Origin of the sequence: Mesorhizobium sp. M1A.T.Ca.IN.004.03.1.1, from assembly GCF_003997555.1 — a bacterium.
Taxonomy (GTDB): domain Bacteria; phylum Pseudomonadota; class Alphaproteobacteria; order Rhizobiales; family Rhizobiaceae; genus Mesorhizobium.
Map to the genome: position 1 here is coordinate 1 of NZ_RZTV01000017.1, position 55,214 is coordinate 55,214.

58 protein-coding genes, 1 tRNA gene and 3 pseudogenes are annotated in these 55,214 nt (G+C 61.3%); 44 read left to right on the plus strand and 18 right to left on the minus strand.

Going from position 1 to position 55,214, the window contains the following annotated elements; all coding sequences use genetic code 11:
* The 5 genes and pseudogenes from EOD29_RS28595 to EOD29_RS28615 all read left to right on the plus strand — a co-directional run.
* Window positions 1–75, plus strand: a pseudogene (locus EOD29_RS28595) (IS5/IS1182 family transposase); the annotation flags it as partial.
* 294 nt (window positions 76–369) lie between these two features.
* A complete protein-coding gene (locus tag EOD29_RS28600; protein WP_127248612.1) occupies window positions 370–1,470 on the plus strand; it encodes a hypothetical protein in 1,101 nt (366 codons plus the stop codon).
* Between the two features lie 235 nt (window positions 1,471–1,705).
* Window positions 1,706–2,431, plus strand: coding sequence for a hypothetical protein (locus tag EOD29_RS28605; protein ID WP_127248613.1), 726 nt, complete (start codon window positions 1,706–1,708; stop codon window positions 2,429–2,431).
* Window positions 2,432–2,487: 56 nt separating this feature from the next.
* Complete coding sequence (locus tag EOD29_RS37425) at window positions 2,488–2,796, plus strand: hypothetical protein (protein WP_348630462.1); 309 nt, start codon at window positions 2,488–2,490, stop codon at window positions 2,794–2,796.
* A gap of 458 nt (window positions 2,797–3,254) precedes the next feature.
* Entirely contained in the window at window positions 3,255–3,674 is a 420-nt protein-coding gene (locus tag EOD29_RS28615) for a DUF983 domain-containing protein (RefSeq protein WP_127248614.1), read from the plus strand.
* Window positions 3,675–3,678: 4 nt separating this feature from the next.
* Here the strand turns inward: EOD29_RS28615 and EOD29_RS28620 are convergent, their stop codons facing one another.
* Window positions 3,679–4,119, minus strand: coding sequence for a MucR family transcriptional regulator (locus EOD29_RS28620; protein WP_127215465.1), 441 nt, complete (start codon window positions 4,117–4,119; stop codon window positions 3,679–3,681).
* A gap of 48 nt (window positions 4,120–4,167) precedes the next feature.
* Here EOD29_RS28620 and EOD29_RS28625 point away from each other — a divergent pair.
* Window positions 4,168–4,773: pseudogene (locus EOD29_RS28625) on the plus strand (flavoprotein); the annotation flags it as partial.
* Window positions 4,774–5,581: 808 nt separating this feature from the next.
* Here EOD29_RS28625 and EOD29_RS28635 read toward each other — a convergent pair.
* A complete protein-coding gene (locus EOD29_RS28635; protein WP_095825913.1) occupies window positions 5,582–5,800 on the minus strand; it encodes a hypothetical protein in 219 nt (72 codons plus the stop codon).
* Window positions 5,801–6,196: 396 nt separating this feature from the next.
* Complete coding sequence (locus EOD29_RS28645) at window positions 6,197–6,391, minus strand: hypothetical protein (protein WP_127248616.1); 195 nt, start codon at window positions 6,389–6,391, stop codon at window positions 6,197–6,199.
* Between the two features lie 946 nt (window positions 6,392–7,337).
* On the opposite strand from EOD29_RS28645, the gene EOD29_RS28655 reads away from it, so the two are divergent.
* The 7 genes from EOD29_RS28655 to EOD29_RS28680 all read left to right on the plus strand — a co-directional run bounded on the left by EOD29_RS28655 (window position 7,338) and on the right by EOD29_RS28680 (window position 10,073).
* Window positions 7,338–7,760, plus strand: a complete 423-nt coding sequence (locus EOD29_RS28655; RefSeq protein ID WP_245475468.1) for a hypothetical protein — start codon at window positions 7,338–7,340, stop codon at window positions 7,758–7,760.
* 30 nt (window positions 7,761–7,790) lie between these two features.
* Window positions 7,791–8,033 (plus strand): hypothetical protein, encoded by a 243-nt coding sequence (locus tag EOD29_RS28660; RefSeq protein ID WP_095825915.1) that lies wholly within the window; start codon window positions 7,791–7,793, stop codon window positions 8,031–8,033.
* The gene (locus EOD29_RS28665) at window positions 8,030–8,356 is read left to right on the plus strand and encodes a hypothetical protein (protein ID WP_179293666.1); all 327 of its coding nucleotides are present in this window, start codon (window positions 8,030–8,032) and stop codon (window positions 8,354–8,356) included. Before EOD29_RS28660 ends, EOD29_RS28665 begins: the two co-directional genes overlap by 4 nt.
* Window positions 8,353–8,628: a DUF1488 domain-containing protein gene (locus tag EOD29_RS28670; protein WP_095825916.1), complete on the plus strand. Its 276-nt coding sequence runs from the start codon at window positions 8,353–8,355 to the stop codon at window positions 8,626–8,628. The genes EOD29_RS28665 and EOD29_RS28670 overlap by 4 nt, the downstream gene beginning before the upstream one ends.
* Before the next feature lie 115 nt (window positions 8,629–8,743).
* Window positions 8,744–9,043, plus strand: coding sequence for a DUF982 domain-containing protein (locus EOD29_RS28675; RefSeq protein ID WP_245322470.1), 300 nt, complete (start codon window positions 8,744–8,746; stop codon window positions 9,041–9,043).
* Window positions 8,970–9,125 (plus strand): hypothetical protein, encoded by a 156-nt coding sequence (locus EOD29_RS36130; protein WP_164747239.1) that lies wholly within the window; start codon window positions 8,970–8,972, stop codon window positions 9,123–9,125. Before EOD29_RS28675 ends, EOD29_RS36130 begins: the two co-directional genes overlap by 74 nt.
* Window positions 9,126–9,320: 195 nt before the next feature.
* Window positions 9,321–10,073 (plus strand): NYN domain-containing protein, encoded by a 753-nt coding sequence (locus EOD29_RS28680; protein WP_066999207.1) that lies wholly within the window; start codon window positions 9,321–9,323, stop codon window positions 10,071–10,073.
* Between the two features lie 41 nt (window positions 10,074–10,114).
* On the opposite strand, the gene EOD29_RS28685 is transcribed toward EOD29_RS28680, so the two are convergent.
* On the minus strand, window positions 10,115–10,372 hold the full coding sequence (locus EOD29_RS28685) for a hypothetical protein (RefSeq protein ID WP_066995590.1): 258 nt from the start codon (window positions 10,370–10,372) through the stop codon (window positions 10,115–10,117).
* Between the two features lie 127 nt (window positions 10,373–10,499).
* Entirely contained in the window at window positions 10,500–10,952 is a 453-nt protein-coding gene (locus EOD29_RS37430) for a DUF982 domain-containing protein (protein ID WP_245322461.1), read from the minus strand.
* A 545-nt stretch (window positions 10,953–11,497) separates the two neighbouring features.
* On the opposite strand from EOD29_RS37430, the gene EOD29_RS28695 reads away from it, so the two are divergent.
* Together EOD29_RS28695 and EOD29_RS37435 are read left to right on the plus strand one after the other, a co-directional pair.
* Window positions 11,498–11,707, plus strand: a complete 210-nt coding sequence (locus EOD29_RS28695) for a cold-shock protein (RefSeq protein WP_095825918.1) — start codon at window positions 11,498–11,500, stop codon at window positions 11,705–11,707.
* Window positions 11,708–12,788: 1,081 nt separating this feature from the next.
* Complete coding sequence (locus tag EOD29_RS37435; RefSeq protein WP_245475464.1) at window positions 12,789–13,001, plus strand: hypothetical protein; 213 nt, start codon at window positions 12,789–12,791, stop codon at window positions 12,999–13,001.
* A gap of 34 nt (window positions 13,002–13,035) precedes the next feature.
* Here the strand turns inward: EOD29_RS37435 and EOD29_RS28710 are convergent, their stop codons facing one another.
* From EOD29_RS28710 to EOD29_RS28720, 3 genes are all read right to left on the minus strand, one after another.
* Window positions 13,036–13,935 (minus strand): hypothetical protein, encoded by a 900-nt coding sequence (locus EOD29_RS28710; protein ID WP_245475465.1) that lies wholly within the window; start codon window positions 13,933–13,935, stop codon window positions 13,036–13,038.
* 189 nt (window positions 13,936–14,124) lie between these two features.
* On the minus strand, window positions 14,125–14,436 hold the full coding sequence (locus EOD29_RS28715; protein ID WP_127248617.1) for a hypothetical protein: 312 nt from the start codon (window positions 14,434–14,436) through the stop codon (window positions 14,125–14,127).
* 535 nt (window positions 14,437–14,971) lie between these two features.
* On the minus strand, window positions 14,972–15,247 hold the full coding sequence (locus EOD29_RS28720; RefSeq protein ID WP_127248618.1) for a PilZ domain-containing protein: 276 nt from the start codon (window positions 15,245–15,247) through the stop codon (window positions 14,972–14,974).
* A 180-nt stretch (window positions 15,248–15,427) separates the two neighbouring features.
* On the opposite strand from EOD29_RS28720, the gene tauA reads away from it, so the two are divergent.
* The 5 genes from tauA (at window position 15,428) to msuE (ending at window position 19,990) form a co-directional block, all read left to right on the plus strand.
* On the plus strand, window positions 15,428–16,435 hold the full coding sequence (gene tauA / locus EOD29_RS28725) for a taurine ABC transporter substrate-binding protein (protein ID WP_127248619.1): 1,008 nt from the start codon (window positions 15,428–15,430) through the stop codon (window positions 16,433–16,435).
* Between the two features lie 60 nt (window positions 16,436–16,495).
* Window positions 16,496–17,290, plus strand: coding sequence for an ABC transporter ATP-binding protein (locus EOD29_RS28730; RefSeq protein ID WP_095825922.1), 795 nt, complete (start codon window positions 16,496–16,498; stop codon window positions 17,288–17,290).
* On the plus strand, window positions 17,287–18,135 hold the full coding sequence (locus EOD29_RS28735) for an ABC transporter permease subunit (protein ID WP_095825923.1): 849 nt from the start codon (window positions 17,287–17,289) through the stop codon (window positions 18,133–18,135). The genes EOD29_RS28730 and EOD29_RS28735 overlap by 4 nt, the downstream gene beginning before the upstream one ends.
* A 44-nt stretch (window positions 18,136–18,179) precedes the next feature.
* Window positions 18,180–19,340, plus strand: a complete 1,161-nt coding sequence (ssuD, locus tag EOD29_RS28740; RefSeq protein WP_095825924.1) for an FMNH2-dependent alkanesulfonate monooxygenase — start codon at window positions 18,180–18,182, stop codon at window positions 19,338–19,340.
* A gap of 89 nt (window positions 19,341–19,429) precedes the next feature.
* Complete coding sequence (gene msuE, locus EOD29_RS28745) at window positions 19,430–19,990, plus strand: FMN reductase (RefSeq protein WP_095801593.1); 561 nt, start codon at window positions 19,430–19,432, stop codon at window positions 19,988–19,990.
* Between the two features lie 108 nt (window positions 19,991–20,098).
* Here the strand turns inward: msuE and EOD29_RS28750 are convergent, their stop codons facing one another.
* Window positions 20,099–20,326 (minus strand): polymerase, encoded by a 228-nt coding sequence (locus EOD29_RS28750; protein WP_095801592.1) that lies wholly within the window; start codon window positions 20,324–20,326, stop codon window positions 20,099–20,101.
* A gap of 1,373 nt (window positions 20,327–21,699) precedes the next feature.
* Window positions 21,700–22,047 carry a hypothetical protein gene (locus EOD29_RS28755; protein ID WP_095801591.1) on the minus strand — a complete coding sequence of 116 codons (348 nt, stop codon included), beginning with the start codon at window positions 22,045–22,047 and terminating at the stop codon, window positions 21,700–21,702.
* Window positions 22,048–22,323: 276 nt separating this feature from the next.
* Here EOD29_RS28755 and EOD29_RS28760 point away from each other — a divergent pair, with 276 nt between their 5' ends.
* From EOD29_RS28760 to EOD29_RS28780, 5 genes are all read left to right on the plus strand, one after another.
* Complete coding sequence (locus EOD29_RS28760) at window positions 22,324–22,545, plus strand: hypothetical protein (RefSeq protein ID WP_095801819.1); 222 nt, start codon at window positions 22,324–22,326, stop codon at window positions 22,543–22,545.
* A 747-nt stretch (window positions 22,546–23,292) separates the two neighbouring features.
* Window positions 23,293–23,772: an Hsp20 family protein gene (locus EOD29_RS28765; RefSeq protein WP_095801590.1), complete on the plus strand. Its 480-nt coding sequence runs from the start codon at window positions 23,293–23,295 to the stop codon at window positions 23,770–23,772.
* 91 nt (window positions 23,773–23,863) lie between these two features.
* Complete coding sequence (locus tag EOD29_RS28770; RefSeq protein WP_095801589.1) at window positions 23,864–24,370, plus strand: Hsp20/alpha crystallin family protein; 507 nt, start codon at window positions 23,864–23,866, stop codon at window positions 24,368–24,370.
* Between the two features lie 72 nt (window positions 24,371–24,442).
* A complete protein-coding gene (locus EOD29_RS28775) occupies window positions 24,443–25,183 on the plus strand; it encodes an ETC complex I subunit (protein WP_206520510.1) in 741 nt (246 codons plus the stop codon).
* A 106-nt stretch (window positions 25,184–25,289) separates the two neighbouring features.
* Window positions 25,290–26,657: a DegQ family serine endoprotease gene (locus EOD29_RS28780; RefSeq protein ID WP_127248640.1), complete on the plus strand. Its 1,368-nt coding sequence runs from the start codon at window positions 25,290–25,292 to the stop codon at window positions 26,655–26,657.
* Window positions 26,658–27,490: 833 nt separating this feature from the next.
* Here EOD29_RS28780 and EOD29_RS28785 read toward each other — a convergent pair.
* Window positions 27,491–28,273, minus strand: a complete 783-nt coding sequence (locus EOD29_RS28785) for a DUF2243 domain-containing protein (protein ID WP_127248620.1) — start codon at window positions 28,271–28,273, stop codon at window positions 27,491–27,493.
* A gap of 334 nt (window positions 28,274–28,607) precedes the next feature.
* On the opposite strand from EOD29_RS28785, the gene ctaD reads away from it, so the two are divergent.
* Window positions 28,608–30,266, plus strand: coding sequence for a cytochrome c oxidase subunit I (gene ctaD / locus EOD29_RS28790; RefSeq protein WP_127213881.1), 1,659 nt, complete (start codon window positions 28,608–28,610; stop codon window positions 30,264–30,266).
* A gap of 266 nt (window positions 30,267–30,532) precedes the next feature.
* Window positions 30,533–31,495, plus strand: a complete 963-nt coding sequence (locus tag EOD29_RS28795) for a manganese catalase family protein (RefSeq protein ID WP_127248621.1) — start codon at window positions 30,533–30,535, stop codon at window positions 31,493–31,495.
* Here the strand turns inward: EOD29_RS28795 and EOD29_RS28800 are convergent.
* The 3 genes and pseudogenes from EOD29_RS28800 to EOD29_RS28810 all read right to left on the minus strand — a co-directional run.
* Window positions 31,491–31,781: pseudogene (locus EOD29_RS28800) on the minus strand (MFS transporter); the annotation flags it as partial. The gene EOD29_RS28795 and the pseudogene EOD29_RS28800 sit on opposite strands and share 5 nt — an antisense overlap.
* 94 nt (window positions 31,782–31,875) lie before the next feature.
* Entirely contained in the window at window positions 31,876–32,091 is a 216-nt protein-coding gene (locus EOD29_RS37440) for a DUF1259 domain-containing protein (protein WP_347403985.1), read from the minus strand.
* 114 nt (window positions 32,092–32,205) lie between these two features.
* Window positions 32,206–32,787 (minus strand): amino acid synthesis family protein, encoded by a 582-nt coding sequence (locus EOD29_RS28810; RefSeq protein WP_095802751.1) that lies wholly within the window; start codon window positions 32,785–32,787, stop codon window positions 32,206–32,208.
* Between the two features lie 162 nt (window positions 32,788–32,949).
* Here EOD29_RS28810 and EOD29_RS28815 point away from each other — a divergent pair, with 162 nt between their 5' ends.
* From EOD29_RS28815 to EOD29_RS28850, 8 genes are all read left to right on the plus strand, one after another.
* Window positions 32,950–34,746 carry a helix-turn-helix domain-containing protein gene (locus EOD29_RS28815; RefSeq protein ID WP_095802738.1) on the plus strand — a complete coding sequence of 599 codons (1,797 nt, stop codon included), beginning with the start codon at window positions 32,950–32,952 and terminating at the stop codon, window positions 34,744–34,746.
* 167 nt (window positions 34,747–34,913) lie between these two features.
* Window positions 34,914–35,891 (plus strand): flavin reductase family protein, encoded by a 978-nt coding sequence (locus EOD29_RS28820; protein ID WP_127248623.1) that lies wholly within the window; start codon window positions 34,914–34,916, stop codon window positions 35,889–35,891.
* Between the two features lie 22 nt (window positions 35,892–35,913).
* On the plus strand, window positions 35,914–37,425 hold the full coding sequence (locus tag EOD29_RS28825) for an aldehyde dehydrogenase (protein ID WP_127248624.1): 1,512 nt from the start codon (window positions 35,914–35,916) through the stop codon (window positions 37,423–37,425).
* 34 nt (window positions 37,426–37,459) lie between these two features.
* Complete coding sequence (locus tag EOD29_RS28830; protein ID WP_127248625.1) at window positions 37,460–38,536, plus strand: LLM class flavin-dependent oxidoreductase; 1,077 nt, start codon at window positions 37,460–37,462, stop codon at window positions 38,534–38,536.
* A 2-nt stretch (window positions 38,537–38,538) separates the two neighbouring features.
* Window positions 38,539–39,366, plus strand: coding sequence for an alpha/beta fold hydrolase (locus EOD29_RS28835; RefSeq protein WP_127248641.1), 828 nt, complete (start codon window positions 38,539–38,541; stop codon window positions 39,364–39,366).
* 257 nt (window positions 39,367–39,623) lie between these two features.
* Complete coding sequence (locus EOD29_RS28840) at window positions 39,624–40,457, plus strand: transporter substrate-binding domain-containing protein (RefSeq protein ID WP_127248626.1); 834 nt, start codon at window positions 39,624–39,626, stop codon at window positions 40,455–40,457.
* A 54-nt stretch (window positions 40,458–40,511) separates the two neighbouring features.
* Complete coding sequence (locus EOD29_RS28845) at window positions 40,512–41,486, plus strand: amino acid ABC transporter permease (protein WP_127248627.1); 975 nt, start codon at window positions 40,512–40,514, stop codon at window positions 41,484–41,486.
* Window positions 41,483–42,226 carry an amino acid ABC transporter ATP-binding protein gene (locus EOD29_RS28850; RefSeq protein ID WP_127248628.1) on the plus strand — a complete coding sequence of 248 codons (744 nt, stop codon included), beginning with the start codon at window positions 41,483–41,485 and terminating at the stop codon, window positions 42,224–42,226. Before EOD29_RS28845 ends, EOD29_RS28850 begins: the two co-directional genes overlap by 4 nt.
* A gap of 164 nt (window positions 42,227–42,390) precedes the next feature.
* Here EOD29_RS28850 and EOD29_RS28855 read toward each other — a convergent pair whose 3' ends face one another.
* Together EOD29_RS28855 and ligD are read right to left on the minus strand one after the other, a co-directional pair.
* Entirely contained in the window at window positions 42,391–44,097 is a 1,707-nt protein-coding gene (locus tag EOD29_RS28855; RefSeq protein ID WP_127248629.1) for a DNA polymerase/3'-5' exonuclease PolX, read from the minus strand.
* Between the two features lie 93 nt (window positions 44,098–44,190).
* Complete coding sequence (gene ligD / locus EOD29_RS28860; protein ID WP_348630463.1) at window positions 44,191–46,263, minus strand: DNA ligase D; 2,073 nt, start codon at window positions 46,261–46,263, stop codon at window positions 44,191–44,193.
* 1,060 nt (window positions 46,264–47,323) lie between these two features.
* Here ligD and EOD29_RS36135 point away from each other — a divergent pair.
* The 6 genes from EOD29_RS36135 (at window position 47,324) to EOD29_RS28890 (ending at window position 51,626) form a co-directional block, all read left to right on the plus strand.
* Window positions 47,324–47,500, plus strand: a complete 177-nt coding sequence (locus tag EOD29_RS36135; RefSeq protein WP_164747402.1) for a hypothetical protein — start codon at window positions 47,324–47,326, stop codon at window positions 47,498–47,500.
* A 110-nt stretch (window positions 47,501–47,610) separates the two neighbouring features.
* Complete coding sequence (locus EOD29_RS28870; RefSeq protein WP_245475467.1) at window positions 47,611–47,817, plus strand: hypothetical protein; 207 nt, start codon at window positions 47,611–47,613, stop codon at window positions 47,815–47,817.
* 599 nt (window positions 47,818–48,416) lie between these two features.
* Window positions 48,417–48,710: a hypothetical protein gene (locus EOD29_RS28875; protein ID WP_206520511.1), complete on the plus strand. Its 294-nt coding sequence runs from the start codon at window positions 48,417–48,419 to the stop codon at window positions 48,708–48,710.
* Entirely contained in the window at window positions 48,697–49,725 is a 1,029-nt protein-coding gene (locus tag EOD29_RS28880; protein WP_127248631.1) for a site-specific integrase, read from the plus strand. Before EOD29_RS28875 ends, EOD29_RS28880 begins: the two co-directional genes overlap by 14 nt.
* A 142-nt stretch (window positions 49,726–49,867) precedes the next feature.
* Window positions 49,868–50,593, plus strand: a complete 726-nt coding sequence (locus EOD29_RS28885) for a hypothetical protein (protein WP_127248632.1) — start codon at window positions 49,868–49,870, stop codon at window positions 50,591–50,593.
* 403 nt (window positions 50,594–50,996) lie between these two features.
* Window positions 50,997–51,626 (plus strand): hypothetical protein, encoded by a 630-nt coding sequence (locus tag EOD29_RS28890; protein ID WP_127248633.1) that lies wholly within the window; start codon window positions 50,997–50,999, stop codon window positions 51,624–51,626.
* A gap of 226 nt (window positions 51,627–51,852) precedes the next feature.
* Here the strand turns inward: EOD29_RS28890 and EOD29_RS28895 are convergent.
* Window positions 51,853–51,926, minus strand: a tRNA-Gly gene (locus EOD29_RS28895).
* Window positions 51,927–52,060: 134 nt separating this feature from the next.
* Here EOD29_RS28895 and EOD29_RS28900 point away from each other — a divergent pair.
* From EOD29_RS28900 to EOD29_RS28910, 3 genes are all read left to right on the plus strand, one after another.
* A complete protein-coding gene (locus EOD29_RS28900; protein ID WP_127248634.1) occupies window positions 52,061–53,053 on the plus strand; it encodes a hypothetical protein in 993 nt (330 codons plus the stop codon).
* Window positions 53,032–53,787: a glycosyltransferase gene (locus EOD29_RS28905; protein WP_127248635.1), complete on the plus strand. Its 756-nt coding sequence runs from the start codon at window positions 53,032–53,034 to the stop codon at window positions 53,785–53,787. The genes EOD29_RS28900 and EOD29_RS28905 overlap by 22 nt, the downstream gene beginning before the upstream one ends.
* A gap of 149 nt (window positions 53,788–53,936) precedes the next feature.
* Window positions 53,937–54,200, plus strand: a complete 264-nt coding sequence (locus tag EOD29_RS28910) for a DUF6460 domain-containing protein (protein ID WP_066996803.1) — start codon at window positions 53,937–53,939, stop codon at window positions 54,198–54,200.
* An 11-nt stretch (window positions 54,201–54,211) separates the two neighbouring features.
* Here the strand turns inward: EOD29_RS28910 and EOD29_RS28915 are convergent, their stop codons facing one another.
* On the minus strand, window positions 54,212–55,114 hold the full coding sequence (locus tag EOD29_RS28915; protein WP_127239723.1) for a histone deacetylase: 903 nt from the start codon (window positions 55,112–55,114) through the stop codon (window positions 54,212–54,214).
* Window positions 55,115–55,214: the final 100 nt, after the last annotated feature.

Here is a 55,214-nt window from a genome sequence, read left to right on the forward strand (position 1 = left end):
GGAGGACTGACCACCAAGATCCACATGCTCGCCGATGCCCTTGGCCGGCCACTGCGCTTCATCCTCACCGGCGGGCATCCATCTCGCCGCAGCTATGTTATGGATGCGCTGAATGTCGATTCAGCCTAGAAGAGGACTGGCTGGACGAGAGCGAAAGGATCACAGACGAAGAGTCTAAATTGATCCAGAAGGCGAGTGCGCGAGCCGAGTCTGGAGGACTGGGTAAGCCTGAGGCCGGCAACTCCAAGTCAACATCCAGCCCCCACTAAGTCGGGCGCGACATCGAGCTGGCTCTGTCGTAGCTTAGGGCGAGCCAGCCTTTCACTATTGCAGGTATTCCTCAGCGGGCATTCGCCCGAAGGAGAACGCATGTCTGAAACCATCCCAAGCCACAGTGACGCGCAGGCCCTTGTCGGCGCCTACGACGAGGAGGGCCTGCCCTCCTCGGGCACCGAGGCTTCGGCTGACCTAGATGCAGGGACGGGTGACGGCGATGGCCTTTCCGGCTGCCCAGACACGAGGCCGTTGCGTGACCGCTCGCTTGCAGAACAGCTTGAGCTCACCTCGCATAGGCTGAATGTGAGCCGGTCGATCGGCTTCTTGCCGACTGCCGAGGCGACGTGGCTCTTCGCTACGTCGGAGAACCGGCTCGATAGGGGTGATCTGGCGCTCATGGAGCAGCTTTCTGACCTGCTGAGCGACATCGAAGCAGAGGACACAATTGCGACACTCGCCAGGAAACCCTGCGTGTATATTGCGACAACTCCAGAGTGCGATGTTGCGACAGCCGAGGTCAGCGCCAAAGAGCCCGCAGTCCCGTTGAGCCAAGGCGTTGCCGGTCGTGATGGTTCGCCTTGTGCAGTTGCGCCACCAAGTCCCTCTTTAATAACCACCCACCCTTCTGCATCCAGTCAGGTTGATAAGGCGAACGGACAGTCACGCGCATACAATCGTCAGGCTCTACGCTGGAACCGCTTGCCCCCCAACAAGCGGTTCCTTGCTACGATCGAGGCTGCAGCCCGCCAGAAGGGCCTTGCAGTCACTCTGGCGTTCTCAGAAGCGAGGGAGCGAGCCTTGATGGCTAGTACGGATCCCACCAGGCTTCTTACCCACTACCTAAACAGGGGGCTGAAGGCGGCGGGCGTGGCGGTCCCGTATTCACTGCGCCTCGAGGTCTCCCCAGAGGGGCGTCTGCATGCCCATGGTGTGTTGATCGCTTCGGCGCCAGCGGGTGCAGACGTTGGGCAGCTGAAAGCGGTCTTGGTCTCGGCAGCAGGAAAGATCCATGGCAGGGCTGGCTCCAAGCAGTGCGTCTTCAAAGATATCAGCGACGCCGATGGATGGCATAGCTACCTGCTTAAAAGCCATCGGAGGACCGCCAAGGCTCTCGGCACCGAGAAGACCTCTGTCATCTCCCGCGGCATGCTTCGGATTGCCAGGGCCGAGTATGAGGTGAGCAGCTCGGGCTGAATCCATGTGGCTACCTGACGCTGTCCACCGTGGCACCAGAAACGCCGGTGCATCTCCGGTGGCGTGGGCCGCTACGCGACCAGGTCTAAGGCTGTTCGGAATCGATTGTCTGCAAAAAGACAGAAAATAATCGAAACCCTTCGAACTACCGTCCGAATTTTCGCTATAACAGCGAAAGTAAATCGATACATGCAATATGTATCACGTAAGTGCATGAAGAGATAAGAGGAAATTTGTGCAAACTGGCAAGAAAATAAGCGATATGAGCCATGATGAATTTGAGGCGTTCGTCGCGAGAATGCAAAAGGCTCAGGACGACTATATAGAAGCGCACCCGAATGTTGACTACGACAGGTTCGTTACACTCCATCTGCCGATGGATGCACGTTTCGAATTCAATGTCGGGGATTTGGCGGTGTCGGCCAGGGAGTTGCTGACCATGTTGGCCGAGAAGGATCCCGATATGGCCGAAACGGCCGTCGCCATTCGGAACGAATTCTACGCCGGCGACGATACAAATGACCATGTTGGGCTCGGATTTGATCCACCTGACCCGAATCGCCCGTCGCGGGAAGAGCTCGCGGAGAAGCGACGTGCCCGAGCCAAGCTTAAGCCGGAACGTGATGCTGAGATTCGCAAATTCTTTGAGCTCCATGAGCGATCGGATGAAAGCCATGACGAATGGGCGGCAATCGCTGCACCGGCTCGAGCAGCTGTTGCGGCGGAACGACTTGCGGTGCGCCATCGTTCGAAAGCACTGGACCGGGATTGGGACGCGTTCGTCATCCAGCGAGAGACCTGGCCGCCGGAGCAGAGGGAAAGGCTCGAGCAGGAGGCCCGAACCAGGTTGAAGCAGCAAGAAGACGAGCTGGACAGGGAAAGCCAACGGGTCGCTGACAAATACTCTGACCTGCTCGACCAGGCCTATGCCAGCATTGAGCCCAAAGCGGAAAAGCCCTGAGAGGTCCGTCAAATTGCTAGGAGGGGTGGTCCGCGCCCCTCGCGTCCCCTGACCATTTGCCGTTCTCCCGCAATTGCCACGACCGGTCGAAAAGGTATTGGCCGATCGTCGCTGCGGCCGAGAAGTTGCCGGCCGAGTCCTTTATCCTCGATGTTGAGATGATCGCGACCGATCCCGACGGCCGGCCGAACTTCCACCAAATGCACTCCGGCATGGTGTGGAATGCCGAACAACTCGCCTTCGGCGCTTTCGACATCCTGCATCTGGGCGGTCAGGATCTTCGTGGCACCCCAAGGACGAGAGCGCGATCTGCTCTGCACGATCCGCGACATAGCCGGGCGTCCGGTCATGAAGATCAAGGTTGAATCAGGCGCGCCGGTCATCAGCGAACAGAATGAAGGACCCCGCACTGAGCGGTGATCAGCACTGGGGCCTTGGCCATGTCTACGCGGTACTCACACAGATGCCCGTCACCCAGGCAACGGGGGGCGGGCACCTGTCCGAAAGACCTTCACCGCAAAAGCTAGCCGGCTAGGCAGTGACCACCCGACCGGTTGGCCGCTTTTGTCCTTAGCCTGATTGGAACAGATTCTTCCGCGGTAGGTTCGGCGCCATGGAACGAAGCGATACTAGGCGCTTGCTGAGCGAGATCCGCCGACAAGAGCGGCGCAACTCGAACTGATCTGCGAAACCGCGCAGATCATCGCCGAAAGCGCTCGGCTGATTGAGCAATCTCGAAGCTCTTGTCACCGGTCGGACAAGATCAGCACTAGGGCGCGGCCACTCGCCGGAACAAACGTGCACCGGGCGCTGTTGGGGGCAGATGGTCACCTACAACGAAACAACGAATCCCACGCTTACTGGTGCGCGCGGTCTATGCCCCCGCTGTCAGCAAGGGCATCTGTTTTCCGGGTTCCTGACGCTTGCGCCGGAATGCGAAGCCTGTGGCCTCGACTACTCGTTTGCGGATCCGGCCGACGGGCCCGCGTTCTTTTCGATGTCGATTGTTGCGTTCCCCGCCCTGGCTTTCGCTTTGTGGCTCCAACTCGGCTTCAACCCCCCTTATTGGGTTCATGTGGTGACCACTCTGCCGCTCACAGTTGGCGCGTGCGTCTTGCTGCTTCGGCCGCTCAAGGGTTGGCTCGTCTGCTCTCAGTATTTTCACAAGGCGCAAGAAGGTTCGATCGATCGCGAATTTCACGCACAACAGGCCGAGCGGCGGGGTGGAACAGAGGAGCTGTAGCGCTCTATTTCCGCTTGGCCGCCCGTTTCACGGGTTTAGCCGTGGGCTTGCGACCAAGCCCGGTCGCCTTTGCCAGCGTTGAGCGCTGAGCCGCATAGCTCGGCGCCACCATCGGATAATCACGCGCCAAACCCCATTTCTCGCGGTACTCGTCGGGCGTCAGGCCGTGCAATGCAAGATGCCGCTTCAGCGATTTGAACTTCTTCCCGTCCTCGAGGCAGATGATGTAGTCGGGGAACACCGATCGCTTCGGATTGACCGCGGGCGCCTGGGCCGGCGCCTCAGGTGTTGCCGTCTGCCCGATCGCGGCCAGGGACAAATTCACGCTCGCGATAAGATCCGGGAGCGAGGCAACCGGCACGGGGTTATTGCTCACATAGGCGGACACGATGTCGGCGGTGAGCTCGATCATTTGGCTTCGGCTGTTCTCAATCTCTTCCGGCATAAAGTATCTCCGCCAGTGGCAACAAGTTTCGCAAGTCTCTTAGCCGGTTTGCCAGCTCGCCGCGAGCTCGGATCGGATGCCAGAGATCTCGTTGTGAGCAGCCGCGTTCAGCTGATCACAGGCTTTGCAACAACGGCTATTCGCGAAGTCGACGGTGGTCTGGTGGTGGAAGGGCTGTCGGCGGATGGTATGCGAACAGTTGGTCCTGTCGACAGGATCGTCGCCGCGACCGGTCAACGTCCGGACCTGTCGATTACCCGAGAACTTCGGCTTGACCTTGATCCGTGGCTCGAAGGCGTCAAGGCACTAGGGCCGCTCATTGATCCCAACGAGCACTCCTGTGGAGATGTTCCGCCGCACGGCCACCGCGAGCTCAGCCATCCCGAGCCCGGCTTCTACACCGTCGGCATCAAGAGCTATGGCAGGGCTCCGACCTTCCTGCTGTTGACCGGCTATGAACAGGTGCGCTCGGTGGCGGCGGCAATTGCCGGGGACCTGGTGTCCGCTGACGCGGTGCATCTGGCCCTTCCGGAGACCGGGGTCTGCACAACCACGAGATCGATCACTTCGATCTCGGCCGCCTCGAAAGGCTGTTGTGGCGGCCCAGCCCCGATAGAAGCCGATGCCTGTTGCGTTGCCCACGCCGAAGCGAAAGCCGGTGGCAACGCGGTCGCCCTCGGAGCTCTCGTCGGTCCTGCGCAGGTAGGGGCTCGAGCGATCGAAATGCTGGTTGCTCGTTACCATCATCCGATCTGGACCAAATATGCATCTGTGACTTTCGTGGCGATCGGCGTCTCGGCGCTGTGGGCTGGCCTGCCATACATCCCGGTTGCGCTCGCATTCTACGGCGCCGGCATCGGGTTGGAGTCGATGGCGCGAGGAACTCTCCCGTTAGCGCTGTTCCGGCCATCAGGTTACGCGAAGCTCATAGGCCGTCTTGCCATGCCAAGTCTCATAGCGCAGGCGGCGGCTCCTTCGGTCGCCGCTTTGTTGTTGGAACATCCGGGTGCCCAAGGCATGTTGGCTGCGCTAGCAAGTCTCGCTCTGGCGAACCTTTTGCTAGCGCTGCTCCTAGGCTGGCTCATCATGCGGCGACGTTCTGCTGTCCAGATTGGATAACACCGAGTGGGATCTTAAACGGGTCTTTCCGCTTCCGGCCCCAATCTGTTGCTGCAATGCGCCCCCATCCGGCCATTGGAGCTAGCTTGCCCGGCGGCCGTAAGCAGACTTCGCTGCTCAAAAGGCGAGAACGATGCACAGAGACGAAGTTAAGGGCGCAGCGAAGGACTCCGCGGCTAGGTATTCAGCCACGCCTTGGCGTGGGAATTAAAGCAAGGTCGCTTCGGTCGGCGTTAGTCGTGGAAGCCGCTGCTGGGGACAGAAAGCCACAGGCGGCGTTACTGGACGGCCACGGTCTCGCCGATGATGCATTGGCACAGTGACTCGTCGCTGCTAGAGACCGCTATTTTTCCACTCCAAGGCGAAGCCGGACCGAAGCCTCTAGGTCTTTGGCAAAACCAAGTGCGAACTGAAGAACCGTCGTTTCATTCGAAGCGACAGATCCTTGGCCCTCAATGGCGATCGGCAGTTCTATTTTGCCGCCGGTGGAGGTCACGCGAACATTAAATAGAAGCTGGCCACCGGGCCGCTCCTCAACGGTTATCAATTCGAGAGTTGCCATTGTCACTATCCCACCGGTTACCCAATCCCCCAAACCCCAACCTTGCCTCGCCGGGATTGCAGTTTGAGGCGCTAATCACCAGGGCGGCTGTTGCGGTAGACATCTTGGGCCAACGAGGGGCTCGTTCAAATCAGGCGATTGCGTTCCGCGAGTTCGCGTGCCCGCCTCAGAGTGCCGTCAGTGTCAGCGATCCTGCGCCTTGCTGCTTCGGCGGTTCTAATCGTCAGCCGAGCTGAGATGATCTTGGGTGACGTGGCGACCGCGACGATCACGAGCGGCGGTGCATCCGGTGTTTTCATGGTTCTCATGGGTCTTATCCTTTCAAGTGAAATGACTGCAGGGGCAGTCGACATTCGGCGATTATCAGCATGGCCGGGCCAGGAGCCCTGAACCGCATTATGGGCTTGCCCGGCCGGCTTCTTCCCGCCGCTTGACGTCCTGAATATTCAGTTCACCAACAATCTTTTCCGCCCGGCGCGTCTTGATGCCGACCATCATCTTCTTCTCGAACTCGGCAGGTTGGCCGGTGAAGATATCGAAAACGGTCCAGCTGTTCGGCTCGTCCATCCTGAGCGCGTAGCGGTTTGCCATGCTCGCATCCTTCTCGTTTTCGCCTCTCGCCAGATGCCGACCAGTTCAGGCTTTAAGATAATAAAAACCGAGGCCAGCACAGCGACAATCCAGAGCGCGACACACGCCTCAAGGCGAGTGGACCGAATGAAGAGAGCGCCACACCCATGCGTTTCGCCGCAGTCTCCATGCCATTCGCACTAGCCCGCCCCGTCGGGACAGGTAACGACCCCTTGATGCCAAGCTTGCCAAACCTGCGAGGCGGTTCACGCATGGACAAGACCCTGGCGGTGCTCAAAATGCCAGGCTCCTCGGTTGGCGCGGCTGTCGGGCGATCATCCTCCAAGGGCACTTCTTTCTTGTCGCGGAACGGGTGCGCATACCCCTCTATAAACAGATTGCCTCGCGATAGATAGGATCACCGAAATTATTTGTCGGGCCCGCTAAATTATCGGCCGGAATAATTGCGAGACTCGGAAAATATCGCGCCGGATGACGTGAATTCCGGCCGATTTTCTTGACCCTGTATTTCGCTTTGTTATTTGGCCACGAGAAATAAAACGCAGCGACCACCTTGTTAACGGCGCAATGGGGGCGCATATATAAAATTCGTTGATTTGGTCGAAGTGGCATTCAATCCTCGCCACGTGCCTCCGAATTGTCGATAGTGAATGCATTGCGTCGCTCCCGGCGCGGCATGTCGCTTCGTTCGAACATTGTTTCGCGGTTGGGCTGAATTTGAAGCGGAAGGCGCATGTGCGCGTTTCCGCAGAAAGCCGCAAGTGACCACTCGCACCACGCCGACCTTCATACGCCTCGCTGAGGAGTCTCTCGAAGGCGCTTCGCGCACGGCATGGCGCCGCGTGGCCGCGTTCACCAGCCATCTCCGCGCGGGGGTCCAAGGAAAATTGGTGCAGATTGAGCCGGCCTTACTCGAGGCGGCGCTCGACAAGGACCGGAGACAACCATGACCACCCTCATGCAACGCAACGCACGACCCATCCAGCACGGAGCCCCGGCGCGCCTTTTTGACATCGGACAGGCGGTCCGGTTGAAGGGCGGTCTCGGCGTCGGTCCAAAGACCGGCGAAATCTACCATGTCACTCGTACCCTGCCTCCGAGGGGAAACTCGCCGCAATATCGCATCCGCAGCGACGCCGAACCGCACGAGCGGGTGGTCACGGAGGACAGGCTGGAACCGGTCGCCGAGGTATCGCACGGCGGCATAAGGCTCATCGAAAGGACATTCGACATGGCCAAGGGACAGAAACGCTCGAACAGAGAGATCAGGAAGCCGAAGCAGGAAAAGCTTCCGCTGAAGCCTGAGAGCGCGTTCGGCCAAATCAAAGGCGCGAGCGGCATCCACACCCAAAGCAATAGCAAGGGCTGACGGCAGGATGTTTGCGCGCGACGGGCTCGGATGAAGGTCGTGATGGAATTCTATCGCACGCGCGTTGCCGACGACGCGCACGCCGTCGTCGGCCGTGAGACCGTAGAGGCGGCCGACCTCGACGCGGCGATTGAGATCGCGCTGCTTCTGGCAAGGACGCTGAACATGCCGCAGTGGCCAGATGCGGTCGCAATTGCCGACGCCGACGGGACGACGATCTACTCCGGCGTCATTCCCGCGCAGGCGGGGACAGACAAAGGGCCGCCACCATGAAGGCGAGTAACCAGCGCACCGATGCCGCTCGCGAACCCTCGGCTCGTCCAGGCGAGGAAAATGCAGCCGGCGCGCAGGCATGCGCCTTTAGGGACCGCCAATATGGCCGCCGGGTCGAACCCGATCGTTCCTGGACGGTTTATCACGTCTTCACTGGCATCCCGGCATATGTGGACGGCGCCTTCATGATCGGGCTCAGCCGTTCGGAAGCGACCAAAAGCATGCTGTCCCTCAACCTTCGCAACAGCGAGCGCCGCAAGGCGAGGACCGCCGCGCGGTCATTCACCGCCGGCGCTCCCGAAACACCGGCAGGCCAGTCATGACGCTCGCCTTCCCGAACCCGAGCCGAAGCTTCGATGAAGCACGCAATGCCGTCTGCTTCATCGGCTATGACGGCATGTTTCAAGTCCGTTTCTTCATCGAGGCCGAGGCGCTGGCCAAATCCGGCGTTGCCCTGGGCGGAAACGGAAGCGCCGAGAAGGCCTGTCTTTCGGCATTTGACGCGTTGCGGCCCTCCATCCAGGACCTCGCCGGGAAAGTTTATGCCCGCAACCGCCGCGATTCCTATACTTTGACCGCCGCGGATTTCCGGTAGCAGCGTCCGGTGCGATCAAAGCGGGTAAACAATACGCCCCTGCCACGCTCGTCTTTGCATGCAATCGGGCGTAGGGTGCACGATGGCAGCCAAGATTCCGGTTCCGTGGTTGTCTATGGCCGGTCCGATCGGCTTCACTCTCATTGAGCCTGTCGCACAGGCATCCGATTTCCTGTTTGACCATTGGCCTGGAAACGACAGCCTAGCTTGGAGGGACGCGATGAAGTGCTGCGCCGGAGATGCTGCTGCCGAGGACGCGATTGTCGCATTTCTCACCGCGCTTGAGGCTGCGGGCCATTTTTGCCTAGGGAGACTACCATACCTGCATACGGAGAGTTCGAATGGCGATGAAGCCAAACTATCAATACGAGCGGAGTCAACGAGACAAGGCAAAGGCGGCCAAGAAAGAAGCTAAGCTTGCGGGTAAAGCTGCGAAGGAGAAACCTTCATCCAAAGAGCAGAAAGAAGCGCGAGAGCCCGCTGCTGACGAAAGCTGAGGCATGGCGACGACAAAGCGCGAGACGGATACCTTCGAAATCGACGTGGAGTGTCCCCGTTGCCATTATCAGGCAAAGACCCTCGTCGGCTGGATTCGTACTCACACCCAGATGGAATGCTCCAACTGCGGCGACATCATTGACATTGAGAGCAAAAACTTCAGGTCGCATGAACAGCGCTAGGGAAGCTCTATGATACCGTCCGAGCTGCGGTCGCCGCGCCTTGCCGTCCTGATCGATGCCGACAATGCGTCGGCCAAGATCGCCGATGGGCTGTTCGAGGAGATCGCCAAGATTGGCGAGGCCAGCGTGCGTCGCATCTACGGCGATTTTTCAAGCTCGCGCTCGAAAGCGTGGGCCGACGTTCTTTCGAAGCACGCAATCATACCCCAGCAGCAGTTCGCCTACACCACAGGCAAGAACGCCTCGGACATCACGCTCGTCATCGACGCGATGGACCTCCTCCATAGCGGTCGGTTTGACGGTTTCTGCCTGGTTTCCTCCGACAGTGATTTTACCCGGCTGGCCGCCCGCATCCGCGAGCAGGGCATCGACGTCTTCGGCTTCGGCGAACAGAAAACGCCCGAGAGTTTCCGACAGGCATGCAGGCGATTTGTCTATACCGAGAATCTGCTTCCGTCTGCGCCGGGCAACGAACCTGAGGCGGTATCGAGCGTGAAGCCATTGCAACCGCCCTCAGCGGCCGTGCCGATCATTCGGAAGATCATCGCGCAGATGGAAAGCGAGGATGGCTGGGTTCCGCTCGGTGCGGTCGGCACGCAGCTTGCCAATCTGGCCTCCGACTTCGATCCCCGCACCTTTGGTTTTCGCAAGCTGAGCGATCTCGTCCGCAAGACGAACGCGTTCGAAATCGACCGCCCGGAGGGCGGAACGTTGCGCATCAGAATCAAACCGCAGGCAGCGCGGAGGGGAGGGCGGAAGACGTGACCGGTACGGCGCAGCTATCCGAGTCCTTGCAGGTTGGCTATTTATCGACCGTCTGGCTTTTCCATGCTCGCCCGGTCCTGTTCGGTGCGCAGCTGGTCGAGCAGATCGATCAAGGCTTCGCCTTCGGGCGAGCCAGGCCCGCGGGCCATGAACGTCTCGATGTCAACCTCGGAGGGTTGACCGCCCGAGGCCCGGTTTGGCTCATGCCTCACGAAAATCTCATCGCGCTCGCCGACCTTAACGACCAGCCAGCGGTCGCCGTTGGAACTTGTGTAGAATGCCCGTGACGGGTTTGACATGGCGGACCTCCTTTGACCTGTCTGCAAACGGCATCACGCTGGTCGTCTGTTCATGTCGGTTGGCCAGGTAACTACCCTCGGCGTGCGGATAGATATATCCCGCGTGTCCCTCGGCAAGCCCGCTCCGTTATTGCCCCACCAGGATACCAGCCTCGCGCGCAGCCAAAGCGAACGCCCGCCGAACGCTCGATATGGGCTTTTTGTCCGCGCTGGCATCGTGGCAAGCCTGGAGCGCGGCGCGATGTGACGGTCCACGCTTGCCCGGCCACTTCCGAAGCAGAAATGACGAGCATTCGTAAACGTCAGTGATGATCGTCTCGGCGCCTTGAGCACTGGCCCGAACAGTCACCGGCTGAGTGAATTTGGGATTTTGCATCGCTGTCCTTAGGGCATCGACGCCTGGATAGCGAGGCAATTCCACGTTCCGCCCCAATTCGCGCGGGACCTCCCAGTTCGCCGTCAAGCCGTTTTCTTGACGCGAGGTGTTTCTCCTGGTCGAGGATCTGCTGAGCAGCTTATGCGTCTTATCGTGCTCGAGCTCCTGCGCCCATTCCCCAAAGAGCCGGCCGGGCAATGTCATGGGTGCTCAACCGCCTGGCAGGCCGCCAGCAAGCCGGACTTGAGAGCATGAGGCCGGCGACTTCCAAGCGAGGCCCTTCGATGAAGTGCATTTCCAAGTCTTCTTGCCGGTCGACTTGAACACCTGTTCGATTTTCCTGAGGTGACCCTTCCTTTCCTTAAGGTGGTCCTCCGCGGGGGAATTGGCATGGAGAACGAGCGGACGCAACGATTGGTTCTGTTCAACGCCTGGCGTCTATCCGCCACTCGCGGTGATCGTCCCGCCATCCAGGTCGGATGGTGGATTACGCAATCAGCTGCCGAGTGTCATTCCAGAACCGCCTCGCCAGTTGGAAGCTCGTCCGTCAGTGAAGAATTATTTCCGGCCGCGCCTTGCTTAGAAGACAGAGTGGGCCTATGTTGCAAATATCGATCTTGTCTGTCGAACTTTGTTTCTGACGCGATACGCGTCTTCGGCGATCTTCTCCTCTCAAAATCGATCTGAACTGTTTGCCGTGTGTCTTGCACGGCAGGCAATTTTCTATGGATGATTGAAAGGAAATCGCCATGAATACGGGAACCGTTAAGTTCTTCAACGCGACCAAAGGCTTCGGCTTCATCGAGCAGGGTGGCGGCCAGCCGGACGTCTTCGTCCACATCTCCGCTGTCGAGCGGGCGGGTATGCGCTCACTTGTCGAGGGCCAGAAACTCAGCTTCGATCTCGTGAAGGACAACCGCAACGGCAAACTCGCGGCCGAGAACCTGCAAGCCGCATAAATTGTTGCGCGGGCCGTTGACCACGGATGTACTGGCATTGGCCACAGAGCGCAGATGAGAGAGGTCGGGCAAGCCCGACCTTTTTTCTTTTCCTGGTTGGAGACCGCATCGTGCGACACCCTGAAATACCGCAAGGAATATTCAAACCCAAACCGACCGCGATCGAAACGAAGCAGGACGCCACAACCAGGGCAGCCCGCCAAATTGTCAACGGTGAAGCCGCCGCCCGAGAACAGAAGACCGAGCGGTTAAGGCTGGCGAGGCGTGCCAGTGAGGCAACAAATATATCCACGCCGACGGCGAAGAAGCGAACGAACGGGCGTAAGCACGGCTAAGCTGTATCAGCGAAACGATCCGGGCACCCTGGGACGAGCCGTTTGCCGGGGCAAAGTCTTAGAAATTTTCGCTACAAAGGCGGCGCAAAGTGCGCACCTGCCCTCTCGCTGAACGGGGTAAGAGGCCCGGCCTGATACGCCCAAGTCCCGCTGACTTCCCCGCCCAGGCCGGGTCGCCCCAGCTCCACTTGAAGGCGAGCTACGTGGCCTCGTCAGTCACCCAACCCATGGACTTTCGGGCGCCGGTCTCCAACGGCCCGGCCAGTCATCTTGGTAGCTGCGGCCTCCGGTCTGTCCTCGCTCGCGACCTTGTGAGAGGTCGCGGCTTCACCGGACATAGTTCAAACCCTACGGCTATCATTGCTTCCCGACCTTAGAGGGGATCTTCTCGCGCCTTTTTCGCGCGAACAACTGCACTGTCTGAGCGCGGCCATAAACGCCTCGGCTGCCAGGTCGCATTTGCGCTTGGACGGACCGTTGCTCTGGATCACAATTTCGGCCTGCCTGGTTGTCAGGCCGTGCTTTGCCGCAAACTCGTCTATGTCGGCTCCCGTCCAGCACGACCGCTTCAAACCTTGCATTTTATTTCCTGGTCCCGAAATCGTGAGGAGCCAACGCGGGACCGTCGATAAGGTTTCAGATCAACGTCGAGAGCCCTCAACTCGGCTGGTCGCCAGAGGCGCCTTCTCGTCGACGGCTTATGGAGCGTCACCACGCTCTCGTACTCTTTCCGTTCTGGCCGCTGAATGGCAGGCAACTTACATAGCCAGGGCTATGGCCTCGGCTGGAACCTGCCGCCACCACAGCCTTACTCGACGATTGCAACCGACTGGGCCGACGGGATGTCCTTCATCCCCAGGCTCGAGCAGTTCTGTTTGATGGTCGTGCTGCCGGACCACTGGATCTTGTCGGCAACGACCTGGGTGCAGCCGCCGCTCCCCGAGAAGTTGCCCAGGTAGTTGACCTGCTGCTTGGGGAAATAGATGGCACCGGTCAGAAGCGAGCTCGCGGTGCCGTTGAAGGTGTTGATGTGCTGGTGCCAGTCCTGTCGCCATAGAACAGCACGCCCGAATAGGTGCCCGAGGTCGGCGCGCTCAGCGTCACCGTGGCGTTGCCGTTCATGCTGACGGTGTTGCTGCCGGACATGAACATTGTCACACCGGTTCCGGATACGACCGCGCCGGCGTTCACTTTCAGGCTACCCTGGACGACATAGGTGCCGGGCTGCAGCGTGACATTGCCCTTGAGGTCCATGCCGCTGCAGTAAGTTCCGGGCTGGAGTGTTTGCGACGACTTGCTGCCGTTGACGGTCTTGCACGGGTTGCCAGCCGCCGGTGCCGGCAGGCTGGAGAAGGGGTCCGACGCCGGCAGGGCCTGGGTGATCGGAGACTTGCAGACGGTGGTCACCGGGTTGCTGAGCGAAACGCCGCCGACCGCGATCAGGCAGTCGGCCTGAAGCGCCGCCGAACCCTGCACCTTGACGGCATCGGACTGAGCCGAATTCGACATGACCGAGCACCCAGTCAGCTTGACGCTGGTGTTGCCCGAGAAGAGCGCCGCCTGGTAGGCCGACGGATTGAGCGCCAGCACACAGGCCTTGGAGGCGTCGGTGATGAGCGCTACCGCTCTGGCGCGCTCCGGCACTTTGCTCTCGGAGAAGATCGAAGTGAAGATGCGATCAAGGTTCTGGTTGAGGATGACCTCCACCGCCTTCTTGGCCGTGTTCGGCCCCGAGGTCGGCGGCGCGTGGACGGTGATAGTACCATTGCCGAGGCCGTTGTCGGTCGCCGACTGGGTAGCGGCAGCAGTGATCGTCGCCGTGTCGGATCCAGCGATCTTTTCCAGCGCGCCTGCATAGGCGGCGGCGTCCTCATCTGTGCCGGTTTCGAGCATGGGGTTCAGGAGGCTCGTGCATCGCCGCTTAAGAACAAGCGTTGAACGAATGCTTATTGGCCCAGGAGGGGTCCGAAGCCTGTGGGAACAAGCAAAAGGCCCGTCGCTTGGCAACGGGCCTTCTGACCTGCCGGGCGGGAGAGTGTTATACCGCCTAGCGGCTAGTTCACTTCCGTTTCGGCGTATGCCTTAGCGATGCGCGATCAGCTGACAGAGCTGTCGTAAGTCGCGGTCATAAGTATCCTGACTGCTGAGCACGTCCACGCAGCGTTTTTTCATCCGGACCAGTTGTGCGCCGGACATGTCGCCGACGACACTGACCATTCTCGCGTTGCTCGGATCAGGGGGATTGGTGGGATTGGACAGGCTGCTCAGACGCCTTGCGGTCCCGGCACCTGCTGTGACACCGCTTATTCCGACATCGGCTGCAGAGCCAAACACGTTCGCGTCACCGGTCGTCGCCGCGAGCCCTTGTGTTACGCCCTTTGTACCACCCAGCATTGCATCAGCTCCGGCCCTCAGGGTTTTAGGACCGTCCACCGTGGCACCCAGTCCGGTCGTGATCCCATCTGAACCTCCGACAGTTGCGGCAGCTCCGGGCCTCAAGGTATTAGGACCGCCCACCGTGGCACCCAGACCGGTCGTGATCCCATCTGAACCTCCGACAGTTGCGCCAGCTCCGGCCCTCAAGGTATTAGGACCGCCCACCGTGGCACCCAGACCGGTCGCGATCCCATCTGAGCCTCCGGCAGTTGCGGCAGCTCCGGCCCTCAAGGTATTAGGACCGCCTACCTTTGCACCAATCCTGGCCTTCAAAATCTTGGTCTTGCCTACCGTCGCGCCAGCGCCGGAGTCGATCACAGTCGGGTCGCCTACCGTGGCCCCGAGACCTGCGCTGCCACCGCTCGATCCGACCGAAGCTCCCAGCCCGGCGTTAATGCCGCCAGTTAGGATTTTAGTAGAATTCCGCTGAGGAAGCCGTCAGCAATTTGGCTCACCGGGCTTGAGCTAGCTGTGAGTTCTGACGATGCTTGCTTCAGCCATAGTGAAGACGGGGTTTTGGCAATGTCCCGGTGAATTGGACACCAACCCGGTCGTTCCTGCGCCACCGCAAAACGGACTGGTAGGCGACGCCGTCGGTCGGCACATATAAGACGAAACGTTCAGGCACACGCGCTTCGACGGCCACCTTAAGTTCAGCGCCGCCATTGTTCTGGTTTCGGATCGTGCAACTGATTTCGGAGTTCGTGATTCCGTTGATGATCGCCGCGCCTTTTAGGACGCGCTGTCGCCGTTCTCGGCGATTTTCCATTTCTCCGCACGATCACGCGTCGGACCGGCTGACGACCCAGATGAGAGCCAATTTTCCGCTCTCCCCTTGTCATTCGGAAAATCGTTCCTGTCTAATTCTATAAACTAAGTAGATTGTGAGCCGACGCTCAGATGGAGCGGGCAATCGAGGGGTGAACCCTCCGCTCAAAGGATCGATCTCATGCGAAAACTGATTTCCGCCGCCCTGGTTGCGCTCGCAGCGGCGGCCAGTCCTGGAATGGCTCATGCCGACGAGAAGAAGGTCGTCATCGCTTACCAAACCGGGGCTAATCCCTATAATCTTGGCATCGCCAACGGCGACCTTGCCAAGAAAACCGGATGGAACATCGAATTCCGCCGCTTCAATTCAGGCGCCGACATTTTCGCAGCTATCGCTTCCGGCGACGTCCAGATCGGCGATGTCGGATCGAGCCCGTTCTCGGCTGCCGTCAGTAAGGGCCTCGATGTGAAGGCGTTCTACATCTCGTCCGTCTCTCGCGACGGCGAGGCGCTGGTGGTGCGCCCAGAAATCAAGTCGCCGGCGGACCTGCGCGGCAAGAAGCTTGCTGCGGCGCCGGTCTCGACCGACCATTACCAGCTTCTCGCGGTGCTCAAGCAGGAAGGCATCTCCGAGAAGGAAACCCAGGTTATCGCTATTCCGCAGCCCGAGATCGTCGCGGCCTGGAAGCGCGGCGACATCGACGGCGGCTTCGTCTGGGATCCAGCGCTGTCCGAACTCAAGAAGAACGGCAAGGTCCTGCTCACGGCCGGCCAAGTTGCTGATCGCGGCGCGCCCACCTTCAGCGCGCTGGTCGTCACCGGCGCATTCGCCAAGGCCAATCCGGAGTTCCTCGGCCAGTATGTCAGGCTGATCGACGGCTACAACCAGGCCTATCTGAGCAACCCGGCCGCCTGGGGGCCAGACTCCGAGAGCGCCAAGCTGATCGCGAAATTGCAGGGCGGCACAGCGGCCGAGAATTCGGAGCAGTTGAAGACGACGGTCGTCCCGCCGCTCGACGAACAGGTCTCAGACAAATGGCTGGGCGGCGGCGAGAAGAGCGCGGTGGCGAAAATCCTCAAGGACACCGCGGGCTTCCTGAAGGACCAGCACAAGATCACCTCGATCAAGGACAGCTACGCGGCCTTCGCCGATCCGCAATATGCGGCAGTGGCCAAGGCCTCGAACTAGCAATCCCTGAAGGAAACGCCGATCTGGCTGGCACGCCAGCCAGATCGCCTGGAGGCCACCATGCTTCGAATCCGCGATGCCAGCGTCACCTTTCCGGGTTCCGACGGCCAGCACGTACACGCGCTCGATCACGTGTCGCTCGATATCGCTCCCGCTTCCATTGTTGTCGCGGTCGGCGCTTCCGGGTGCGGCAAGTCGACATTGCTGAACGCGATCGCCGGCTTCCTGCCGCTTACCGAAGGCACGATCACGTTGGACGGACGCGAAATCGCGGCGCCGGGCGGCGATCGCGGCGTCGTGTTCCAGAAAGACACCCTGCTGCCCTGGGCCAATGTGCTGGACAACGTCGCGCTCGGCCTGAAGTACCGGAGCGTCTCGCGCGGCGAACGCCATGAGCGGTCGAGGCACCTTCTTGAACTGGTCGGGCTCGCCGATTTCGCCGAAAAGCCGCCCTACGAACTGTCGGGCGGCATGCGCCAGCGCGTCGGCATCGCCCGGGCGCTGGCCACCGATCCGAAAATCCTTTTGATGGACGAGCCATTCGGCGCCCTCGACAGCCTGACCCGCGAGACGATGCAGCAGCTTCTGGCTTCCGTCTGGGCCAAGACCGGCAAGCAGATCCTGTTCATCACCCATTCGATCGAGGAAGCCCTCACACTCGGCACGACCATCGTCGTGATGTCACCCCGGCCGGGCCGCATCATCGCGCGCTTCGATGCCGATTTCGTGCGCGATTTCGCCGAAAGCGGCGATATCGGGCCGATCCTGTCCCGCCCGCGCTTCATCGAGCTGCGGCAGGAAATCCGCTCGCTCATCCACCAGCCGGAAGGCGCCCGCAGAGGAACCTTGCAATGACGCTCGCCGCCAATTCCCGAACCCCGTTCCCTCCCGCCACGGCTCAGCTGAGGCCGTCTCCCCGGCCGCGCAGCTCAGCATCGGCAAGCACGTTCGGCATCAGCCTGGTGACGGTGGCGGGGCTGATCGCATTGTGGGCACTCGCAGCGCAACTCGGCTGGGCATCGTCGCTCTTCCTGCCATCGCCGGCCGACGTATTGACCCAGTTCAACGCCGTCGCGGCCGATGGCTATGCCAATGGCACGCTGCTCGACCACACGCTGGCAAGCCTTGGCCGCATTGCCGCGGCCCTCGGCATCGGCATTTTCGTCGGCATTCCGCTTGGCCTACTCATGGGGCTCAATCGTTGGGTAAAGGGCATCTTCAGCGTGCCGATTGATCTCTACTGGGGCTTGCCGCCGCTGGCCTACCTGCCGCTGCTGATCATATGGCTCGGTATCGGCGAAACCTCCAAGATCGTTCTGCTCTCGCTGTCGACCTTCGCGCCGATCTGCTTCGCGGCACAGGCGGGTGTGCGGTCGGTGCCCGTCGAACGCATCAACGCCGCGCTGTCGCTCGGCGCCAGCCGGCTGCAACTCTTCACCAGCATCATCCTGCCGTCCGCTCTGCCGGAAATCCTGACCGGCCTGAAGATCGCCATCGGCGCCGGACTGTCGACGCTGGTCGCGGCCGAGCTGATCGCAGCCCAGTCCGGGCTCGGCTACATGATCATGTCGGCGGCCAATTTCCTGGCGACTGACGTCGTGTTCGTTGGCCTCATCGTCATCGCCGTGCTCGCCTTCGCCTTCACCAGCGGCATGCGCTGGCTGGAACATCGCCTCATCCCCTGGAAGGGCAAGCTCTGAGGCTTGCTCCCATAGATTCCGCAATCATTGAAGGAGACAATCCGATGTCCGGCAACAGCACCCGCCCGCTCGATATCTACTGGTACCTGCCGACCCATGGCGACGGCCCCTATCTCGGCACCGACGAGCGGCACCGGCCGGCAACCTTCGGCTATCTTAAGGAAATTGCGCAAGCCGCCGATCGGCTTGGCTTCCAGGGCGTGCTCCTGCCCACGGGTACACGGTGTGAGGACGCCTGGATCGTGGCCGCCGGGCTGATCCCGCTGACCGAACGGCTGAAGTTCCTGGTGGCGCTGCGGCCGGGCAGCGGGACGCCGGCCCTGTTCGCGCGCCATGCGGCCACGCTGGACCGCATCTCCGGCGGCCGGGTGCTGCTCAACGTCGTCACCGGGGCGGATCCTGCCGACCTTGCCGGCGACGGCAACAAGCTCGGTCATGACGAGCGCTATGCCCAGACTGATGAATTCCTCACGATCTGGCGCCGTATCCTGTCCGGAGAGCCGGCGGACTTCGAGGGCAAGTATCTATCTGCTCACGGCATCGACATATCTTTCCCGCCGGTCCAGCAACCCTATCCGCCACTTTGGTTCGGCGGGTCTTCGGAGGCGGGCATCGAGGTCGCCGCCAAACACACGGACGTCTATCTGAGTTGGGGTGAACCCGTCGAGCAGGTGAAGGAGAAGTTCGATAGAGTCAGGGCACGAGCGGCGGCTCAAGGTCGCAAAATCCGCTTCGGATTGCGCATAAACCTGATCGTGCGTGAAACGGAGGAGGAGGCCTGGGCGGCGGCGGATCGACTGATCAGCCGCGTCACCGACGACGTGATCGCTGAAGCCCAGCATCAATTCACCAAGGTTTCGGAGTCGGTCGGGCAAAAGCGCATCTCCGCTCTGCACCAGGGACGCCGCGACAAGCTGGTTATAGCTCCCAATCTATGGGCCGGATTGGGTCTCGTCCGAGGGGGTGCCGGCACCGCGCTTGTCGGGAGTGCGGAAAGCGTTGCTGCCCGCATTCGCGAATATCAAGAGATAGGGGTGGAGACGGTTATTGCCTCGGCCTATCCGCATCTGGAGGAAGCTTTCAATGTTGCCGAGCTGCTGTTTCCACGGCTCGGACTGCAGGGTGAATTGCCCCTTAAGGAGCGCGGCTGGGATCTGGAGTTTGGGCGCGGCCGGGGCGCGGGCGTCCGAGTAGCGGCGTCTTAGGCAGGTCGAGGAGAGAAGTGGTGCGCGCAGCATCGCTGGTGCCGTGCCAGGCCCGCTTACATCTGAGTTTGACCATCGGAGTTCGGCTTATGTCAAATCCATCAATCGTCGGTTTTTCGGGGAACTTCAGCCGACCCTCGAAGACCCGCGCTTTCGTCGACCTCGTCGTTCAGAACATCGCAGGCCGCCACCACCTTTCCCATCGAACCTATGATGTCGAGGATGTCGGTCCCTCGCTGGGGGCCGCCAAATCGCAGCGCGACCTCGACGCGCAAGCCCAAACCGTAGTTGCAGATGTTGTCGCCGCGGACGTGCTCGTCGTCGGCTCTCCGACATACAAGGGTAGCTATACCGGGCTGTTCAAGCATTTTTTCGACTTGCTCGATCCAACGGCCTTGAGAGGTAAGCCCGTGCTTCTCACAGCCACCGGGGGCGGCGAGCGCCATGCCCTTGTCGTTGAGCATCAACTCAGGCCGCTATTTGGCTTCTTCGAGGCCTTCGCGCTGCCCACAGCCGTGTACGCGACCGACAAAGACTTCACCGATGGTGTGCTTCGGTCCGAACTGATCCTGAAGCGAGCGGCGCAGGCGGTTGATGAAACCGCGGTTCTGCTAGCCACCAAATCCGGTCTCAGAATAGCCGCCGAATAGATCCATGCCGCGGTGCTTCAGCGGGAAGTGTAGCGTCTCGCCTTCCGGGTCGCGGCAAGCGGGCGCGGCGGCGCGGGCTTCTCCCGAGACTGCGCTCGCCCAGGGGCGCTAATCGGGCCTTGGCTCTACCAGACCGGCATCGACGTGATCAGGTAGACGCGCGTGCGTTGGCCTCGCGACTGACGCGGTCGTCATGGCGTCCGGCGGCAGGAGGATTACCATCTTCGCCCCTTCATCAGGCCAGAGAGGCTTGCCTGCCAGCAGGAACACAGTGGCGACAAGGCACATCAGGAGGATGGCGGCGCAGAGGTTGGCAATCATCTCGCCCAGTTGCACAGCGGTTTCTCCCAATGAAACACCCGCCGCTTCGCAGGTCGCGGCGGGTGGTTGATCACAACAACTGACTGACGATGAAGGGACATGTTACTCGCCAGTCCCGACTCCAATGGCATAGCTGGCAATATGTTTCGTCGATGCGACCTTTGAGTTGGAAGGTTGGACGTTGGTCTTACACGGCGGAGCTAAACCTCTAAGCCCCACGGGGCGCGCACCAGCAACTCATTGGCGCCTGGAGACCAAGTGAGCGCGTAGGCGCATCGCGCGGCTATCGCCAGAGCTATCGCCACGGCGAAAGAAGACAGGTTGTTCCTCGCCAGCACTATTTAGGATCACCAGCCCTCGAACCGCCGTGGGCTCCGCCGCCGTAGCTGTGCCGTGCAAGGCTGGAACCTTCCAACGTCGATCAGACGAGTTGCGGCCCGGTAGCCTTTGGGTGCGGCGTTTGGGTGCGGCCACCGGGCCTTGGCCGGCAGGAGACATAGATGGCCGGCGCGCGAATATATGCGCATCTGCTAATACATGGAAATTCAGCCGAAAGGTCGAACCTGCCTTGAACCACCAACATGACGGCCGGACGCTGCAAGGACGCATCGACGTGGGCATGGCTGTTACCGGTGGCTGCCTCGATTGCCATCGCCATCAGAGGCTCGATCCGCCGGCGCTGCGCGACCGCTTCGGCCCTGACGCTCCCGCAATGACGTGGGACTTGAGGCCGAAAATGAAATGCGCGGTCTGCGGCGGCAAGCGGATCACGCTGACCTATTCGCCCGGCCCCAGCCCGAAAAAAACTCAACAAATGACCTCAGACGCCTACGCCGTCGGCGAGGGCAGGTCGGCTGACGAGCGGGCAACGAGACGGAGCTGGGCAGTTTGTAGCTCAGGGCTGCGGGGAATTGAGCCAGCTTGAGTAGCCCGCCGGCTCCGGTCGGCGGGCATCTTGTCGACCCATGGAATTGAGCAATGCGGCGATGACCTCGGCCGGAGGTTGAACGCCTATGAAGCTGCGGACAAGCCCATTTGCACGGCTTTCCCAGTCTTGTCTCGGAAGACAATCCTCTACGACCGAACGCCGGAAGACTTCTCGGATGATCTCAAATTCAAAAGCGGAAATGAAATTAGCAGAGCGCCTGGTCACGGCTCTCTCCCTGTGGAGTTGAATTGACTTCAGCGCCCGTGTCCGGTCGATACTGCGGGCGACAACAGAAGCCTTATATCCGCTCCCATGCCCTCGTCGCTCACAATTGTTGCAATGCTCTTAAAGATGAGGACGAACGCGAGCGGGGCAGTCCGAGCCGGATACGGTGCGGTCGCCCGACTCGGAGCCCTTCTTGCCTATAGCGGGTTCCCGCTGACGGCAGCACGCGATCGCCTCACGCGCTCAGCCGGTCGACCAGCTGCCGGTGGTCCTCATCGCCGGAGCCGTCAGGCAGCGGGGCAGCCGCGTCGAGCCGGCGCAGCGCATCCATGATGTCGTCGAAGGAGACCGGCCGCTCGGTGCCCGGCGGCTGGCGCAGCGCCGGCATGGATTCCACGGCGCAAGCGTCGGATGCCCACGACGACAGGATCGCCCGCTTTTCCCATATATCTAGTGAGCCGTCCTCCAGCACATCCTGCGGGTGCTGAAAATGCCTGGCCGGCGACAGCAACCGGTCGAGCGAAAGGTCTGATATTTCGGGAGCAAGGGAAGGAATGATCGGCGAAAGTGTCTGTCGGTCCATTTCTGTCCTCCGTATCAAAAACTCCTTGTTTCGGGTGCCAATTTCTCAACTGTCCCGGCGGCGCCGACAGCCGTTAATTTTGTTAAGCTCAATCGCGAATTCAAGGCCCTCGCGATCGAATTACCGCATGTTTTCAGCGCACTAGCACTCTACGATCGAGAGCGCCAAAATTTGCGGCACCCTCTTGAAATTGGAAGAAGGCAAAATTAGCTCGAGATGCGCAAGATCGCGAGCCCCGCTCCGGGAGTGGGTCTCAGGAAAGATTGGGAGGCCATCATGGATGTGATGAGCGGCACCGGTCCAGTCCCGACGCCGACACATGTGCCGAGCGAGTTCCTCGCATATGAGGCGGAGTGCCGAGAAGCGCTGCAGCCGCTGCTTGCTGGACTGCTCGACGCGGCCGAAACCGCCGGCTGGAGACGCCGCACCGCCGCCTCAACACTGATGTTCCTGGCGGCGCAGCAGGTATCGGCAGCGGCTACGCCGGCCAAGGGCTGAACCGAAAGCTCGCCAAGCAGGCGAAATCATTTCAGATCCCGCGCTGCATCGACGAGCAGCCGATGCAGATGAGGGTCGTGTGATTGCGGGGCGATTGCGAGAATGCATGAAGGTGGTGGGATGCAGCCGACCTGGCTGAGGAACTCAGTCTTGCCCCGGCCGATGTGGCGCACTGGCTCAACGGTCGCGCCCCGGTGCCGCTTGCCGTTGCCGCCTGGAGGCGTTGGTCAAAGCCCACAAGGCGCTTCCGCCGGCGAGCCTGAGCCGGACCGAAGTGTCAGCGCCGACCGGTTCCGCGCCGCCCGCGGCTCGCCCCGAGGCCGTTGCCGCCGCGACAACTGGCCAACAGCATGATCGAGGAGAAAAGCAGCGCCGCGTTGCAGCGCTATCGGCGGCCTGCTTGCAGCCTGATTCTCGCAGAGCTCAAGCTTGTGCGCTGGTTTCATAGGAAGCGGGCAAAAGGCTATTCGGCTCCCTGGATGGGAGCAAACGGTGGCCCCAAAGCGACCGAGCCGCGCAGGCTACGAACTCACCATACGCGGAAAGCCAAACCGGAAAGGCGCGTCTCCTATTGATGTCGGCACCCCTCCGGATTGGCACCTTCTGCCAGGCCACTTGAACACGGACACCGCCGAACTAAATCGTACTCCGCCGGAGGCCCATCTTGGGGGCCGGCGTGTCGGGCGGATGCAACAGCATCCGCCGACGTCAGTCTTGTACCCATGTTGCTCAGAGGAGGATGTGGCTATGAGAACCACTCTCGATTTCACCCCACTTTTCCGGTCGGGCATCGGCTTCGACCGAATGCTGAACGCGCTTGAGGCCGCGAGCCGCGGCGAAACCATCGACAGCTGGCCTCCATATGACATCGCCAAGCTCGGCGAGGACGATTACCGCATCACCATGGCGGTAGCTGGCTTCAGCCAGGACGATCTGACCCTAACCCAGGAGCAGAACACGCTCATGGCGTCCGGTCACAAGGCGGGCGAGGAGAATGGCCAGTATCTTCATCGAGGCATTGCCAGTCGCGCGTTCCAGCGCCGTTTCGAGCTGGCCGACCACGTGAAGGTGGTGAACGCCAGCCTGGTCAGCGGTTTGCTGACGATCGATCTCAAGCGCGAAGTTCCTGAAGAGATGAAGCCGCGCCAGATCGAAATCGCGACGAGCGGCAAGGCGACGCCGAACTCCTCGCCGAACCAGATCGAGGCTGAGAAGCCGGCCGCCTAAGGCATTCCGCGAGCGCACTCGCGCGCGGGCGCCGGGTCATGAGCCCGGCGCCGAATGGTGCATTGTCACAACGAACGAAAGGAGAAGAAAAATGAGCGTTCGAGATCTGATCCCTTGGGGCCGCGACAACGGCAATCAGGCGACCTTATTCCGCGCTGGCGACCGTGATCCGTTGCTGGCGCTGCATCGTGAGGTGAACCGGCTGTTCGATGATGTCTTCCGCAGCTTCGGTTCGACCCTACCTGCCTTCAGTGGCGCTTCCGCCTTCGGCGGCAGTTGGCCAAGCGTCGAGATTTCCGACGGCGAGACGGAGGTCAAGGTGACGGCCGAGGTGCCCGGTCTTGAGGAGAAGGACATCGAAGTCCTGCTCGACGACGGCGTGCTGACGCTGAAGGGCGAGAAGCGTTCCGAAACGGAGGACAGGGACAGGCAGTTCTCCGAGCGCTTCTATGGCCGCTTCGAGCGCCGTATCCCGCTCGGCTACGAGGTCAAGGAAGACAAGGTCGATGCCCGCTTCAGCAATGGTGTGCTGACCGTGACCTTGCCCAAGAGCGAGAAGGCGCAGTCGCAGGGAAAGCGCATCGCCATCAAGAGCTGACGCGTGGCAGGCGCCGGCTGGATGCTGCCGGCCGCCGCCGGCAGCATCCTTGCCACACAGGGAGGATGAACGATGGAGAGACAGGTTGACAGACCAAACAGAACACCAATCCCGCAGGGGCGGTCGTCGAACGACAACCGGCAGAAGCCCCTTTCGACGGGACGCTCGACCTTCCCGGGCGACGCCGTCGCACGGATCTATAAGCCGTCCCGCGCGGCGACGACTTCCGGCAGGGCCCGCGCGCGCGGTTGGCGTCTCGTTTTCGAGCGGCGCACCGCGCCCTTTATAGAGCCGCTAATGGGCTACACCGGGAGCCGCGACACGCTGACCCAGGTCGAGTTGAACTTCCCGACGCTGGAGTCGGCCGTTCGCTACGCAGAGCGACAGGGATTGTCCTATGTCGTTCAGAATGCGACGGAGCAGGCTGATGATGGGGCGACCAGGCCTGCCAAGCCCGGAAGGTCGACCTACGGCTTTTCCAACATGACACTCGACCGGCTCGGACTTGGCGCGCTTCAGGAGAGCTACGGGTGCGCCCTCGACGGCGCTGCAAACCGCAACGATCCATCCGGTCCGGAAAGCTGGACGTCGCCGATGGGCGTGGCCCGCGATCCGAAGCTGACGCTGGAGGCCAAGCGCTCGATCCTGATGAACTGGGCTTGGACGGAGTATCTGATCGATCTGGCGACCAATGAGGGCATGCCTGAAAACGACCGCCCCTCGCGCCTCGACGAGGTCCAGCAGGCGCTGCTCGCGCTCGAACGGGAGGTTGCGGCTGACCAAGCCAATTCAGGCATGCGCAAGGCGGCATGAGGTGTGCCTACGAGCGGGTCTGGAGCAAGTTCCGGGCCCGCTTTTTCAACCCCGCGGGCGTAGCCCCGCAGACAGGAGTGACAACACCAGGTCAGGGAGGCAAACAATGCTCGCTCTCACACCGAACCTCCGCGTCGTCGCCGTTGCGATGGGGGCCATTTTCTTCAGCCTCGCTCCCGTTGCTGCGCAAACGGCGGCACCGGCTGAAGCATCCAGCCTGCCGACGCTTGCGCCCATGCTGGAGCGCGTCACACCGGCCGTCGTCAATATCGCGGTCGTTTCCAAAGCCCCCAAGGAAGACAATCCGCTTTACAGCGACCCCAATTACCGGCGCTTCTTCGGGCCGGAGCAGCTGCCGCAGGCCAGGATGAGCGCCGGCTCTGGCGTCATCGTCGATCCGGCGAAGGGCTATGTCCTGACCAACAATCACGTCGCTGGGGAGGGCAGCGAAATCTCGGTCACCCTCAAGGACGGCCGGCAATTCCCGGCGAAGCTGATCGGCAGCGACAAGGACACCGATATCGCACTGCTTCAGATCGACGCTAAAAACCTCACGGCGATAGAGACAGGCGATTCAGACGCCCTGAAGGTCGGCGACTATGTCGTGGCGATTGGCAATCCCTTCGGTCTTGGCCAGACCGTGACCTCCGGCATCGTCAGCGCGCTTGGCCGCAGTGGACTCAACATCGAAGGTTACGAGGATTTCATCCAGACCGACGCCTCGATCAATCCGGGCAATTCCGGCGGCGCCCTGGTTACTCTGGACGGCAAGCTGATCGGCATCAACACGGCTATCCTCAGTCCAGCCGGCGGCAATGTCGGCATCGGCTTCGCCGTGCCGAGTAACATGGTTGTTTCCGTGATGAAGCAGTTGATCGCCCACGGCGAGGTGCGGCGCGGAAAGGTGGGGATCGGCATCCAGGATTTGACGCCGGACCTCGCAAAGGCGCTGCAGCTCGGAGACCTCCGCGGCGCGGTGATCGCCAATGTCGAACCCGGCTCGTCGGCAGAGAAGGCTGGATTGCAGGTCGGCGATGTCGTCACCGCAATCGACGGACATCCCGTGCAAGGCACGACCGACCTCAGAAACCGCATCGGCCTCACCCCTGCCGGAAGCACCGTCAAATTTGCCGTCAAACGCGCTAATGGCGAAGTCACGATCGACGTGACGATCGCTGCACAGGAAAGCGCGTCGGAGACGCTGGCAGGCACCCTCCTGCAGGGCGCCAAGATGAGTGACGCTTCGGCCGAGGAAGCCCAGCGGGCAGGCGCGGACGGGGTCGTCATCGAGAGCATCGAACCCGCTAGCCCGGCGGCGAGAGCGGGGTTGCGGACCGGCGACATGATCGTGGCGGTCAACCGCAAGCCGGTCTCTTCCGTGTCCGATTTGCGCAGTGCGATCGCTGGCCAGCGCGCAATACTGGCCTTGGAGCTGGTCCGTGACGGGGGGCGTCTTCTGCTGGTTGTGCGATAAACTCCGGAGCCCGCTCGACCTTCCCTCGAGAGCGGGCTCTTCCAATTTCTGGCCGTCGGGATGTTCGCTGCCTACATCACCGAGCATGGGGTGATGACGGACGGCGAGTCCCTTCGACCAACGCTCTCGCCATCAAGCGCGTTGGGAACCGGCAAGTAGGCGTTCGCCATCAGCGATCCCCCGCTAACGGAACGCTTGACGCCTTTCTCCTGCTCGATTCCCCTGATCGAGCGCAGCGATCATGTCGAAGGCAACCAAAAGAACGGCCCACCCCTGATGCCATGCAGGAGCGGGCCTGCGGAGGATAGGGGCTCCGCGCGGCAGCGCACGGCAAACAGCGGAGGGCATAGCGCCGCCGGGCCCCAAACTTACCCGAATGCGAGGTGTTCCTCGGCGTCGGAACATTTTCTTTGTGATCCGGTTTCTCGGGCAGGACCGCCCCCGTTTGAGGTCGCATGGCGTAGCGTGTGCTCGCCAACTTCACCTGGCCGGTAATGTCTCAGGCAGCACACATCATCGCGAAGACGCTCGGCACAGGCCGCCGGGCAGCGTTGGGAACGTCGTGCCGGCTATCCGCGCCATGATTGCTGCACCGGGCTTCCCGGGCTCTCGCTTGACGCCCAGCGGTTCGAGTCGCATTCCCAGCATGTAGTCTAGGCAGCGGCGGCGGCAAATAGCTTCTTCGTCATGCGATTGCGAATGGCGCCTTAGTTCGAGTATGCGATGGAATCCTTGTTTTTTACGGGGGCGGGCGCATGCTTACCGCCTCTTTCTCGACCGCCACGAAATGATTGGCGCCTCATCCTTTTCTACTCGCCGAGCTGCGCCCCGCATCAGACCTTGACGGCAGACCAGGCCAGGCAGCCCGCGGCGACCGGCGTTGTGCTGACGAGAACGGCTCCTTCCGCGTGAAGCGTTATGAGGCCGGCCCAAGAGACCTCGTCGACCACCCAGATTGTCCCACCTTTATCTGTCGATTTTAGGTTCGTCCGCGCCTCGAGTACGGCCCGCACCATTTGGGCCGGGCTTAGACCTTCCCGGAAGACGACGATCGTGTGGGTTGCACCCTCGAAGCGCTGGCCTGCGCCCGCAGTCAGCCCAGCTAGCATGGCAACGCTCATCAAAGCAGCCGCCGCGCCCCGTGCTGGTCCTCCCCGATTGGGCATCAGGAGAACGAGCACCAAAGGCAAGATGCCAAAAATAACCAGCCATCCGATGTCCCATGCCAGGGGCACTTCGCTCGCCATCCTGATCCGGTGAAGGCCGAGCAGCCAATGAATGATGACCGCGTCAACGATGTGCCAGATGCCGAACCCGGCCAAGGCGAGCCGTAGAATTTCGCTCGTCGTGCCGGGGCGCGCGCCAGATGCACGAGCCGCCACGAGCAACACCGTGCCCAAAATGCACAACAGATACATGAGCAGGTGAAAGAGGCCGTCCGCCAGAATTTGGAAGCGCAAGTCTGATCCTGCCGGTTCGCGAAGGCCGGACAGGAGGTGGTGCCACTGCAGGATCTGATGCAGAACGATGCCGTCGAAAAAGCCGGCCAGCGCAAAGCCAACGAGCAGCCACCCGACAACGGCCTTCCGATTGATTGCTGGCCAGTTCAAGCGCATGACTGGCGCCCTACCTCAAAGTGGCCGGACGAGGGGTGACCGGCAACCTCGGTCTGAGGTCGTCGACTGGCGCAGCCGGAATGTCTTCGGTGAGCCCGTGGACGCCATAGCTCGCCTCAATCCAGAACGCACAGATTAGGCCTCCGACCACAGCCAGGAGTACTAGCACTGCCGCAATAGTTTCGAGCATCAGACGTCGCTCCCTGTTCAGCCCGTTTGCCCGAACATCCCGGGGTTGGAGTTGTTCCCTTGGCTTGGAGATTACGGCTGATCATCAGGAACAATACCGTCAATGCGAGGTTGGGACGCGCTTGCCTGCTCAAAGGAGATCACTATGCCAGCCTCATCGGCGAAAGCCGATACTCCGGCTCCGGCGCACAAGCCGGCAGGAGTCACCCGATGGGTGTTCTCAACTAATCACAAGGACATCGGGACACTTTATCTGATTTTCGCGATCCTTGCGGGCATCATTGGCATGCTCCTGTCAGTCGCTATGCGCATCGAACTTCAGGAACCGGGTATACAGATCTTTCCTGGCTTGGCCTCGTTTGTATACGGCTTCGAGGGTGCCACGGCCATTGATGCAGGCAAGCAGCTCTACAACGTATTCACGACAGCACACGCCCTTATCATGATCTTCTTCGCGGTCATGCCCGGTCTGATCGGCGGCTTTGCCAACTGGATGATACCGCTCATGATCGGGGCTCCTGATATGGCTTTCCCGCGGATGAACAACATTTCTTTCTGGCTGCTGCCGCCTGCCTTCATTTTGCTCTTGATGTCGCTGTTCATGCCCAGCGTACCAGGAGGCTATGGTGCAGGAACGGGATGGTTCCTCTACCCAACGCTGTCGACGTCGGGCCATCCTGGGCCTGCCGTTGACCTGGTCATTCTGTCGCTGCACATTGCCGGGGCCTCATCCATCCTCGGGGCGATCAATTTCATCACCACGATCTTCAACATGCGTGCGCCCGGCATGACGCTCCACAAGATGCCTCTCTTCGCGTGGTCGGTTCTGATTACAGCATTCCTTCTTCTCCTCGCGCTCCCCGTTCTGGCAGGCGCGATCACGATGTTGCTGACTGACCGGAACTTCGGCACTGCCTTCTTCCTCCCGGACCAGGGCGGCGATTTGCTCCTCTACCAGCATCTTTTCTGGTTCTTCGGTCATCCGGAAGTCTACATCATGATCCTCCCGGCATTCGGCATTGTGAGCCAGGTAATATCGACCTTTTCGCGCAAACCGATCTTCGGCTATCTCGGCATGGTCTATGCGATCGTGGCGATCGGCGCGATAGGGTTTGTCGTCTGGGCGCACCACATGTACACCAGCGGCATTGGCCTGGACACGCAGCGCTATTTTACCTTCGCGACAATGGTGATTGCGGTGCCGACAGGTATTAAGGTCTTCTCCTGGATCGCCACGATGTGGGGCGGATCGATTCGCCTGCAAACGCCCATGCTCTGGGCGTTGGGATTCATTTTTCTGTTCACAATCGGTGGGGTAACAGGCGTTCAGCTGGCCAATGCTGCGCTCGACCGTGAATTGCACGACACTTACTTCGTCGTCGCGCATTTCCACTACATACTCTCACTGGGAGCTCTCTTTGGGATCTTCGCGGGCTGGTATTACTGGTTCCCGAAGATGACCGGGTATATGTATAACACTCTACTGGCGGGAGTGCATTTCTGGACGACTTTTGTCGGCGTCAATCTGGTCTTCTTCCCGCATCACTTTCTAGGTTTGGCGGGCATGCCGCGCCGCTACATAGACTATCCCGATGCATTTGCAGGCTGGAATATGGTCTCTTCCTATGGGGCCTACATATCTGCCGCGAGCGTACTGTTCTTCCTGGCCGGAGTGGTCGACGCCTTCTACAGACGAAGGGAGGCCGGCGATAATCCTTGGGGTCCGGGAGCCACGTCCCTGGAGTGGATGTTGCCTTCGCCACCGCCGTTCCATCAATGGGACAGGCTCCCGATCATTAAATAGCCCGGGTCGGCGATTTCGGCGCCCATGCGTGACGGTCCCTGCAGCCAATGCCCTGGCTCTCGTGGCCCTCAATCAGCATCCAACACGACGGGGTTGGTGTTGGCCCGGGAGAGTACCGGGCCCCTAGCGAGCCGTTCCTGATCCCCGGTCGGGCTCGCGGATAATTCATCGCCATGCACGAACTTGATAGCCAAACAGAACGACCAGCGCCAAGGAACATTTCTGATCCAAGGATGTTCGGGGAACCCCAACCCTGGAGAAACCTCATGTTCATGCACAATAAGCGACTGCAATACACCGTCCGTGTGTCGGAGCCGAATCCGAAACTGGCATGCATGATAATGGAGCAGTTCGGCGGAGCCGATGGCGAGTTGGCCGCCGCTATGCGCTATTTCGTCCAAGGGCTGGGCGAGGATGATGTCGGTCGAAAAGACATGTTGCTCGACATCGCAACCGAAGAACTAAGCCACCTCGAGGTGGTCGGGTCAATTGTCACAATGCTGAACAAGGGACTCAAGGCACACCTTGCCGAGGGACAGATGAAGGAAGCTGAGCTGTATTTGATGGTTGGCGCCAGCGGCACAACGGCCAAGGAGTCAATCCTGTTTGGCGGCGGACCCGCATTGTGCGACTCGGCCGGAGTGCCTTGGACCGCCGCCTATATCGATTCTCGCGGCGAACCAACGGTGGACCTGCGCTCCAACATCGCGGCCGAAGCTCGTGCCAAGATCGTGTACGAGCGACTGATCAACATCACCGATGATCCCGGCGTCAAGGATGCCCTCGGTTTTCTGATGACGCGCGAAGTCGCCCACCAGAAGTCCTTCGAGAAAGCGCTGTACGCGATAGAGAACAACTTCCCGACGGGCAAACTCCCGGGCATCGAGAAATATGCCAGCATGTACGTCAACACCTCGCAGGGCGAAGGAGACGCCACGGGACCCTGGAACTCGGGAGGCGAATGGGACCGCATCGACAATCTCGAAGAGGTGATGCCCGCCGACGGGGGCGACGGGATGGCGACTGTCAAGCTAAATGCCAAGGACAAGAAGGTCGCGGCCAATCTGGCGGAGCGGACACTCTCGGACCCGGCTTCCGATCCGATGACCGGCGCCGATCTTGGAGCAGGACCGGGGGCGGGCCGCACCAAGAACGGTGACATGGGCGGCGCCGCCAACATCCAGGAGGCGCCGGCGCAGGCAGCGGCCGCTACTCGCAAAACAAATTGATCGTGCCCAGGAAAGCCACGAGCAGAACAGCTGCATAGGTGCTTGACTGCGTGTAGGCCACCCCGGTTGCGATCATCAGCCCGGACGCAGCCAAAAGCAGAGTGCGCCGGTCCGCCCGTACGGCCAGGAATCCAATGCCGAGCGTCAGCAGCGCCGAACCAAGGAGTGCGGCGGTGGCGACAACGCCGATCCCGAGCGGTCCAAGCCCGATTGAAGCCAGGTATACCGGCAAGAGCACTGCGGCAAAGCCATCGCCAAAGTCTCGACAGGCCCGCGCCGCGTATATGTCCGCAGCGCGGCCGCCTTTCCTAAGGTGCTTGACCTCGCCAGGGCCAACGCAGTTGCCTTCGGAATTTCGAAGGGACTCTGTCAAAGATCAGCTACCCGTCATGAGGTGTACTTGATCGAGGGCCAGGTTTAGTCCTTTGGCCAACTTCCCGACAGTCGTCATTCGCCCAGAAATCAATGGAGAACAGCCCGGGTTCGTCGTCGGGCTGGTTGTGCATGGACGTGACCTCTATTCCGCTTTCCCGCAACGCTTTTAGCACCGAGTTCAGGTCGGAAGCGATCAAGAGCAAGTCGCAAATCTGAGCCACGGCGAAAATGAACCATTCGGCTGCTTTGCGCCCCGTGTCGGCCGTTGAGGTCAGCTGTGAGTATCTCGAAAGCGGACGTCATCGACGACAACGCAAAGGACGTCGCACAAGGCACTACGTCGCGGCTTCCTGCTCCATCTCCTTCATGTCCTGAAAGCGGTCCGCGATCCGCGGGTGGAGCCGGCCGCCATCCGCCGCGCCGATGGCAACGACGATCTCGTCGGCGGCCGGGCCATCGGCAATCTGGAAATTGGCGGTGATGAAATGCGAGCGGCGACCGTGCTCGCTCTTGTGCATCATCGGCAGCGACAGCAGCGCTCCCGGCGCGTTGCGCGTGTTGCAGAATTCGAGATAGGTCGTGCCGCCGACGGCCTCGCGGAACACATTGCCGAAGCGCAGTGTGTGGATCATGGCCGAGGCGTGCTCGATCTCGCCGGAGACCCCGACGGCCGCGGCCTTGCCGTAGCTCTCGATGCGCTCCGCGGGCATGAGCTCGAGCAGGCGGCGTGTCAGCTCATGGCCCAGCCGGGGTGTGATGGCCACGATCTCCGGTCGCAGATTCTCGACAAACCCTCGCCCGGCCCAGGGATTGCGCAAGACGCCGGCGACGACGATCGACGTGACCGGCCTGGCGCCCGCCTTGCCGCCTTCGATGTGCACTTCCTCGATGAAGGTGCAGACTTTTCGCAATTCCATGATTTCGAGTCCCGTTGGTGGAAGCCTAGCCTAGTAAGCCCCAGGGGACAGGTATTCCTCCGGTTCGTAGGAAGAATCGGCGTGCGCCACGCTTGGAAGCTGTGTAGCGTTGGTATATCCGCGAGGGCTTAAATTGACCCTTCGCGAGGCGGAAGACCGGGCGTGGACCACGAGTCGCAAATTCTCTCTTTGCGGGACGCCGCCAGCCTCATCAATTCGGGTGGCGATCTCCAGTCGGTGCTGCGCGACCTCGTGCTGGCAGCTTGCCGCCATGCCAAATGGACGCTTGGCTCGATCATGAGCATTGATGCGCCGCATGGCCACGCCTATGTCATCGTGCGCCATGACCCGACGCTCATTCAGCGCACTTTGCCTGACCGTTGGGAACTGGCCACCAGTCCTTCCATCGTCGCGCTCAACCGCAACGAGCCTGTCTACATCAGGGACGCGCGGATGTCCGAGGAGTTTCCGGGCTACCGCCGCGAGGCGTTCGAGCGCGACTACCGCAGCGTGCTCGTCATGCCGATGAACTGCGTCGATGAGGACGGCCGGCCGATGGTGCTGACGGTCGTCTCGCGCGAGATCACCGAAGTGAGCGCTGAGGATATCGCTTTCATCGGCATGATCGTGCATCTGGGCGAGATCGCGGTGGAGAAGCAGCACCGCCTGCGCCAGGAAAAGCAGGCCGGCGAGCGCCTGCAGCGCGCCCTGGCTGCACACACCTCCCTTCTGCAGCAGGCCCTGTCGGAAGGATCGGTGGCCGCGCTCGCCGACAAGGTCGGCGAGCTGCTGCCCAATCCGGTTGTGGTAATCGATTTCCATGCCAACCTGGTCGTGGCCGGCCGCTCGCCGAGCGAAGCGCATTTCGACGCCGCGTCCTGGCAGCAGGCGGTCGGCGGCGTGCTCAACCGACAGATATTCAAGGTCGCGCGCGGCGCCTCGGAAGCGCGCCAGAACGAGACGCTGTTCGTCGATGACGGCAAGCACCGGCTCAAGCTTTCGGTGCGCCTCGAGCCGCTGACCATCGACGACGAAGTGGTTGGGGCGCTGATGATTTTTCCGACGCCGCAGCAGTCGGGCCAGCTCGACCAGATGCTGCTCGACAGCGCCAAATTCGCGCTGAGCGTGCAGATGATGCGCAGCTTCGTGCGCTTCCGCTTCGAGACCAGATCGCTGACCGAACTTTTCCTGGAGGTCGTTGAGCGCCGCTGGCGCGACGAGGCCGATATCGTCAATCGCGCCCGTCGATTGGGGGTCAATCTGACAACGCCGCAAAGATTGATCGTCGTCGACTATGCCGATGAGGCCAAGGATGGCAGCGGCGGTCTTGCCGATCCCCACCACGCATTGGTCCGGCTGCTGGAACAGGCAGGCCTGGGGGGCACTGTCATCGCCGTCGAGGGCGGCCTGGTCTGTCTCGTTGAGGAGGATACCGGGCGGGATACGCGTCTGGGGAAGCTGCCGAACAAAATCGCCGGGGAGCTTGGCCGCTATTTCGAGCGTGAGCCGGCGGTCTTGGCTTCCGAGGTTTGTTCTGCGCTAGCCGACTATCCGACCGCGTGGGAGCGCTGCCGCCGCATGATCCGTATCGGTCGGTCCTTCGGGCGCACCGGCGTTTTTGCCGGCCAGGATTTTGGTCCGCTGCCGATGCTGGTCGCCGCAGCCGACGTGCCCGACGTGCGCAACTTCGTCGACAAAAGCGTCGGCGCGCTGATCGCGCATGATCGCGAGCACGGCACGCCCTATCTGGACACGCTGTTTGCCTATCTGCGCGACGGCTGTCGCAGCCAGGCTTGTGCCGACGCCCTCGGGCTGCACGTCACCACCTTGCGCTACCGCCTGTCGCGCATGAAGGAATTGTTCGGCATCAAGCTGGACACACCCGAACAGCGCTTTGCGGTCGAGCTAGCGATCCGCCTCAGCGGCATTATCGACAGCCGCGTGCCGGCCGTCCGCTAGAACCGTTCCACCCCTGCCGCCATTTCAGGCCCCGTGCAGGCACGGGCACGCCGCGCTTCCGCTTGCTCGGGTCGGCAGCAGCGCGTCGTGAACTCTTTCCTATAGATCGGAGGAAGAACGATCGCCGGCTCCTGACTAGCTTCCGTCCAACGATGTGGAGGAAGACGATGGCAGATGCGATGACACAAAGGACGATCGACCCGATCGCCTTGCGTCGTGCCTTCGGCACCTTCGTCACCGGGGTCACCGTCATCACTACGCGCGACGGCGACGGCAATCCGCGCGGCATGACCGCCAATTCCTTCACCTCCGTCTCGCTCGATCCGCCGCTGCTGCTGGTCTGCGTCGGCAAGTCGGCGGCGAGCTTTCCGGCCTTCAACGAGGCGCAGTCCTTCGCAGTCAATTTCCTTCATGAGGGGCAGGTCGATGTCTCGTCGGTGTTCGCTTCGAAGACGGCGGACAAGTTCCAGTCGGTGAACCATGACCGCGCCCACACCGGCGCACCGGTCCTCACCGATAGCCTGACCTGGTTCGACTGCACCGTTCACAACCGCGTCGAGGCCGGCGACCACATCATCCTGATCGGTCAGGTGCAAGCCTTCGGGACCAGTCCGTCGGCGCCGCTCGGCTTTTGCCGCGGCCGCTACGCCAGCGTGAAGGATCCTCTGCCGGCCGGTTGGCTCGCCTCTCAGGACATGATCATCGGCTATCTGGTCGAAGCGGGGAACCGCATCCTTCTACGAAGCGACGGCAAGGGCGGCTTCGTGCTGCCGACGGGGCGGCGCCGCAAGGCGGACAGCAGACTGCTGCTGGACGGCGGCGAGGCGCTGAGCCTCGTACCGGAAAACACCTTCCTCTATTCGGTGTTCGATGTCGCCGACAGCGACCCAGGTTACCTGATCTATCGCGCCGAACTTAGCCGCGACGGCACACAAGCCACGCTGCCGGACAGCCATGCCTTCTTTCCCGTCGACGCGCTGCCCTATGACCAGATCGCCACGCACGAACTGCGCGCCATGCTGCGCCGCTATGCGCGCGAACGGCAGGACAAGCGCTTCGGCATCTACATGGACAGCGGCGACGGCGGCCGCGTCGCGATGATCGACGGCCAGTCGCAATCGTGGACGCAGGCTGCATCCGAATGACGATCCACGCGGGACAGACAGCATGAAAACGACGGTCGCATCGCTCGAAGGGTCGCGCCAGGACCTGTTCATCAACGGCGCGTTCGTGGCGCCGAAGAACGGGCAATATATCGACAGTTACGACCCGACCACCGGCAAGCCCTGGTACCAGTTCGCCGAAGCCAGCGAGGAGGATGTTGGCGCGGCTGTTGCGGCGGCGCGCGCTGCATTTGCCGATCCGACCTGGCGGCGTATGACCCAGACCGACCGCGGCAGGCTGGTGCGCCGGCTTGCGGAACTGGTGCTGGAGCGTGCCGACGAACTGGCGCTGATCGAGACCCGCGACAACGGCAAGCTGCTCAAGGAAATGCGGGCGCAGATGCGCGCCATGCCTGACAGCTACACCTACTTCGCCGGCATGGCCGACAAGCTGCTTGGCGACACCATTCCGGTCAACAAGCTCGACATGCTCAACTTCAACCTTCGCGAGCCGATCGGCGTGGTCGGCATGATCACGCCGTGGAACTCGCCGCTGATGCTGCTCACCGGCACGCTAGCGCCGTGCCTGGCGCTCGGCAACACGGTGGTTGTGAAGCCGTCGGAGCATGCTTCGGCCTCGACACTCGCTTTGGCCGAGCTGATCATGGAGGCAGGCTTCCCCGCCGGCGTCGTCAACGTGGTGACCGGCACAGGAGCAGTCGCGGGAGACGCGCTGACCCGGCATCCGGGCATCGCCAAATTCGTCTTCACCGGCTCGACCGGGACCGGGCGGCGGATCGCCGCCAATGCGGCGCAAAACCTCATTCCCTGCTCGATGGAACTTGGCGGCAAGTCGCCACATGTCGTCTTCGGCGACGTCGATATCGAGCATGCCGTGAACGGCGTCGTGTCCGGTGTCTTCGCGGCCGCAGGCCAGACATGCGTCGCCGGCTCGCGTTGCTTCGTCGAGGCAAGCGCATATGAGCCTTTCGTCGAGGCGCTGGTCGAGCGCACAAGGCGGGTGCGGGTTGGACCGCCGATGCTGGAGGACACCGATATCGGCCCGCTGGCGCTGTTGGCTCAACTCGCCAAGGTGGAAACCTATGTCGCTTCCGGTGTGCGCCAGGGCGCCCGGATCGCGGCCGGCGGCAAGCGGCCGCAGTCGGACGAGCTTGCCGGCGGCTGGTATTTCGAACCGACCGTGATGACCGACGCCGACAACGGCATGGAGTTCATGCAGGAGGAGCTGTTCGGCCCCGTCGTCGGCGTCATCCCGTTCTCGTCGGAGGACGAGATGATCCGGCTCGCCAACGACACCCGCTATGGTCTCGCCTCTGGCATCTGGACACGCGACATCAACCGCGCGCTGCGCTTCGCCAGGAATGTCGAGGCCGGCACGGTCTGGATCAATACCTATCGCGCCTCTTCCTTCATGTCCGCCAATGGCGGTTTCAAGGAAAGCGGCTACGGGCGGCGCGGCGGCTTCGACGCGATGGAGGAGTTCTCGCGGCTGAAGAACGTCGTCATCGACTATTCGGGCGCCATGCAGGATCCGTTCGTCATCCGCCTTCGCTGATCAAAAAACCCGACGCAACGACCGGGAGACCGACATGAAATTCGCCGTATCGCTAACTATGGAGCGCTTCTCGCCCGACATTCCGATGGAAAGGGTGAAGCGCAACCTGCTGGAACTGGCGCGGATGGCCGACGAGGGCGGCTTCGAGACGCTATGGACGGCGGAGCACCACACGATCGAATGCACGATCTCGCCCAATCCGCTGATGACGCTGACCTGGCTAGCGCAGCACACCGAGCAGATAAGGCTCGGCACCTCGACGCTGGTCGCGCCCTACTGGAGCCCGATCCGCCTGGCAGGGGAGGCGGCGCTTTGCGACCACCTGACCGGCGGGCGGCTGGAATTCGGCATCGCGCGCGGCTCCTACCAGTATGAGTTCGACCGTATGGCCGGCGGCATGCCGCAACAGGAAGGCGTCGCCTATCTGAAGGAGTTGGTGCCAGCGGTAAAGCGACTGTGGGCCGAGGACTATGCCCATGACGGGCACTACTGGAGGTTCCCTTTGGCCGCCGGCGTTCCGAAGCCGCTGCAGAAGCCGCACCCGCCGATCTGGGTGGCCGCACGCGATCCGGGCACATTCGATTGGGCGGTCGGCATCGGCGCTTCGATCCTGTCGACACCCTTGTCGGCGCCGCCGTCCGAAGTGGCCGTCCTTGGCGAGAAATTCCGCAAGGCCGTCGCCGATCATCCGGAGGTGCCACGGCCGCGCCTGATGATGCAGCGCCGCACCTGCGTCTACGAAAGAGAGCAGGACTGGGAGGTCGCGGTCGGACACGCCATCAATTATGGCCGCGCCTTCGAGAACCTGTTCCAGAATATCGGTACCGTGCGCAACGGCTTTCCCGAAGCCGTGCCCTACGAGAGCGTCAAGGGCAAGGATAACTACAATCCCGAGAATATCCGCCGCAACCTCATGTTCGGCACGCCGGACGAGGTGATCGAAAAGCTGCTCGACTACGAGGCCGCGGGCGTCGACCAATACTGCCTCGGCCTGACGTTCAATCTGCCGTTCGAGCTGCAGAAAAAGACGATCCAGCTTTGGGTCGACGAGGTGATGCCGGTCTTCGCCGCGCGCGAGCGTGACAAGGCGCGCCAGGCGGCGAGGGCGTGACCATGGCGCGCTCCGGCCAGCTCGATGTCAAAGGCGTGCTGCTCAACTGGCGCCTCGAGGGCGAAGGGGGGGTGCCTCTGGTCTGCATCCATGGCGTCGGCTCCTACCTCGAAGCCTGGAACGGCGTGGCCGAGCGGCTGAAGGATTGCTTCGCGGTCCTCACCTTCGACCTGCGCGGCCATGGCCGCTCCAGCCGGGTCAAGGGCCGTTACGAGATCGACGATTTCGTCGGCGAAACGCTGGCGCTGGCCGACCATCTCGGGTTTTCCACGTTCAATCTGGCTGGATTTTCCCTGGGCGGTCTGATCGCCCAGCGCTTGGCGCTGACGCATGCCGAGCGGTTGCGGAAACTGGTGCTGCTGTCGACGGTCGCCGGCCGCACGCCCGAGGAGCGGCAAGCGGTGCGCGGCCGGCTGGCGGCGCTGATGGCGAGCGACGCCTCGACGCATCATGCCGCCTCGCTGTCGCGCTGGCTGACGGAGGATTTTCAGGACAGCAACCCCGGCATCATCGCGGAACTGCGTGGGCGTGACGCCGAGAATGACCCCGACTGCTACGCCGCCGCCTACCGGGTTCTCGCCGAAACCGATTACGGCGGCATCCTCGACCGCATCACCTGTCCGACGCTGATCGTGACCGGCGAGAACGACCAGGGATCCAGCCCGCGCATGGCGCGGCTGATGCACGAACAGGTGCAGGGATCCGAGCTCGCAATCCTGCCGGGGCTTCGTCACTCGATCCTGATCGAGGCGCCGGCTCTCATTGCTGAAACGATGGCCGGCTTCCTGCTCAGCGCCGGCTGCGGGAGAGGAGCCGGCGCGCATGGGTAACGGTCTTCGCGGAGCGGGAGCGGCCGGCTTGCCAAGCGGCACCTGGCCGAAAACAAGCCGAGGTTTTCCCCGTGAGCGAGGGAATGACGACGGCAAACATCCCGCGCAGCAACGGAAGACCGGACCGGCCAGGGCATCGCTAAATGCGGGAGCCGTTCGCAGGACGCCGACCTCGTCGCCAAGGAATTGCGAGATCATGACCGGCTGAATGGCCATGACCGCATGGGACTGAACAAACAACAAGGGAACAGACGAAAATGACATTCTGGAACAGACGACAGCTGACGATGGCCGCACTCGCAGTTGCGCTTGGTGCTTATCCTGCCCATGCAGGCGCGGTGCTCGACCGCGTGATGGCGGCTGGCACGCTCAAGGTGGCGACCGACGCCAACTGGGCGCCGCAGTCATTCCTGAACGCCAACAACGAGCTTGACGGCTTCGACGTCGAGGTCGCCAAGGCGATCGGCGAGCATCTTGGGGTCAAGGTCGATTTCGTCACGCCCGGCTGGGACATCATCACGGCCGGCAACTGGGCGGGCCGCTGGGACATGCACGTCGGCTCGATGACGCCGACCAAGAAGCGCGCCGAGATCTTCGATTTCCCGGCGGTGTACTACTACACTCCCGCGGCGGTCGCGGTGCACAAGGACAGCAAGGCCAAGACGCTCGCCGATCTCGACGGCAAGGTGGTCGGCGCTACCAGCACCTCAACCTTCGAGGCTTATGCCAAAAAGGATCTGACGCTTGACGCCGCCGGGGCACCGCCATTCGAGTACAAGCTGAACCCGAAGGAAGTCCACTCCTACGAGAACTCGACCACCGCCTTCGACGATCTGCGTCTCGGTGACGGGGTGCGGCTGGACGCGGTGGTGTCGTCGCTGCCGTCGATCCTGGATGCCATAAAGGCAGGTTATCCGATCAAGCAGTTGGGCGAACCGGTGTTCTACGAGCCGCTGGCAATCGCCATCGAGCATGGCGATCCGGAATTGTCGGCGAAGATCGCCGATGCCGTGAAGGCGATGAAGGCCGACGGCACGCTGAGCAAGCTCTCGGAAAAATGGTACGGCCAGGACTACTCTAAGACGAACTAATGTGTCCAAGGCGGCCTGCCATTTGGCAGGCCGCTGAACCGCCGGTGCTCAAAGATGCTCTACCCGGATACCGTCGAGGCCGAAGTCCTCGTTCACAAGCCCTGGTTCGTGGCGACGATGTTCGGCGTCGTCCTCCTGGTCTTCATGGCGTTCAACCTGTCGGGCACCGGCTTGGCCGAATTCATGCGCCCGGTGATCGGCGAGCCGTCGGCGAGCGGCCTCTACGGGCGTTTTGCCGTGGGCTTCGCCGTCGCGGTGATCTTCACACTCAACGTGGTCCTGATCGGCTTCGCACCGCTCAAGCTGCAGATCGGCATCGTATGGCTGGAACTGCTGCTCCTGTTCATCGCCTTCTTCGAGACTTTTCACCTCAGCCTGCCTTTCATCCGCGAGAAGCTGCCGTTCCTGATCGGCCAGGGCGTGGTCACCACGCTCTATGTCTCGGCTATCTCCATCGTCATCGCTTCGGTCATCGCGGTGGCGGGCGCGGTTGCCAAGCTCTCCAACAATGGCTTCGCTTATGCCATCGCCAGCTTCTACACCTCGTTCTTCCGGGGCCTGCCGCTCTTGATGCAGGTCTACCTGATCTATCTCGGACTGCCGCAGCTCGGCTTCGTCATCAATGCCGTGCCCGCCGGCATCCTGGCGCTGTCGCTCTGCTACGGCGCCTACATGACCGAGATCTTCCGCTCCGGAATCCAGAGCATCGACCGCGGCCAGTGGGAGGCATCGCGCTCCATGGGGTTCGGCTTTGCGCTGACCATGCGCCGCATCATCCTGCCGCAGGCATTGCCGGTCATCATTCCGCCAACTGGCAACCAGTTTATCTCGATGCTGAAGGATTCCTCGCTGGTCTCCGTGATCGGCGTGTGGGAACTGATGTTCCTGGCGCGCACGCTCGGCCAGAAGACCTTCCAGCATATGGAAATGCTGATCTCGGCTGCCGTCATCTATTGGATGCTGTCGATCTGCCTCGAGCTGATCCAGTCCCGCATCGAACGGCACTATGCCAGGAGCAAGGTGCGATGAACGCTCCAGCCATCATTGAGGTCAAAGCCGTTTCCAAATGGTACGGCCAGTTCCATGCGCTGAAGGGTATCAACCTGACGGTCCACAAGGGCGAACGCATCGTCATCTGCGGGCCGTCCGGTTCGGGCAAGTCGACGCTGATCCGCTGCTTCAACCGCCTCGAAGCCCATCAGGAGGGCGAGATTGTGGTCAACGGTGTCACACTGCATGGGAGGATGAGCAACGTCGCCGCCGTGCGCTCCAACGTCGGCATGGTCTTCCAGCACTTCAATTTGTTTCCGCATATGACGGTGCTGATGAACTGCATGGCCGGACCGATGTGGGTCAAAGGTGTGCCCGCCGCGGAGGCGCGCCAGACCGCGCTCCAGTTCCTGGAACGAGTCCGCATCCCCGAGCAGGCGAACAAGTTCCCCGTCCAGCTTTCCGGCGGCCAGCAGCAGCGCGTGGCGATCGCCCGCAGCCTGTGCATGAAGCCCGATGTCATGCTGTTCGACGAGCCGACCTCCGCGCTCGACCCGGAAATGGTCTCCGAGGTACTGGACACGATGACTGGACTGGCGCGGGATGGCATGACGATGGTGTGCGTGACGCATGAGATGGGCTTCGCCCGTGCCGTGGCCGACCGCGTCATTTTCATGGACGCCGGACAGATTGTCGAGGAGGGGACGCCCGACGCGTTCTTCGGCAACCCGCGTCACGATCGGACGAAGATGTTCCTCAGCCAGATCCTGAAGCATTAACGTTCCAGGCAAGACTGCTTTTTCGCCTACGCTTTCAAAAAAATCGGACAGTCCGCTGCCGGCCCCCTTCCAGGCATTTACAGTGGCCCCTAATCGCCGAACTTGGCCAAAGCTGCTGAGGTCACACTAAGCGCTAATCTATGCTGAAAGCTAGGACCTCGATTCTATGCGTCAGCTTTCCGCGCAGGCGAGCGGCTGTTGCCGCCGGTCTTGGAATCGCGCTTGCGCTTTGAAAGGTGCGCAAGCAGAGCCGCCAAACCCATCGCGTTGAGAACCCGCGTCCTAGGAACGCCCCCCTTGCGTGCCATCTCGACACCCCAATGCATGTGATCGAGTTCGCGGATCGAATGCGCGTCCGGATTGATGCTGAAGATGCAGCCGTAGTCGAGTGCCTTCTGATGCCACCGCCAGTCGAGATCGAGCCGCCACGGATGCGCGTTGATTTCGACAGCGACACCATATCTCGCGCACGTTCTGAGGACCTTGTCGATGTCGAGATCATAGCCGGGGCGCCGCAACAACTGGCGACCGGTCATGTGTCCGATGATTGTCGTGAAGGGGTTCGCGATTGCCTCAATGATACGGTCCGTCTGCTCTTTCTTCGGCAACTTGAAGCGGCTGTGCACGCTCGCGACAACGAAATTGAACTGCTCCAATACGTGGTCCGGATAGTCAAGCGAGCCGTCGGCCAGGATGTCTGCCTCGACGCCCTTGAGGATACGGAATTTTCCATCATACCTCTTGTTCAGCCGATCCGCTTCGCGGTGCTGTTCCGCAATCTCCTGCAATGTGAGGCCGCCCGCGTAGTGCGCAGACTGCGAATGGTCGGCGACGCCATAGTACTCGAACCCGCGCTCACGGGTCGCTTCAGCCATTGCCTCGAGCGTCTCGGTGCCATCGGATGCGGTCGTGTGAGAATGCAGGATGCCATGCAGATCTTCGTCCCGGACGAGGGTAGGGAGTTGCCGCCTCGCTGCCCGCTCAACCTCGTCCCTGCCTTCGCGCAGTTCGGGTTCGATGAACTGCAGGCCCAGCGCGTCGTAGATTTCCTCCTCTGTCACTGATGCGATCAGCTTTCTCCCGCGGTAGAGACCATCGGGTTTGAGGGCGAACCCTCTCTCGGCCGCACACATCCTCAATTGCTCTAGATGGGCCGCGGAACCGGTTGCTTCGAGGAAGCTCGCGCCAAAGTGCTTCTTGTCCGTTACGACAAGCCTGAGGGTGGACTGCTCGATTTCGGTCCGCTTCTTCCCCTGCGCGACCAACGCGAGGTCGGCAACAAGTTCGCAGCCACGTCGGAAATCACCGGCGATTTCCACGCGCGAAAACTCGGGATGCGCTTGCTTCACGGAAATGATCGCGTGCTCAAGGAGGGCGGCGGCCTTGTGCAGGTGAAGCTGTGTTTCGCCGCTTCGAGCGATAGCCAGGTTCTGCAGGATTTTTGCTTGAAACGAAGCACCGAGGCCTTTGACCGGCCGGATGCGATCTGCCCTTGCTGCCGCTTCGAGCTCGGCCAACGAGTTCACGCCGAGCGCCTGATGAAGCTTCAGTATCTTGTCGGGCCGAAGGCCCGGTACGGCAAACAGCTCCATTACACCCGCCGGCACCTCCTCGCGCAGCTTCTCAAGGCGTGGGTGCGTGCCCGTTTCATAGAGCTGGCGCACAATGTCTGCGATCGCGTCACCGATCCCCGGGATTCTAGTGAGGGCGCCTGCGGCGATGATCCGGTCAAGCGGCTGCGACAACGCAGCCAGACTATCGGCCGCGCGCAGGTAAGCCTTGGTGCGATAGGGATTGCCCCCGCGCAGCGACGAGCGATGTGCGTATTCCCTTAGGAGACTGGCGACGGTCCTTGAATCGGGTTTTGCCATTGTCGAGGCAAACGGGGCCGATCTCCGCAGGTTCCAATCAGGCAAGGGCAGCGAAGAACTCCATGCTTGCTGCCGTTTTCCCGGAGTGGGGCGCTACAGATTCGGCAACGATTGGTCGGCGCGACCCCATCCCGCCAGAGCTTTATAGGCTGCACGTTTCTTCAATTCAGGAGCATCGCCGACGTGGAAATGAGAGGGCGCATCAATCGTCTTCATCTCCGCCCAGGTGATCGGCGCCGCGACGGGCGCGCCCGGTCGAGACCTTGCGCTGTAGGGCATGATCGCGGTCGCCCCGCGCTGGTTGCGCAAATAGTCCACAAAGATGCGACCTTTCCGGCGCGCCTTTGACAGTGCGGCCGTGAAGTGGGCCGGATCGCTCTGAGCGACAGCTTGAGCGAGGCGAGACGCGAAGTTTTTTACTTGCGGCCATTCGGCTTGAGGGGTGAGGGGCGCGATTACATGCACCCCTTTGCCTCCCGTCAACATCGGGAAGGTCGCGAGTCCCAGCGATTTCAGAATATCACGAAACTGGAAGGCAGCCGCGCGGACAGCTTCGAAATCGAGACCCTCATCGGGGTCGAGGTCGAAGACGAGGCGGTCGGGCTTTTCGACATCCTCGATCCGAGCTCCCCACCCATGCAGCTCGATCGTTCCCATCTGGACGCAGGTCATCAGCCCAGCGGCATCGTCGACATAAAGGTATGGCTCCTCGTGGCCGTCCTTTTCGGTGATACCCACTTGGTGGACTTTGTCGCCAAAGCTCCCGGCATCATGCTTCTGGAAAAAGCACTTCTTGGCCCGGCCCTGGGGGCACCGGACCAGACTGATCGGCCGACTGCCGACCCAGGGAAGCATGATCTCCGCGATGGCCGCGTAGTGGTCCGCGAGCTGGCCCTTGGTGATATTGGACTCCGGATAGATCACACGGTCACGGTTGCTGATGGCGATGGTGTTTGCCGGCGACGTGGTCAGCTTGGTCGTGCGACGTTCCGTCTCCAGAACGACCGCCTCCGGCTTCTTGTCTTCGCGCAGACCGAGGTAGCTCGGATGTCTCAGCGTTCCTTCGTTGGTCATCTCGGTGAAAGCAATCTCCGCGACCAGCTTGGGGCGAAGCCAGTGTGCTCCGCGAACTTCGGCTCGCGGGGCCTCGACGGTCGCGGCCTTCTGCTCGAGCGGTGCCATGATCCTCATGAGACGGAAAAGTTCAGCCGTATCGAAGCCGGTGCCGACCTTCCCGGCATAACGCAGCTTGCCACCGTCATGCACCCCCAGAATCAATGACCGGAAGGCGCGGACCTTGTCGGACGGCGTCCAGCCGACAATTACGAATTCCTGCCGCTTGATGCACTTGATCTTGAGCCAGCTTCCGCCGCGGGCTCCCACATAAGTCGAATCGGCGAGCTTCGAAACAACTCCCTCGAGACCGGCCGCGCAAAAGCGATCGAGCAGCTCTTCTCCGCGACCGAGGATATGATCGGAGTAACGAAGGACTGGGTTCTTCGCGGGCAAAATTGCCTCGAGCTTCTCCTTGCGTTCAAGGAGAGGACGCCTGGTGAGATCTTCACCGTCGAGTTGAAGGAGGTCAAAGACATAAAAGTCGATGGTGGCTGGCGCACCCTTTAATGCGTTCTGAAGCGCCTGGAAGTTTGATCTTCCGTCGGCATCGACAACGACGGCCTCGCCATCGATCAGGGCGGAGCGGACCTGGAGCTTGCGGGCTTCCGAAAGAATGGAAGGAAAACGGTGAGACCAGTCCAGGCCAGATCGCGTATAGGCCCGCGCTTCGCCGCCGCCGACGGCAACAAGAATGCGATAGCCGTCATATTTCATTTCGTGGATCCAGCGGTCGCCGGCAGGGACGGTGTCTACGAGCGTTGCCAGCTGGACGGGCCGAAAAGTGGGAAGCGCTAATTTGGTCCGGTCACGAATAGGCGACTTCGCTTGAGGAGCGCTCCACCCAGGGATTGCCTTACGCGACGTTGGCTTGACCACTCTCACGCATCCCAAACCCGAGACGAAATGGCTTAATCGCGTCCAACGCGCGATTGCTTGTTTGGTTTCGTTCCGGGGGGTGGAGCTAGTCTCCATTGTTGCTGACTCCGTGTGCCTGCGTGCAAGCCCGCAGCGGTATCGTTGCCCGAGACGGCAAGTATGCGGACCGCCCATCACGCTTCGGAAGCAGCTCCGCGATCGCCTGCATCAGCTCGTGCAGAACACCAGAGTGGCGCCTCCCGCCGATGCCCCCCGGCCATTATCGACCCGACGGTTGAATGGGTGAAACCGGGCAGCATAACAGTCTGGGTCCGCCATCTTAGAAACAGCCAAAGCTACGGCATGGTGCCGTGCAGAGCATCAGCGAAGAAGGAACCTAAAGCCGCCTTCCGGCTTCTCTCGCCATGACCACGCGCGGGATCAATTTCTTAGACCGGTGGATGGCGGATCATCTGCCGAATGCGATCACGGACGAACCAATGGCCATCGTTTACCTCGTCGAAGAGGCCCTAAAGGCTGCTGAGCGAGACGGGCATTAGCCCCGACGAGATCAGCGAGGAGGTAGGCACGGTGTTCGAAGTGATCCTGGAGGCGATGCAGAACCGAGAAGGCGGCTTGGCGGCCTGAGCTCCGGTGGATCTGTGCATTGCATTAGGAAATGTTAATGTCAGCCGCTGCAAAGGCGGCGCATAATGTCCATCTGCCCCGGCTCGCAAAACGGGGTAGAGGCCCGGCCTGCCCCGCTCTAGTCGTCCCCCGACTTTCCCCGCACGCAGGCCGGGCCGCCTCACTTGACCTGCGTAAACTGCAAATCGGAGCGGCTCGCCAGGGTCAACAGCCGGTTACAACAGGTCACTTGAACGCGTACCTGTTAACAACCCCGTCTGCCTCATTCGTGACCCGGATCCAGCGCTGTTCGTCACCGCGGAACCCGGCTATATGTTTCACGACTAGGACGAATGCAGTTGGCTTTAAGACTTCAGTCGCAGTTGCGAGCCGGGCGGCAAATCGGACACTCTTCGACCGCGTCGGGAGCACACCTAAGCCACCTACCGGCGTACAGCCCGGCTTGCCAAAAAAGGAGCCGAACCTACTCCCGCCACCCAAGGCAAGCCGGGCACCGCCGTTTGTTTATCACACCTGGGTAGGAGCGCGCCTTGGGGTCGCCCCGCCTACCGTCCAGCTGGCATCTCTATGCCGCGGGCGGGCACCGACTTTCGACAGCGCCGAACCTATGGAAAATGGCAAAAAAGAACGGGTAGATTGTGATAGCCCAGAGCGTCAATTTCGGGTGCGCTTTCTCGTTAGAGAAACGGGCATCAGCGAAGCGGAAGCGCATGACCTGATTGACCGGGTCGGCTACGAAGTTGCCTCGCTTCTTCGTGAGGCGCGGTATATCAAGGGCCATTAGGCCGAAGCGCAGCGGGAGGTCGGTTCCTGCGTTTAGCAGTCGCTATCTTCGCAACCTATATCGCCTCAGTGGGTAACGGCTGGACGCTGCAAGAGCTGATCGACGCGCGCATGTCCGTCACAGCCGGCTACCTCGACTGCCACCGGCATCAGCGGCTCGATCTGTCAGCGCTCCGCGACCGCTTCGGCCCCGATGCGCCCGCCATGGAATGGGATCTGCGGCCGAAGATGAAATGCGCGGTCTGCGGCGGCAAGCGTATCACGCTGACATATTCGCCAGACACCCGCCCGAAAGACCTTCACCGCAAGAAAGCGTAGGGTGTTTCAGGGCGCGCGTTTCGTCTGCCGCCGCCGTCACATCCTATTGTCCGTGTGCGGGTCATCATTCGGGATTTCGGAGCGAGGTAGCAACGGCCCTTCGGGGTCAAAAACAATTCCCGCATCCTCCAAGGCCTGGCGGATAGCGGCAACATGGCGTGCATCGGGTTCCTCGACCCGTTCTCAAAATCGACCATCGATTTGCGCCCTACAATTCGGGGTGGGCCAATCCTGGAAACTGCATCCCGTTCGCCACAGGGACAGGGCAAGGACGCGCGCCAAGCCCTTCGCAGGTAGAAGTGAAGGGCGGGGGCGCGAGAAACCTCTGCTCGCGTCACTCGTCGCCGCCAGCTTTGGGCGGGAGAAGTTCACCTTTTTCAGAGATGAGTTGAAAGAAGCTCTCTGCTCTGCAGAATTCTACGCTGCGGTTATGAAGCTCGATCTTGACGCTCTGCAGAAAGCGTCCATCGAAAAGCAGCAACCTGTTCAACTCATCGAACACAAACCATCGCTTACGATCTAGGCGCATCGCGACCGGCGGGCGTTAAATCAACGACCCGCCGACCGGCCGCTATAACGCTTACGGTTAGGAGATCGCAATGACATTCACAGCAGAACTAATCTATCCTTTATCGCCAGAAGCACGTCGGGGGTATGACCGAAGGGAGGCAGCATCCTATGTCGGAGTGAGCCCAACGCATTTCGACAAACTCGTCCGGATCGGCAAGATGCCGGGGCCTGTGCAGCTTCTCGGCCGCAAGGTTTGGGATCGTCGAGCGTTGGATCATGCCCTGGACGCCCACTCCAATTTGCAAGTTGGCGGCGAAGCCGGCTCCATGGACGAGCTTGATCGAGAACTCGCTGCGTCTGAGGCGAAGCATGGTCACAATTGAACTGAAAGGCCTACACCGAGTAACGGCGAAGGGTCGCGTCTACTGGTATGCATGGCGTGGCGGTCCGCGGCTGGCTGGCAAGCCTGGGTCACCCGAGTTTTTGGCCTCGTACAACGAGGCGGTTACCAATCGACAGTCGACCGATAGCAGCAGGGTCCGTTCGCTTGTGACGCTTTATAAGGCCAGCGCCGACTATAAGAAGCTAGCGGATTCCACCCGCAAAAACTGGGGCCCGTGGCTCGACCGGATCGGCGGGCATTTCGGGGAGCTTCGCATAGCCCAATTCGACCGGCCCGAGAAGATCAGGCCAATCATTCGGCAGTGGCGGGCGAAGTATGCAGACAAGCCGAGGACGGCCGATTACGGAATGCAGGTTCTCTCTCGTCTCCTCGCGTACGCCGTCGATCCTCTGGGAAAAATCTCTTCGAATCCATGCGAGGGCATAAAGCAGATCTACAACCGCACTGATCACGATCGGTCAGAAATTATCTGGACCGAAGCGGACATCGAGCATCTAAGGAAGTTCTGCTCCGCGGAAGTAGCTCATGCTGTCGACTTGGCCGCGCACACCGGTCTAAGGGTCGGCGACTTGCTCCGGCTGTCCTGGTCGCATGTCGGAGAGGACGCCATCACTATAACTACTGGCAAGAGCAAGCACCGCCGCGAGGCAGTGATCCCGCTCTATGACGCGCTGCGCGACGTCTTGGCGAAGATCCCGCGCCGCTCGCCGGTGATCCTGACCTCGAGCAAGGGCCGGCCGTGGGTCAAGGACGGCCTGGGCAGCTCATTTGTGAAGGCAAAGAAGGACGCCTGGCCGGAAGGCGAAAACCTCAACTTCCACGACCTGCGTGGCACCGCCTGCACGAAGTTCTACATCGCCGGCCTGACGGAGCGCGAGATCGCCGAGATCATGGCTTGGGAGGAAGAAACCGTCTCCCGCATCATCCGTCGCTATGTAAGCCGCAGCGCGGCGATCAAGGAACGGATCCGGAAGCTGAACGAGGCTACCAGGTAAGCCTTCATCGGTGGCGGGCGATCCGGTTCGGTCCGGTGGTCGCTATTGCGGCAACAACGCACTATACATAAATAACGGAAGGGAACATTGCGCCATTGAGGGGGCTTATTTGATCTTTGAGTATACCCCGCCCCAGACTCCAATGGAGATAGCATTCGGCGGGCATCGTTGCGTGAACGCATCGGGTCCCATCCAACTGCAGGACGACGAACGCTTTCTGGATTTCCTTGAGAGTTCCGGCGTGCCGCCCAGGACTGACGTTTACATTAACTCCGGCGGTGGACACGTTCAGGCAGCCATGAACATGGGCCGCATCCTGCGTGAGCGCTGGATGGCGACTCATGTCGGTCAATACCTTCTCGACCATACGAATGGCGGTCCTGACAGCCCCGTGGTTCCCAGGCGCTTCGTCGATGGCAGGTGCATGAGCGCCGCCACTCTCTTCTATCTTGGCGGAAGGCTTCGTTATCTTTCAGGGGGCTCTGAGTTCGGTGTGCATCAGTTCTCTTTCAGAGATCCGGAACCAAGCCTTCTGGGGTTGTCGCAAATTCTGTCGTCTAAAATTGCTCGCTACATTTCGGACATGGGCATCCCGCCGGAATTCCTCGAGATATCAGCTTCCACCACAAGTGACGGAATCAGGCTGGTCGATCATGTGGAGCTTCGTAACCTGGCGGTCGTCACTGACGGCGAAACGCCAGTCCAGTGGACAGTGCAATCAAGAAACAACGCCTTGTATGTGAGAGGAGAAAGGGACTCTCTCTATGGGCATCACAAGATCTGCCTTGGCTTTATCAAGCCTTCCTTCTATCTGCATGCCGTGATTGAAGCGCAGGGTCGTGAAGAGCACCTGACGCAATTCCCCTAGTAGAATTGCTAATAGGTATGAGTGGCGACCGCGCTATCGATCTCTCAGAAAGATGCGGCCGCGAGATCCAAGGCGCATACGTAAATGTTTTCGCCATGCTGTCAGACGAGGAGGCCAGCGAACTCGCCAATTCTGACGGGTTTGGCGTTAGGATAAGGGCTTCGTCGGAGGCTCCCTTGTTCTTGGGCACAGCGCCGATGGCGATAAAAGGTGCGGAAGACCTCATCAGGTCGTTCGTAGTTAGCCTTACCAGGGGCTGAGTTACAGGCGGCGCCTGCGCTGCAGCGTTCAGTTTACCGCGGACACGCCACCGGGGCAGTCAGGTTAGCGGGTCAGTGGGAAAACACGCTGCTACCCGGGAGTGACGTTGGCGAGTTAGCGACCCCTCTGCTAGATAACGTCCATGGGGGCGTTTCTGGAACAGCTTCAAAAGGTCTGGCCGCTTGTGTCTCAGGCGGGTTGGCAGTTCGCCACGCTGGCGGCGGCCATCTTTTTTGCCGGATGGCTTTTGGGGCGTTTTATGTCGAACGAGCGTATCGAAACCTTGAAGGAGCGCATAGAGGCGTACAAGGAGAAGACTGGAGGTGCGACTCCAGAGCAAGCCAGCGCAAGGATTGCCGAACTCGAAAGAAGGTTGGATGAAGCGGCTTATGATCCCAGGCTGCTGAAACCCGATCAGCTAGCCAAAATGGCAAAAGCCCTAAGCGGTTACCCGGCTGGACAGCTAATGGTGTCCAGAGACGCTGGGAGTGCCGAATCAATCAAGGTCCAAGCCCAAGTTGTCAAATTCTTCAAGGACCAAGGCTGGTCAGTGAAAACCGGCGCTACCATGGGTATATCGAATCCGCCGCCAAGCGGGATTGTCTTGTTTTGTCGAGAGCCGGTAGCCCTCACAATCAATATGCCGGCGGTACGCGCCGCGCTGGATGCAGGCGGGGTTCCATATGAGATGCGGTTTACTAAGCCGCATCCGCAGGTCGAGGCCTTGCAATTGAATTTCAGCGACGCAGAGGACGGTTTTTGGCCGCGTTAGCAGGACGAACGGTTCTGAAAATCGACTGAGACGAGCCACTGAAGAACCCCGATAGATGACGATCACCGGCAGGTAAATTGCCCGGACGAGCAGCGCCGCGATGTCGTGTAGCGGGCGTCAGGACGGATCCAGATGGAACCGATCCTGAACAGATCGTGTAAAACTCGGTGTAAAACCGCCTGTTTTGGTCACTTGCGAAATCATCTCAAACCCTTGCAGCGCAAGGTGGAGCGGGTAGCGGGAATCGAACCCGCGCGTTCAGCTTGGGAAGCTGACAGGCTACCATTACATCATACCCGCGCAACAGCCTCGTTACCATGATGGCCCCGCATCTAGCAATCGGCGATACATTGAAAGCCGAGAGCCATCCACCGGCGCTTTGACGCCGCGCCACAACATGGTAATGGCTCAGGGGTTAAGGGTGGGGACCCAGCTTGGAAATCAATGTTCGGAAGAGGAAGCGAGCCTCTCGCTCCGGAAAAGCCTTTGCTGTGGAAGATCTCGGATTCCTGCTGAGGCTTCCTGTTTTTGTATTCGTCTCTCTTTTCGTGCCTGAGAAGAGATGGCGCAGTGTCTGCCTTTGGCTGGAGCGGCTGAAACGGGCGCCTGAGTCTCGGCGCGACGTTGGTGACCAACCGGATCTTGCCGCCTTTGGCATAGCCGGCCGCGAGGACCGGCTCCGGGTCGACGCGATGCGCAGCGAACACAACATCCAGATCGTCCGCGAGTGGCTCGTCGGCTGGCGACCCGAGATCGAACTCCTCGGCGCCGAGCATCTCGATGCGGCGCGCGAACAGGGCCGTGGCGCCGTCCTGTGGATTGCGCATTTCGCCTTCAATGCGCTTGCGGCGAAGATGGTTTTCGCCAAAGCCGGCTTCGATGTCTTCCATGTCAGCAGGCCCGAGCACGGTTTCTCGAAATCGCGCTTCGGCATCCGGTTCCTCAACCCGATTAGAACCGGCGTCGAGCTCAGACATGCCGCGGGCCGTATCGTGATCGACCGCGCGAATCCCGCCGCCAGCATGAACGAGGCCAGGCGGGTGCTTCGCCAGGGCAAGTTTGCGTCCATCACCGCTGGCGCCTGGGAGGGTGAGTTGCTCGTGCGTGCGCGAATCGGCCAGTCGGTCATTGAATTTGCGGGCGGCGCGCCCCGGTTGGCCAGGATCGCCGGCGCTCCCCTGCTGCCGGTCTTCGTCGTTCGTGACGACAGCACAGGCAAGATACGGGTGACTGTGGAAAATCCGATCGATCTTGATCGCAGCCAGGACAAGGCCGAACTGATCCAGAGCGCCGCGCAAGACTTCGCCGATCGGCACCTGGCCTATCTGAAGGCCAGTCCCCACCAGTGGCGCGACTGGGGCAAGTTGAAGGCTCACCAAGGCACCTTGATCGAGACGGAAGCCGGATGCCTCTCTTCAGCATTCTGATCACCGACGACGGCACCGAGCACCTTTCCGGGCTCGTTGCCGAAAACATCCACTCGCTCACGGCTGCTCATCCGGGCGACGAGCACCGCCTGTTCCGGGAAGCGGAGTTGGCGGAGTTCATTTCGACGCATTTCGGAGCAGAGGTGCTTTCGGCTTTCAGGACGCTGCGACCTTATTCATACAAGGCGGACCTCGCCAAATATTGTCTGCTTTATGAGCAAGGCGGCCTTTATGCCGATCTTTCCTATTTCTTCCTGCGCGGAGTGCCTCGCGCCGATGGAAAATTGTCGATCTTTCGCGATTTCCTCAGCTCGACCCCGTGGGACACCAGCATCGGGGTTGTTGCCGCGCCGCCTCGCCACAAGGCGCTCGCCAAGGCGATCGAGCTTGTCTGCGCCAATGTGAAACGGGAATATTACGGGCCGACTGCGCTCTGCCCCACAGGCCCGACCTTGTTCGGCAAGGCCGTCGCGCTGACCTGCGAACCGGAAGACCTCATCGTCGGCGAAGCCCTCAGGTCTGTGCCATCTGCCGCGCCTCTTCAGCCGTCCGCGGATTTCGGCCATTGCCTCAGCCATGATGGCGAGCCGGTCGCGATCAAGCGTAAGCGGGGCGGCAAGCCGATATCGCACCTCGGTATCGGCGGCGGCAACCGCTACAACAGGCTGTGGCGCTCCAGGGAAGTCTACCGCGACCGGCCGCTTTGGGCCCGCATCTTCCGGTGGAGAATCTGACCGAGCGAGCCACGTGTGCCGGCCGGATCGGGCTATCAAGGCCGCCGGCACAATAGCTTCGCGCGCGGCCTTCGGCTTGATGCCGGGTATCCGAGTGCGTATTTCTGAGGTCGCGCCCCGAATCGGGCAGCTCGAACCGGAGAACGGCCTTGTCCGCACTGACACGCTTTCTCGGCGATACGCCACTCAGGGTGCTTGTGAAGCTGCTGGTGGTTTCCTTCCTTGTCGGCCTCGTCATGCACGCTTTCGGCTGGTCGCCGATGGACGTGCTCTACGGCATCCGCCAGTTCTTCATCGACCTGTGGAATCTCGGCTTCCATACTCTCGACCGCTTCCTGGGCTATATCCTGCTCGGCGCCGCGATCGTCGTGCCCGCCTTTATCCTGCTCAGGATTGCGAGCTACAGGAAGTAGCCTGGCGAGCGTCAGGCATACGCGGCCGCGACCTCGAACAGAATGGCGTGGCGCGCGGCAAGCGCCGGCACGTCGCTCGAATAGCCGCCGCCGATGACGCCGCATAGCGGGACGTCGGCCTTGCGGAAATGGCTGATGACCAGCTCCTCGCGGCTGCGCAGGCCGTTGTCGGTCAATGTCAGCCGGCCAAGCCGGTCCTCGGCATGGACATCCACGCCGGCATTGTAGAACACGATGTCCCAGCGCCGCCTTGCGCAAAGCTCTGGAAGAATGGCGCCGAGCCGGTCGAGATAGGCAGCGTCGCCGGTGCCGTCCGGCAGCGCGATATCGACATCGGAGGCGATCTTGCGCGCCGGATAATTGCGTTCGCCATGCATGGAAAAGGTGAAGGCGCGCGGCTCATCCTTCAAAATGTCCGCCGTGCCGTCGCCCTGATGCACGTCGAGATCGACGACCAGGATGTTTTCGACGGCGCCCTCCGCAAGCAGGACCAGGGAAGCCACGGCCACGTCGTTGAAGGTGCAGAAGCCCGCGCCTTGGGCACGCCTGGCATGGTGGCTACCGCCGGCGGCGTTGCAGGCTATGCCGTGTTTCAGCGCCAGCCGCGCCGCCAGCACCGTGCCTGCCGTTGCTAGCTGCGCTCTCAATGACACGCGCTGGCTGACCGGGAAGCCGATCTCGCGCTCGATCTTTTCAGGCACCTCGCAAGTGAGCACCTGGTCGACATAGCCGGCCTCGTGCGCGAGCTTGAGCCACGCCGCCGGCGCCCGTTCCGGCATCGAAAGCGCTCCCGCTGCTGCCAGCCCGCGGCTGTGCAAAGCCTCCATCAGCAACGGATATTTGCTCATCGGAAAGCGGTGATTGACGGCAAAGCCGGCGTCGTAGTCGGGATGGTGGACGATCTGCAAAGGCATGATGGGGCGGCCTGCGCCAGAGCTGGAATTCGGTTGGCCGTCACCCGATGGCGATTGCGCGGCAGCGGCAAACTGGGGCACATCGGCCGTTCTAGCAAGC

Excerpts from the sequence above, each read along its gene's own strand:
- EOD29_RS28710 (WP_245475465.1), bottom strand. The coding sequence starts at position 13,935 with ATGCTCGAAACCGGCACAGATGAGGACGCCGCCGCCTATGCAGGCGCG.
- EOD29_RS37435 (WP_245475464.1), top strand. The coding sequence starts at position 12,789 with ATGGCAGGCAACTTACATAGCCAGGGCTATGGCCTCGGCTGGAACCTG.
- ssuD (WP_095825924.1), top strand. The coding sequence starts at position 18,180 with ATGTCCGGCAACAGCACCCGCCCGCTCGATATCTACTGGTACCTGCCG.
- EOD29_RS28660 (WP_095825915.1), top strand. The coding sequence starts at position 7,791 with ATGAAGGTCGTGATGGAATTCTATCGCACGCGCGTTGCCGACGACGCG.
- EOD29_RS28855 (WP_127248629.1), bottom strand. The coding sequence starts at position 44,097 with ATGGCAAAACCCGATTCAAGGACCGTCGCCAGTCTCCTAAGGGAATAC.
- EOD29_RS28810 (WP_095802751.1), bottom strand. The coding sequence starts at position 32,787 with ATGGAATTGCGAAAAGTCTGCACCTTCATCGAGGAAGTGCACATCGAA.
- ligD (WP_348630463.1), bottom strand. The coding sequence starts at position 46,263 with ATGGGCGGTCCGCATACTTGCCGTCTCGGGCAACGATACCGCTGCGGG.
- EOD29_RS28720 (WP_127248618.1), bottom strand. The coding sequence starts at position 15,247 with ATGGAAAATCGCCGAGAACGGCGACAGCGCGTCCTAAAAGGCGCGGCG.
- EOD29_RS28825 (WP_127248624.1), top strand. The coding sequence starts at position 35,914 with ATGAAAACGACGGTCGCATCGCTCGAAGGGTCGCGCCAGGACCTGTTC.
- EOD29_RS28600 (WP_127248612.1), top strand. The coding sequence starts at position 370 with ATGTCTGAAACCATCCCAAGCCACAGTGACGCGCAGGCCCTTGTCGGC.
- EOD29_RS28760 (WP_095801819.1), top strand. The coding sequence starts at position 22,324 with ATGGATGTGATGAGCGGCACCGGTCCAGTCCCGACGCCGACACATGTG.
- EOD29_RS28615 (WP_127248614.1), top strand. The coding sequence starts at position 3,255 with ATGGTCACCTACAACGAAACAACGAATCCCACGCTTACTGGTGCGCGC.
- EOD29_RS28875 (WP_206520511.1), top strand. The coding sequence starts at position 48,417 with ATGACATTCACAGCAGAACTAATCTATCCTTTATCGCCAGAAGCACGT.
- EOD29_RS28770 (WP_095801589.1), top strand. The coding sequence starts at position 23,864 with ATGAGCGTTCGAGATCTGATCCCTTGGGGCCGCGACAACGGCAATCAG.
- EOD29_RS28830 (WP_127248625.1), top strand. The coding sequence starts at position 37,460 with ATGAAATTCGCCGTATCGCTAACTATGGAGCGCTTCTCGCCCGACATT.
- EOD29_RS28695 (WP_095825918.1), top strand. The coding sequence starts at position 11,498 with ATGAATACGGGAACCGTTAAGTTCTTCAACGCGACCAAAGGCTTCGGC.
- msuE (WP_095801593.1), top strand. The coding sequence starts at position 19,430 with ATGTCAAATCCATCAATCGTCGGTTTTTCGGGGAACTTCAGCCGACCC.
- EOD29_RS28635 (WP_095825913.1), bottom strand. The coding sequence starts at position 5,800 with ATGGCAACTCTCGAATTGATAACCGTTGAGGAGCGGCCCGGTGGCCAG.
- EOD29_RS28715 (WP_127248617.1), bottom strand. The coding sequence starts at position 14,436 with ATGCTGGGTGGTACAAAGGGCGTAACACAAGGGCTCGCGGCGACGACC.
- tauA (WP_127248619.1), top strand. The coding sequence starts at position 15,428 with ATGCGAAAACTGATTTCCGCCGCCCTGGTTGCGCTCGCAGCGGCGGCC.
- EOD29_RS28890 (WP_127248633.1), top strand. The coding sequence starts at position 50,997 with ATGGGGGCGTTTCTGGAACAGCTTCAAAAGGTCTGGCCGCTTGTGTCT.
- EOD29_RS28850 (WP_127248628.1), top strand. The coding sequence starts at position 41,483 with ATGAACGCTCCAGCCATCATTGAGGTCAAAGCCGTTTCCAAATGGTAC.
- EOD29_RS28665 (WP_179293666.1), top strand. The coding sequence starts at position 8,030 with ATGAAGGCGAGTAACCAGCGCACCGATGCCGCTCGCGAACCCTCGGCT.
- EOD29_RS36135 (WP_164747402.1), top strand. The coding sequence starts at position 47,324 with ATGGAAAATGGCAAAAAAGAACGGGTAGATTGTGATAGCCCAGAGCGT.
- EOD29_RS28840 (WP_127248626.1), top strand. The coding sequence starts at position 39,624 with ATGACATTCTGGAACAGACGACAGCTGACGATGGCCGCACTCGCAGTT.
- EOD29_RS28755 (WP_095801591.1), bottom strand. The coding sequence starts at position 22,047 with ATGGACCGACAGACACTTTCGCCGATCATTCCTTCCCTTGCTCCCGAA.
- EOD29_RS28780 (WP_127248640.1), top strand. The coding sequence starts at position 25,290 with ATGCTCGCTCTCACACCGAACCTCCGCGTCGTCGCCGTTGCGATGGGG.
- EOD29_RS28905 (WP_127248635.1), top strand. The coding sequence starts at position 53,032 with ATGCCTCTCTTCAGCATTCTGATCACCGACGACGGCACCGAGCACCTT.
- ctaD (WP_127213881.1), top strand. The coding sequence starts at position 28,608 with ATGCCAGCCTCATCGGCGAAAGCCGATACTCCGGCTCCGGCGCACAAG.
- EOD29_RS28655 (WP_245475468.1), top strand. The coding sequence starts at position 7,338 with ATGACCACCCTCATGCAACGCAACGCACGACCCATCCAGCACGGAGCC.
- EOD29_RS28735 (WP_095825923.1), top strand. The coding sequence starts at position 17,287 with ATGACGCTCGCCGCCAATTCCCGAACCCCGTTCCCTCCCGCCACGGCT.
- EOD29_RS28645 (WP_127248616.1), bottom strand. The coding sequence starts at position 6,391 with ATGGCAAACCGCTACGCGCTCAGGATGGACGAGCCGAACAGCTGGACC.
- EOD29_RS28675 (WP_245322470.1), top strand. The coding sequence starts at position 8,744 with ATGGCCGGTCCGATCGGCTTCACTCTCATTGAGCCTGTCGCACAGGCA.
- EOD29_RS37430 (WP_245322461.1), bottom strand. The coding sequence starts at position 10,952 with ATGACATTGCCCGGCCGGCTCTTTGGGGAATGGGCGCAGGAGCTCGAG.
- EOD29_RS28845 (WP_127248627.1), top strand. The coding sequence starts at position 40,512 with ATGCTCTACCCGGATACCGTCGAGGCCGAAGTCCTCGTTCACAAGCCC.
- EOD29_RS28915 (WP_127239723.1), bottom strand. The coding sequence starts at position 55,114 with ATGCCTTTGCAGATCGTCCACCATCCCGACTACGACGCCGGCTTTGCC.
- EOD29_RS28835 (WP_127248641.1), top strand. The coding sequence starts at position 38,539 with ATGGCGCGCTCCGGCCAGCTCGATGTCAAAGGCGTGCTGCTCAACTGG.
- EOD29_RS28885 (WP_127248632.1), top strand. The coding sequence starts at position 49,868 with ATGGAGATAGCATTCGGCGGGCATCGTTGCGTGAACGCATCGGGTCCC.
- EOD29_RS28820 (WP_127248623.1), top strand. The coding sequence starts at position 34,914 with ATGGCAGATGCGATGACACAAAGGACGATCGACCCGATCGCCTTGCGT.
- EOD29_RS28870 (WP_245475467.1), top strand. The coding sequence starts at position 47,611 with ATGTCCGTCACAGCCGGCTACCTCGACTGCCACCGGCATCAGCGGCTC.
- EOD29_RS28620 (WP_127215465.1), bottom strand. The coding sequence starts at position 4,119 with ATGCCGGAAGAGATTGAGAACAGCCGAAGCCAAATGATCGAGCTCACC.
- EOD29_RS36130 (WP_164747239.1), top strand. The coding sequence starts at position 8,970 with ATGGCGATGAAGCCAAACTATCAATACGAGCGGAGTCAACGAGACAAG.
- EOD29_RS28765 (WP_095801590.1), top strand. The coding sequence starts at position 23,293 with ATGAGAACCACTCTCGATTTCACCCCACTTTTCCGGTCGGGCATCGGC.
- EOD29_RS28775 (WP_206520510.1), top strand. The coding sequence starts at position 24,443 with ATGGAGAGACAGGTTGACAGACCAAACAGAACACCAATCCCGCAGGGG.
- EOD29_RS28730 (WP_095825922.1), top strand. The coding sequence starts at position 16,496 with ATGCTTCGAATCCGCGATGCCAGCGTCACCTTTCCGGGTTCCGACGGC.
- EOD29_RS28670 (WP_095825916.1), top strand. The coding sequence starts at position 8,353 with ATGACGCTCGCCTTCCCGAACCCGAGCCGAAGCTTCGATGAAGCACGC.
- EOD29_RS28685 (WP_066995590.1), bottom strand. The coding sequence starts at position 10,372 with ATGTCAAACCCGTCACGGGCATTCTACACAAGTTCCAACGGCGACCGC.
- EOD29_RS28880 (WP_127248631.1), top strand. The coding sequence starts at position 48,697 with ATGGTCACAATTGAACTGAAAGGCCTACACCGAGTAACGGCGAAGGGT.
- EOD29_RS28785 (WP_127248620.1), bottom strand. The coding sequence starts at position 28,273 with ATGCGCTTGAACTGGCCAGCAATCAATCGGAAGGCCGTTGTCGGGTGG.
- EOD29_RS28795 (WP_127248621.1), top strand. The coding sequence starts at position 30,533 with ATGTTCATGCACAATAAGCGACTGCAATACACCGTCCGTGTGTCGGAG.